At 34.8% G+C, this 57671-nt stretch carries 55 protein-coding genes (2 of these 55 only partly in view); 24 read left to right on the top strand and 31 right to left on the bottom strand.

The features are described 5' to 3' along the window. On the top strand, positions 1-191 hold the 3' portion of the coding sequence (locus tag LNP23_RS03745; protein ID WP_230003824.1) for a zinc-dependent metalloprotease. The gene continues 2569 nt to the left of window position 1, outside the view; 191 of the gene's 2760 nt are visible here — the last part of the coding sequence; its start codon lies beyond the left edge, outside the window; its stop codon occupies positions 189-191. 211 nt (positions 192-402) lie between these two features. Here LNP23_RS03745 and LNP23_RS03740 read toward each other — a convergent pair whose 3' ends face one another. Beyond that, a complete protein-coding gene (locus LNP23_RS03740; protein WP_230003823.1) occupies positions 403-1083 on the bottom strand; it encodes a ComF family protein in 681 nt (226 codons plus the stop codon). Between the two features lie 98 nt (positions 1084-1181). On the opposite strand from LNP23_RS03740, the gene LNP23_RS03735 reads away from it, so the two are divergent. The 5 genes from LNP23_RS03735 (at position 1182) to LNP23_RS03715 (ending at position 7002) form a co-directional block, all read left to right on the top strand. After that, positions 1182-2723 (top strand): glycine--tRNA ligase, encoded by a 1542-nt coding sequence (locus tag LNP23_RS03735; RefSeq protein ID WP_047776615.1) that lies wholly within the window; start codon positions 1182-1184, stop codon positions 2721-2723. Between the two features lie 200 nt (positions 2724-2923). Then, positions 2924-3733, top strand: a complete 810-nt coding sequence (locus tag LNP23_RS03730) for a LytR/AlgR family response regulator transcription factor (protein ID WP_230003821.1) — start codon at positions 2924-2926, stop codon at positions 3731-3733. A gap of 175 nt (positions 3734-3908) precedes the next feature. Further along, the gene (locus tag LNP23_RS03725) at positions 3909-4160 is read left to right on the top strand and encodes a hypothetical protein (protein ID WP_047776618.1); all 252 of its coding nucleotides are present in this window, start codon (positions 3909-3911) and stop codon (positions 4158-4160) included. 95 nt (positions 4161-4255) lie between these two features. Next, a complete protein-coding gene (locus tag LNP23_RS03720; RefSeq protein WP_230003818.1) occupies positions 4256-6307 on the top strand; it encodes a tetratricopeptide repeat-containing sensor histidine kinase in 2052 nt (683 codons plus the stop codon). After that, positions 6304-7002, top strand: a complete 699-nt coding sequence (locus LNP23_RS03715; protein ID WP_230003816.1) for a response regulator — start codon at positions 6304-6306, stop codon at positions 7000-7002. The genes LNP23_RS03720 and LNP23_RS03715 overlap by 4 nt, the downstream gene beginning before the upstream one ends. Positions 7003-7064: 62 nt before the next feature. Here LNP23_RS03715 and thiL read toward each other — a convergent pair whose 3' ends face one another. Then, the gene (gene thiL, locus LNP23_RS03710) at positions 7065-8111 is read right to left on the bottom strand and encodes a thiamine-phosphate kinase (protein ID WP_230005132.1); all 1047 of its coding nucleotides are present in this window, start codon (positions 8109-8111) and stop codon (positions 7065-7067) included. Positions 8112-8305: 194 nt separating this feature from the next. Between thiL and LNP23_RS03705 the strand changes: the two genes are divergently transcribed. Both LNP23_RS03705 and LNP23_RS03700 read left to right on the top strand, forming a co-directional pair. Continuing rightward, on the top strand, positions 8306-8785 hold the full coding sequence (locus LNP23_RS03705; protein ID WP_230003814.1) for a DinB family protein: 480 nt from the start codon (positions 8306-8308) through the stop codon (positions 8783-8785). Positions 8786-8844: 59 nt separating this feature from the next. After that, complete coding sequence (locus LNP23_RS03700; RefSeq protein ID WP_230003813.1) at positions 8845-9342, top strand: DinB family protein; 498 nt, start codon at positions 8845-8847, stop codon at positions 9340-9342. 82 nt (positions 9343-9424) lie between these two features. On the opposite strand, the gene LNP23_RS03695 is transcribed toward LNP23_RS03700, so the two are convergent. The 8 genes from LNP23_RS03695 to LNP23_RS03660 form a co-directional block, all read right to left on the bottom strand. After that, positions 9425-10387, bottom strand: coding sequence for a helix-turn-helix transcriptional regulator (locus LNP23_RS03695; protein ID WP_230003811.1), 963 nt, complete (start codon positions 10385-10387; stop codon positions 9425-9427). A 60-nt stretch (positions 10388-10447) separates the two neighbouring features. Next, entirely contained in the window at positions 10448-11884 is a 1437-nt protein-coding gene (locus LNP23_RS03690) for a hypothetical protein (protein ID WP_230003809.1), read from the bottom strand. A 128-nt stretch (positions 11885-12012) separates the two neighbouring features. Further along, positions 12013-12627, bottom strand: coding sequence for an outer membrane beta-barrel protein (locus tag LNP23_RS03685; RefSeq protein WP_230003807.1), 615 nt, complete (start codon positions 12625-12627; stop codon positions 12013-12015). 264 nt (positions 12628-12891) lie between these two features. Then, positions 12892-14688, bottom strand: a complete 1797-nt coding sequence (gene lepA, locus LNP23_RS03680) for a translation elongation factor 4 (RefSeq protein ID WP_047776631.1) — start codon at positions 14686-14688, stop codon at positions 12892-12894. 207 nt (positions 14689-14895) lie between these two features. Beyond that, on the bottom strand, positions 14896-15561 hold the full coding sequence (locus LNP23_RS03675) for a hypothetical protein (RefSeq protein ID WP_230003805.1): 666 nt from the start codon (positions 15559-15561) through the stop codon (positions 14896-14898). A gap of 13 nt (positions 15562-15574) precedes the next feature. Then, complete coding sequence (locus LNP23_RS03670) at positions 15575-16567, bottom strand: alpha/beta hydrolase (RefSeq protein ID WP_230003803.1); 993 nt, start codon at positions 16565-16567, stop codon at positions 15575-15577. Between the two features lie 77 nt (positions 16568-16644). Further along, on the bottom strand, positions 16645-17745 hold the full coding sequence (locus LNP23_RS03665; protein ID WP_230003801.1) for a helix-turn-helix domain-containing protein: 1101 nt from the start codon (positions 17743-17745) through the stop codon (positions 16645-16647). A gap of 93 nt (positions 17746-17838) precedes the next feature. Beyond that, positions 17839-18390: a CvpA family protein gene (locus LNP23_RS03660; protein WP_047776637.1), complete on the bottom strand. Its 552-nt coding sequence runs from the start codon at positions 18388-18390 to the stop codon at positions 17839-17841. 350 nt (positions 18391-18740) lie between these two features. Between LNP23_RS03660 and LNP23_RS03655 the strand changes: the two genes are divergently transcribed. From LNP23_RS03655 to LNP23_RS03645, 3 genes are all read left to right on the top strand, one after another. Further along, complete coding sequence (locus tag LNP23_RS03655; protein WP_047776641.1) at positions 18741-19097, top strand: hypothetical protein; 357 nt, start codon at positions 18741-18743, stop codon at positions 19095-19097. A gap of 110 nt (positions 19098-19207) precedes the next feature. Next, positions 19208-20227, top strand: coding sequence for a phenylalanine--tRNA ligase subunit alpha (gene pheS / locus LNP23_RS03650; protein WP_047776842.1), 1020 nt, complete (start codon positions 19208-19210; stop codon positions 20225-20227). A gap of 122 nt (positions 20228-20349) precedes the next feature. Beyond that, complete coding sequence (locus LNP23_RS03645; protein WP_047776642.1) at positions 20350-20757, top strand: hypothetical protein; 408 nt, start codon at positions 20350-20352, stop codon at positions 20755-20757. 170 nt (positions 20758-20927) lie between these two features. Here LNP23_RS03645 and LNP23_RS03640 read toward each other — a convergent pair whose 3' ends face one another. The 3 genes from LNP23_RS03640 to LNP23_RS03630 all read right to left on the bottom strand — a co-directional run bounded on the left by LNP23_RS03640 (position 20928) and on the right by LNP23_RS03630 (position 24526). Beyond that, positions 20928-21923: an NAD(P)H-dependent glycerol-3-phosphate dehydrogenase gene (locus tag LNP23_RS03640; protein WP_047776644.1), complete on the bottom strand. Its 996-nt coding sequence runs from the start codon at positions 21921-21923 to the stop codon at positions 20928-20930. A 359-nt stretch (positions 21924-22282) separates the two neighbouring features. Further along, on the bottom strand, positions 22283-23440 hold the full coding sequence (locus LNP23_RS03635; RefSeq protein WP_230003799.1) for an iron-containing alcohol dehydrogenase: 1158 nt from the start codon (positions 23438-23440) through the stop codon (positions 22283-22285). Between the two features lie 315 nt (positions 23441-23755). After that, complete coding sequence (locus tag LNP23_RS03630) at positions 23756-24526, bottom strand: type 1 glutamine amidotransferase domain-containing protein (RefSeq protein WP_082210626.1); 771 nt, start codon at positions 24524-24526, stop codon at positions 23756-23758. A gap of 86 nt (positions 24527-24612) precedes the next feature. Between LNP23_RS03630 and LNP23_RS03625 the strand changes: the two genes are divergently transcribed. From LNP23_RS03625 to LNP23_RS03575, 10 genes are all read left to right on the top strand, one after another. Beyond that, positions 24613-25509 carry a LysR family transcriptional regulator gene (locus LNP23_RS03625; RefSeq protein WP_230003797.1) on the top strand — a complete coding sequence of 299 codons (897 nt, stop codon included), beginning with the start codon at positions 24613-24615 and terminating at the stop codon, positions 25507-25509. Positions 25510-25671: 162 nt separating this feature from the next. Continuing rightward, positions 25672-26364 (top strand): NUDIX hydrolase, encoded by a 693-nt coding sequence (locus tag LNP23_RS03620; RefSeq protein ID WP_230003795.1) that lies wholly within the window; start codon positions 25672-25674, stop codon positions 26362-26364. A 73-nt stretch (positions 26365-26437) separates the two neighbouring features. Further along, on the top strand, positions 26438-27271 hold the full coding sequence (prs, locus tag LNP23_RS03615; protein WP_230003793.1) for a ribose-phosphate diphosphokinase: 834 nt from the start codon (positions 26438-26440) through the stop codon (positions 27269-27271). Next, on the top strand, positions 27268-27804 hold the full coding sequence (ybiA, locus tag LNP23_RS03610; protein WP_230003791.1) for a riboflavin biosynthesis intermediates N-glycosidase: 537 nt from the start codon (positions 27268-27270) through the stop codon (positions 27802-27804). Before prs ends, ybiA begins: the two co-directional genes overlap by 4 nt. Before the next feature lie 8 nt (positions 27805-27812). Next, entirely contained in the window at positions 27813-28226 is a 414-nt protein-coding gene (locus LNP23_RS03605) for an ADP-ribosylation/crystallin J1 (RefSeq protein ID WP_230003789.1), read from the top strand. Next, positions 28223-29683 (top strand): O-acetyl-ADP-ribose deacetylase, encoded by a 1461-nt coding sequence (locus tag LNP23_RS03595; RefSeq protein ID WP_319624899.1) that lies wholly within the window; start codon positions 28223-28225, stop codon positions 29681-29683. Before LNP23_RS03605 ends, LNP23_RS03595 begins: the two co-directional genes overlap by 4 nt. An 18-nt stretch (positions 29684-29701) precedes the next feature. Continuing rightward, positions 29702-30337: a DUF4291 domain-containing protein gene (locus tag LNP23_RS03590; protein WP_047776658.1), complete on the top strand. Its 636-nt coding sequence runs from the start codon at positions 29702-29704 to the stop codon at positions 30335-30337. A gap of 5 nt (positions 30338-30342) precedes the next feature. Further along, on the top strand, positions 30343-30885 hold the full coding sequence (locus tag LNP23_RS03585; RefSeq protein ID WP_230003787.1) for an RNA 2'-phosphotransferase: 543 nt from the start codon (positions 30343-30345) through the stop codon (positions 30883-30885). Between the two features lie 65 nt (positions 30886-30950). After that, complete coding sequence (locus LNP23_RS03580; protein WP_230003785.1) at positions 30951-32417, top strand: nicotinate phosphoribosyltransferase; 1467 nt, start codon at positions 30951-30953, stop codon at positions 32415-32417. A gap of 159 nt (positions 32418-32576) precedes the next feature. Then, complete coding sequence (locus LNP23_RS03575; RefSeq protein ID WP_230003783.1) at positions 32577-32936, top strand: PKD domain-containing protein; 360 nt, start codon at positions 32577-32579, stop codon at positions 32934-32936. A 6-nt stretch (positions 32937-32942) separates the two neighbouring features. On the opposite strand, the gene nadD is transcribed toward LNP23_RS03575, so the two are convergent. The 4 genes from nadD to LNP23_RS03555 form a co-directional block, all read right to left on the bottom strand. Next, positions 32943-33524 carry a nicotinate (nicotinamide) nucleotide adenylyltransferase gene (nadD, locus tag LNP23_RS03570; RefSeq protein WP_047776667.1) on the bottom strand — a complete coding sequence of 194 codons (582 nt, stop codon included), beginning with the start codon at positions 33522-33524 and terminating at the stop codon, positions 32943-32945. Positions 33525-33631: 107 nt separating this feature from the next. Then, positions 33632-34204: a guanylate kinase gene (gmk, locus tag LNP23_RS03565; RefSeq protein WP_047776669.1), complete on the bottom strand. Its 573-nt coding sequence runs from the start codon at positions 34202-34204 to the stop codon at positions 33632-33634. A 98-nt stretch (positions 34205-34302) separates the two neighbouring features. Next, on the bottom strand, positions 34303-35163 hold the full coding sequence (locus tag LNP23_RS03560; RefSeq protein WP_230003781.1) for a YicC/YloC family endoribonuclease: 861 nt from the start codon (positions 35161-35163) through the stop codon (positions 34303-34305). 217 nt (positions 35164-35380) lie between these two features. Continuing rightward, on the bottom strand, positions 35381-35731 hold the full coding sequence (locus LNP23_RS03555; protein ID WP_047776671.1) for an arsenate reductase family protein: 351 nt from the start codon (positions 35729-35731) through the stop codon (positions 35381-35383). A gap of 78 nt (positions 35732-35809) precedes the next feature. Between LNP23_RS03555 and LNP23_RS03550 the strand changes: the two genes are divergently transcribed. After that, positions 35810-36265 carry a DinB family protein gene (locus tag LNP23_RS03550; RefSeq protein ID WP_047776673.1) on the top strand — a complete coding sequence of 152 codons (456 nt, stop codon included), beginning with the start codon at positions 35810-35812 and terminating at the stop codon, positions 36263-36265. 186 nt (positions 36266-36451) lie between these two features. Here LNP23_RS03550 and LNP23_RS03545 read toward each other — a convergent pair whose 3' ends face one another. The 12 genes from LNP23_RS03545 to uvrC form a co-directional block, all read right to left on the bottom strand. Beyond that, positions 36452-36943 (bottom strand): septal ring lytic transglycosylase RlpA family protein, encoded by a 492-nt coding sequence (locus LNP23_RS03545; RefSeq protein WP_230003779.1) that lies wholly within the window; start codon positions 36941-36943, stop codon positions 36452-36454. Positions 36944-37027: 84 nt separating this feature from the next. Beyond that, the gene (locus LNP23_RS03540; RefSeq protein WP_047776847.1) at positions 37028-37453 is read right to left on the bottom strand and encodes a hypothetical protein; all 426 of its coding nucleotides are present in this window, start codon (positions 37451-37453) and stop codon (positions 37028-37030) included. Between the two features lie 105 nt (positions 37454-37558). Continuing rightward, positions 37559-40369 carry a TonB-dependent receptor gene (locus LNP23_RS03535; protein ID WP_230003777.1) on the bottom strand — a complete coding sequence of 937 codons (2811 nt, stop codon included), beginning with the start codon at positions 40367-40369 and terminating at the stop codon, positions 37559-37561. 321 nt (positions 40370-40690) lie between these two features. Continuing rightward, complete coding sequence (pgi, locus tag LNP23_RS03530; RefSeq protein ID WP_230003775.1) at positions 40691-42334, bottom strand: glucose-6-phosphate isomerase; 1644 nt, start codon at positions 42332-42334, stop codon at positions 40691-40693. Positions 42335-43100: 766 nt separating this feature from the next. Beyond that, positions 43101-43718 (bottom strand): hypothetical protein, encoded by a 618-nt coding sequence (locus LNP23_RS03525; protein ID WP_230003773.1) that lies wholly within the window; start codon positions 43716-43718, stop codon positions 43101-43103. 155 nt (positions 43719-43873) lie between these two features. Further along, positions 43874-45094, bottom strand: coding sequence for a M23 family metallopeptidase (locus tag LNP23_RS03520; RefSeq protein ID WP_047776681.1), 1221 nt, complete (start codon positions 45092-45094; stop codon positions 43874-43876). A gap of 23 nt (positions 45095-45117) precedes the next feature. Further along, positions 45118-46059, bottom strand: a complete 942-nt coding sequence (locus LNP23_RS03515) for a tryptophan 2,3-dioxygenase family protein (protein ID WP_047776683.1) — start codon at positions 46057-46059, stop codon at positions 45118-45120. Further along, positions 46059-46829: a DUF3108 domain-containing protein gene (locus LNP23_RS03510; RefSeq protein ID WP_047776684.1), complete on the bottom strand. Its 771-nt coding sequence runs from the start codon at positions 46827-46829 to the stop codon at positions 46059-46061. The genes LNP23_RS03515 and LNP23_RS03510 overlap by 1 nt, the downstream gene beginning before the upstream one ends. Positions 46830-47123: 294 nt before the next feature. Next, complete coding sequence (hppD, locus tag LNP23_RS03505; RefSeq protein WP_047776848.1) at positions 47124-48284, bottom strand: 4-hydroxyphenylpyruvate dioxygenase; 1161 nt, start codon at positions 48282-48284, stop codon at positions 47124-47126. A 167-nt stretch (positions 48285-48451) separates the two neighbouring features. Then, positions 48452-49609, bottom strand: coding sequence for a homogentisate 1,2-dioxygenase (locus tag LNP23_RS03500; protein WP_047776686.1), 1158 nt, complete (start codon positions 49607-49609; stop codon positions 48452-48454). 211 nt (positions 49610-49820) lie between these two features. Further along, positions 49821-52130: a patatin-like phospholipase family protein gene (locus tag LNP23_RS03495; RefSeq protein ID WP_230003771.1), complete on the bottom strand. Its 2310-nt coding sequence runs from the start codon at positions 52128-52130 to the stop codon at positions 49821-49823. A gap of 9 nt (positions 52131-52139) precedes the next feature. Then, complete coding sequence (gene uvrC, locus LNP23_RS03490) at positions 52140-53933, bottom strand: excinuclease ABC subunit UvrC (protein WP_230003769.1); 1794 nt, start codon at positions 53931-53933, stop codon at positions 52140-52142. Between the two features lie 136 nt (positions 53934-54069). Here uvrC and LNP23_RS03485 point away from each other — a divergent pair, with 136 nt between their 5' ends. Next, positions 54070-55050 carry a succinylglutamate desuccinylase/aspartoacylase family protein gene (locus LNP23_RS03485; RefSeq protein WP_047776691.1) on the top strand — a complete coding sequence of 327 codons (981 nt, stop codon included), beginning with the start codon at positions 54070-54072 and terminating at the stop codon, positions 55048-55050. Continuing rightward, entirely contained in the window at positions 55037-55606 is a 570-nt protein-coding gene (locus LNP23_RS03480; protein ID WP_230003767.1) for a 5-formyltetrahydrofolate cyclo-ligase, read from the top strand. Before LNP23_RS03485 ends, LNP23_RS03480 begins: the two co-directional genes overlap by 14 nt. Positions 55607-55981: 375 nt before the next feature. Here the strand turns inward: LNP23_RS03480 and LNP23_RS03475 are convergent, their stop codons facing one another. Next, positions 55982-56728, bottom strand: coding sequence for a tetratricopeptide repeat protein (locus tag LNP23_RS03475; RefSeq protein WP_230003765.1), 747 nt, complete (start codon positions 56726-56728; stop codon positions 55982-55984). Positions 56729-56818: 90 nt separating this feature from the next. Then, positions 56819-57671 carry the 3' end of a BatD family protein gene (locus LNP23_RS03470; RefSeq protein WP_230003763.1) on the bottom strand. The gene runs 896 nt beyond the window's last position, so the window shows 853 of its 1749 coding nt (coding positions 897-1749); its start codon lies beyond the right edge, outside the window; its stop codon occupies positions 56819-56821.

The raw sequence follows: 57671 nt of genomic DNA, 5'->3' as shown, positions 1-57671 counted from the left end.
TATCGGAATCAGGTTCAGGAATTAACGTTTTTGTAAATGATATTTTGGGAAGAACTGTTTATTCAAACTCTTTTGCAGGGTCGGCTATTTTTAATCAAAACATTCAACTTGCAAATGTGTCCTCAGGGATTTACCTGGTAAGTGTTATTGATGGCAACCGAAAAACCGTTAAGAAAATAGTAATCAATTAAGGTAAAATCTTTTTAGCCTAAACTGGGCTACTATTCGAAATTTAAATCAGTATTGGCCCGTATTTAATCTTTTTTTTTTATTTCGTACAAGGTCTTTTTTTGAGCTTGTAGGGGTAAGACATAAATTAAGATACCTACAAGGTCAAAAAAAGACCTTGCAGGAAAATAGGAATGCTTGAAAATAAGTAGTTTAATAATCAAACTTGGTTTTTTAGTGCGCAATTGCCATACAGACAATGCTGATTTTTACGCCCGGAATTTTTAATAAGGCCCGGGAACAAGCCTCCAGTGTCGCTCCTGTAGTAAGAACATCATCAACAATTAAAAAGTGTTTATAATGGTGTTCTTCTGAAAAACGGACATCAAATATATTTTCGATATTCTCTGAACGTCCGGAAAGATTCTTTTTGGATTGTGTTTTAGTGTATGTTTTACGGTATAAAATAGTATCGTCATATGGAGTGTCTAAACTTTCGGCCAAGGCTTTTCCAAAAGTTGTGACCTGATTATAACCTCTTTCTTTAAATTTTCGTTTGTGAAGCGGAACCGGGATCAGAGCATGAAAAGGTGTTTCTAGTTGTAGTTTCTTCAGATCTTCGGCGTACCAATGCCCTAAAACAGTTCCAATTTCTTCTTGTGCCTTGTATTTTAGATTGTGAATGAGTTCCTGAACGATCCCTTTTTTATTGAAATATAGAAAAGCGGAAGCATGCTCGATAGCAATTTTTCCGTAAAACTTCTTGACCGCTTCATTTTCAGGATCTAAATGATATTGCGTAAGCGGTAGTTCATGACGGCATTTGGTGCACAAAACAGATTCATAAGTCATTAAAACGCTGTGACATCCGGCGCAAACTTTAGGAAAAAACAGGTCAATAATATAATTAAACACAAATAGAAAGAATTTAGTTACAAAAATAACGAAATCAATCCCTCAAACTTTATTATTTTTCTTTTTTTTAATGGTACTTTTTATATTTTTGCATCACTATGGCAAAACAAGAAGATTTATTTAAGAATGTGGTTTCGCACGCAAAAGAGTACGGATTTATTTTTCCGTCAAGCGAAGTATACGATGGATTGAGTGCAGTATATGATTATGCACAAAATGGCGTCGAGTTAAAAAAGAATATTCGTGAATATTGGTGGAAATCAATGGTTCAGATGAATGAAAATATTGTGGGCTTAGATGCTGCAATATTGATGCACCCTACGACCTGGAAAGCTTCAGGCCACGTTGATGCCTTCAATGATCCGTTAATTGACAATAAAGATTCAAAAAAAAGATACAGAGCAGACGTTTTGGTTGAAGATCATGCTGAAAAGATTAATCTGAAAGCCAAAAAAGAAATCGAAAAAGCAAAAGCTCGTTTTGGAGATGCTTTTAATGAAGAAGAATTTATTACAACTAATGCACGAGTGGTTGAATATCTTGCAAAAGAAAAAGAAATTCGTGAAAGACTTGGACGTTCTTTGGGCAATGGTGACCTGGAAGATGTAAAAGCTTTAATCGAAGAATTGGAAATCGCTGATCCTGAAACGGGTTCCAGAAACTGGACAGATGTAAAGCAATTTAACCTAATGTTCGGAACCAAATTGGGAGCTTCTGCAGAATCTGCAATGGATTTATATTTGCGTCCGGAAACGGCTCAGGGTATTTTCGTGAATTTTGCCAATGTGCAAAAATCAGGTCGTATGAAAGTTCCTTTTGGAATTGCTCAAACGGGAAAAGCCTTTAGAAATGAAATTGTAGCAAGACAATTTATTTTCCGTATGCGTGAATTTGAACAAATGGAAATGCAATTTTTTGTACGTCCAGGTGAAGAAATGCAATGGTACGAACACTGGAAAACAACACGTTTGAACTGGCATTTATCTTTAGGACTAGGAAAAGAGAATTACCGTTTTCACGATCATGAAAAATTAGCACATTACGCTAATGCAGCGGCTGATATAGAATTTAATTTCCCTTTCGGATTTAAAGAATTAGAAGGAATTCACTCTCGTACAGACTTTGATTTAAAAGCGCACGAAAAATTCTCAGGAAGAAAATTACAATATTTTGATTCTGAATTGAATGAGAACTACGTGCCATACGTAGTAGAAACTTCAGTTGGTTTAGATCGTATGTTCCTGGCGGTTTTTGCAACTTCATTGCAAGAAGAAACTTTAGAAGATGGTTCTACAAGAACGGTTCTAAAATTACCGGCAGTTTTAGCGCCAACAAAAGCAGCTGTTTTACCATTAATTAAAAGAGACGGTTTACCTGAAATTTCTAAAAAAATCATCGAAGATTTAAAATGGGATTTCAATGTAGCGTATGACGAAAAAGATGCAGTAGGGCGTCGTTACAGAAGACAAGATGCTTTAGGAACTCCGTTTTGTATTACAGTAGATCATCAGACTATCGAAGATGAAACGGTTACGATTCGTCATAGAGATACCATGAAACAAGATCGTGTTAAAATTGCTGAATTAAGAGCCATCATTGAGAACGAAGTTTCAATGAAAAACTGGTTAATGAAGATGTAATTTTTCAAATAGAAATATAAAAATCCCAAATTCCACATCAGGAATTTGGGATTTTTTTTAATTTAGACCTTGTATTTCATCGGACATATTGGTATTTTGTCTTTATGTTTTAACATTTGTTGGTAATGTATTAACAATGAAATGTTTATGCGTTTGTAATTCGTAGCTTTAATTGTAGATAGAATCAAGACATTCCGATATTGAAAAAGTATTCGTATATTATTATTGATGATGACACTGAAAGTATTTTGAAAACCAGAACTGTTGCAGCTGGTTTTTCGGACTTAACTTTTGTGGGATCAGCTGTGAATTACCAACAGGGATTAAATCTGATTTTGCAACACAAACCCGCTCTTGTCTTTTTAGAAATTGATCCTAAAGACCCTTTAAGCAAGTTATCGCTTTATTTTATCAATGAATTGTACCGGTATTTATCGATTATTCCTAAAATAATTATTACCACTTCAAAAACAGAATGGGCCTATGAAGCAATTCAATACGGTGTTTTTGATTATGTACTGAAACCGGTTTTGGAAATTGACCTGCGGAAGCTTATTTTAAAATTGAATAAAATCAATTTGGTGACAGAATTAGTCCGTACAAGAGATGATAGCTCTGCTCCGGTTGCTCCGGTTTGCGCTCCCGCTAAGGACTGCGAGAAACCGCTTGTTATTTGTATAAAGTCATATGGTGATTATCGTTATCTCAATGCAGAAGATATCATCTATTTTCAGGCCGATAATAATTCAACAGACATCTACCTTAATACAGGTGAAATGATAACGGCTTTTAAAACGCTTAAACATTTTGAGAATGTTTTATCCTATCCTTTTTTCCGAATTCACAACAGTTATATCGTTAATCGGAATTATGTGGCACGCATTCATAGCGGAAACTCAGTTTGTTACATAAAAAACACGGCGAAAAAGATTCCTTTCTCTAAAACATACAAATCAAATGTTGATTTAATAATCTCGGATTTTAGTATAGGGAATTATTTAGAGGTCTAAAAATTAAGTGTTTACGTTGATTTGGTATCTGTTTACTATCAATTGGGTATGTTTCACCACAAACTAATTTTTTTGTGCAATTTTTTTTTGGTTCCGGACTTAGTTTTACACCGTGGTTCTTTTCTAAGAATTACATGCCCCAAATAAAAAACATAAACTAAAAAAAATCAAGATCATGAAAAAAGCAGCTTTAACAATCGGATTATTATCTTTAGTAATGGTAGTAACTTCTTTTACTACTCCAGATGAAGTAAACAATGCAGCTGATACAGATGTAAACATTATCAACCCAATAGACGGTACTTCAATGGGAAGGCGTAAGAGTGATGTTAACGGACATGAAATGCAAATGAATGTAAATGCGAATCAATCCGGGAGTTTTACTACAGATAACCAGTCAACACGTGCGAATGTGAAATTGGATTAAAAAAAAATAAAAATACAAGAGAAGGCTGTCAATTTTTTGACAGCCTTTTTTTTAGCCTATAGTTTTAGTATTTTTGATGAAATTCAAAGACACTATTGAAAAATAATTACTTAATATTATTCCTTCTCTGTATTGTTTTTTTTGGCTGTACCAAGAAAAACAAAAGCGATAAAAATGTCAATTTATCAGAAGATAGTCTTGCCACTTATTTATCACTGGCAAATGATATCAACCTGCCTTTTAACTACAAACAAGGGTACAATAAGAAGGCTTTCGCTATTGTTATAAATCAGAAAAATGATTCGCTTAATAAAGTTAATCTTTTCAAAATTGCCAATCGATATTATAACATGAGCGACTGGGTTTCTTATCTTGAAACCACAGAATTAATTTTAGATCGGTCAAGAAGCTCCCGGGATTCGCTTAATATGGCTAAAGCATATAGTTATCTGGGAGATTATTATACGGTACATGCTGTTACAGACAGTGCCTTTTTGAATTATTTCAGAGCAGAAAAGGTGTATCTTAAAATTAACGATCACTATAATTTGGCCAAGACTTTTTTAAGCAAAGCAACACTTCAGTACAATGAAGGTGATTATTTTGAAAGTGAGATCAACATTTTTAAAGCACTCCGGATTTTAAAGCAACAAAAAAATGTGAACGACCTGCTTTATGATTGTAATAACTTGCTTGGAATCTTATATAATGAAAGGGAAGAGTATCGAAAAGCGCTTGAATTCCATCAGAATGCATTGCGCATTCTTGCAGACAAATCAATTCCTGCGGACTTTCAGTTAAAAGCAACCTCATTGAATAATATTGGGTTTGTTAATTTAAGAATGCGCAATTACAGTAAAGCAAAAGTATATTTTATAAAAGGCCTTGAAGAGAAAAATTTATTCAGGGAGAATACCATATTGTATACCATTATATTAGATAATCTGGCGTATTCTAAATTTAAATTGCAAGAGTCGGAAGGGCTTCCGGGACAGTTTTTTAAAGCATTAAAAATTAGAGACAGTATTGGGCTAAAATCAGGTGTTGTGTTGAGTAAAATACATTTGTCTGAATATTATGCTTTTAACAAAGACACTTTTAGAGCAATTCAATATTCTAAACAAGCACTGGTTTTGTCGCGTAGTTTAAAAAAAATCAGAGATATTCTCGAAGCGCTGAAACAAATAGAAGTAGTGGATCCTAAAAATGCTTCTGTTTACACTAAAGAATATATCCGACTGAACGACCGAATGTTGAAGGCGGAACGAAAAATGGGAGAGAAGTTCTCCAGAATTGAGTATGAGACCAATGAAATAAAAGACCAAAACTCGAATCTTCAGGAGAAAATTAAAACCTTAGTTTATGTTTTTAGCATCTGTACGTTGATTGGTTTGGTTTTTTATGTGTACAAAACCCAAAAAGCCAAAAACAGGGAGTTACTTTTTAAACAGCAACAGCAAATTGCAAATGAAGACATCTATAATCTGATGATTTCACAGCAAAATGATATTGAAATGACTCGCATCAAGGAAAAGAAAAAAGTGGCTCAGGAGTTACATGACGGTGTTTTGGGAAGAATGTTTGGTGTTAGGATAAGTTTGGATAGTCTGGATAAAATAGAGGAAGCCGATGCGTGCTTAAAAAGAAAAAAATATCTGGCAGAACTTAAAAATATCGAGGAAGATATACGGGAAATTTCGCATGATTTAAATAGAGAAAAATCCGAATTAATTAATAATTTTGTCTTGATTTTGAACAAGTTGTTTGAAAATCAACAACAGACCTACCCTTCTAAGTTGGTTACTGCTTTTGATTCCCAAATCAAATGGGAACTGGTTAGTAATGCTGTAAAAATTAATCTGTACCGGATTATTCAGGAAGCGCTTCAGAACTGTAATAAGTATGCGCAGGCAGAAACGATTACGGTTGAATTTAAAAGCGAGATAAATCATCTGGCCGTAGCTGTTTTTGATGACGGAATTGGATTTAATGTAAAAAGAACCAAAAACGGAATCGGATTGCACAACATCGAATACAGAGCTGCAGAATGTAAGGGAACCGCAACCATAAAATCTGCCAAAGGAGAAGGCACGCTGCTTTTGGTAAAAATACCCATCGATCAAAAAATTAACCTACAAAAGAAATGACAGTTGACCCAAACACTACAATTTCACAATTAAGTAAACAAAATATTTTAATTGTTGATGATCATCCTTTTATTATTGAAGGATACAAAAATGCGATAACGCGTTACAATACCAAACAATATGAGTTTATAATTGCACAGGCTCATGATTGCAGATCAGGATATGATTTGATAGAAAATAGTACAACACCAAATTTTGATGTTGCGTTTTTAGATATTAGTATGCCGCCGTATGAAGAAAAAGATATTTTTTCGGGCGAAGATCTGGCAAGATTAATCGCAAAGAAAATGCCGCATTGCAAGATTGTTTTGCTAACGATGTATACGGAATTGTTGAAAATTAAGACAATTATCAGAACCATAAACCCCAATGGTCTGATTATTAAAAATGATCTTACTTTTGATGAATTGCTGTTTGCATTTGACAGAGTGATGAAAAATGAAAAGTATTACAGTCAGTCGGTACAAAAAATGCTGAATCAGTCGCCTCATAATTCGATTGAAATTGATGAATTCGACAAGCAAATTTTATTTCATTTATCAAAAGGAACTTCGGTAGCGGACATGCCACAATACATTCCGATTTCTATAAATGCCATAGAAAAACGAAGAACGAATCTAAAAGAGCTTCTCAAAATAAAATCCGGATCGGATGACGATTTGGTAAAAGAAGCCAAAAGTAAATCGCTTTTTTAGAAACAAAAGCAAATAAAAAACGACATCTTTTGGATGTCGTTTTCTGTTTAAAAAGCTTTTATCTATTCGCTTAAAGCATCCCAACCGCGGGCCTTTAAAGCAATTTTAGTATTGGCACGGGTTACCAAATGAATTCCTTCACTCTCTTCAGCCATATGGCCGATGATAGAAAAATTCGGATTCCCTTTTATTTTTTCAAAATCATTGATGTCAATGGTAAATAATAATTCGTAATCTTCACCACCATTGATTGCAACGGTTGTGCTGTCGATATTAAATTCTTCACAAACATTAATAAATTGCGGGTCTAATGGAAGTTTGTCTTCGTACAGATTACAACCCACTTTAGATTGTTTGCATAAATGAATAATTTCTGAAGATAATCCGTCAGAAATATCAATCATAGAAGTTGGTTTGATTTCAAGTGCGTGTAATAGCGTACGAACGTCTTTTCGTGCTTCAGGTTTTAACTGGCGTTCGATTAAATAAGAGTACGCGTCTAAGTCAGGCTGACTGTTTGGATTCACCTGAAAAACCTGTTTCTCTCTTTCTAGAACCTGTAATCCCATATAAGCCGCACCAATGTCACCGGTCACCACTAACAGGTCGGTTTGCTTGGCTCCGTTTCTATAAACGATCTCATCCTCATTAGCTTCACCAATCGCAGTAATGCTAATAATTAGTCCTTTTTGCGATGAGGTGGTGTCTCCGCCAATAACATCTACTTTATATTCTTTTGCAGCGTGTGTAATCCCTTCAAATAATTCTTCTAAGGCTTCCAGAGGGAAACGGTTAGAAACAGCCACAGAAACCGTTATTTGAGTTGGTTTGGCGTTCATAGCACAAATGTCAGATACATTTACAACGACTGCTTTGTATCCTAAATGTTTTAAGGGCATATAAGCCAAATCAAAATGAACTCCTTCAATTAGTAAATCGGTAGAGACCACTACTTTTTTGTCTTTAAAATCAAGAACTGCGGCATCATCACCAATACTCTTTAAAGTAGATTCCTGGATAACATCGAAGTTCTTGGTTAAATGTTCAATTAAACCAAATTCACCTAATTGCGCTATACTGGTACGTTGCGGATTTTTATCTTCTATCATTTTTCTATGTTCCAATGTTTTTAAGCTGCAAAGGTACAGGTTTTATTTAGATTTATTTTGGCGGCATATCCGCTATAAAAGGTGATAAATAATAAAAAATTACAAAAAAGAATAAATTTTATTTTACTGCTGACAAACTGTTGTCACCAGCCCGTTTTACTTTTGAAGTACTAAATAATTAAAACTTTAAAATCATGAAAACATTAGCAGCTCAAGTTATTACTCCGGAAGATTTGTTGAAACACTGGCAAGGACATCGTGCATTGACACGTCACGTAATCGAAGCTTTTCCTGAAAAAGATTTCTTTGAATTTTCAATAGGAGGAATGAGAACCTTCGCGAAATTAACAGATGAACTTTTGTCTATTGCAGTCCCTGCTCTAAAAGGAATTGTAAAAAGAGAAGTTTCGCCTTATAGTGAACCAGAAGAAAAATTGATTTTTAAAGCGCAATATCTTGAAAAATGGGATGAGGCTACCGCTGAAATTGATAAATATTGGCAAGAACTGACTATTGAAGATTTTAATGACACGTTTAATCTTTTTGGTCAGTACGAATTCCCGATTATTCACAATGTTTTGTATTTTATTGATAACGAAGTACATCATCGTGGACAAGGATACGTTTATCTTAGAGCTTTAGGAATTGAACCTCCGTTTTTCTGGGAAAGATAAAAGAATAATTCTTATCTTTCTTTAGTTCAAATAGTTAATAAGTAAAACGGCAATATATTATGAGCTTTAAAAATATAATAACCAATTATGCGGAATACAATTTGTGGGTAAATCAACAATTTGTAAACTGGCTTTCTACAAAATCGGATGAATTACTTCAAAAGGAAGTTCCGTCAAGTTTTTCAAGTATTAGTAAAACACTTAATCACATTTGGGCAACCGAAGAGTATTGGTATTCCGTTATAGCCGAAACTGCTGAATTTGATAAAAGAGAAAATCAGGAGTTGATCACGGAGGAAATATTCAAAGGATTGCTAAACAGATCAACTCAGTTGGCTGAATTTATTAAGTCGTTATCTGAAGAACAATTATTGAAAAAAGTTAAAATCGAGAACCCTTGGTTCCAATGTGAATTACCAATTAGCGATTATTTGTTACAAGTGGTAAATCATGGCACGTATCACAGAGGCCAAATTGTAACTATGGGGCGAAATATTGGGATCACAGATGCAACAAATACAGATTATAATTTTTACAATGTTGTAAAAGCGCAGTAGTTATTATAGAAGATTATAGTTGATTCATTTTCAAAAAACGAACAAAAAACTCCTCAGGCACCTATGCTTTTGAGGAGTTTTTTTATAAAAGTCTTTTTTTATTAATTTCCAGTAATTCCAATAGGGTTGTTTTTAGTAGTTCCGGTTCCAGTATTTTGGCATAATCCCCGAACATCAAAAACCAACGCGCAAAACCATTTTTGATATCACGGGACATAAACGTCATTTCGATTTGTCCGTCGACTTCTTTTTCAGAAACGTAACCATGGTATTTTTGTTCATGTCGAAGGTGGCCGACAACTTTTTTTGAAACCAGAATGCGGACTTTTGTTGTGGTATTGGAGTGCTCTTTTTTTGTTAAATAAGTTTCTAATGGACCATGTTCTATCGTGAATTTGAGCTCTGTTTTTTTAATTCCCTGAATTCGATCTGTTCTAAACTGGCGATAATCCTTTCGTAAATGGCAATACCCCAGAAAGTACCAATTATTATTTTCATGAAAAATACCTACGGGTTCTATATTTCTATCGCTTGCTTCTTCAGATTCTACTGTTTTGTATGATAATAGAATTTGTTTTTTTTCGGCTATACTCTCAAACAGTGGCGCTAGCGTATTAGGAGAATTGTCATTAAATAAAGGCTGTGCGGTTTGCATCAAAATTTTTGATTCGATGTTCGAAAGCCAGTCTTTGTCCGTACTTCTCAAAACCGATTTTAACTTATACATCGCCGAGGCATAATGACTACCAAGAGAAGGATCGGTAAATTTCTGCATTAGTTTTTCGGCAGCGATAAAACTGCTGACTTCTTCACGTGTAAACATAACGGGAGGTAGTCTGTAACCGTCCATTAACGCATAACCAACTCCGGCCTCACTGTAGATCGGTACTCCCGACGCTTCCAGAGTTCTAATGTCGCGGTAAATAGTTCGAAGACTACAATCAAAACGATCCGCTAATTCCTGTGCTTTTACATTTTTTTTAGATTGCAATTGAATCAGTATGGCAACAATACGGTCAAATCGTTTTGGAGTTTCGTCGAGCATTTTTTTGAAGGTTCTAAGGTTCTGAGCTGCTAAGTTACTAAGGTTTTTTAGCTATTTGATCTAAGCTTTGAATTTTCTGAAGGATTGGATCATTTCATAAATTCCAAAGGCGATGACGATTTTTCCAAAGATAAAAATTAGCCAACTTAAAGGGTTTGTTAAATAAGTTCTGTCATTTTCTAGAGGATTAAAAAAGTCGGTAACTAAGAAAAATCTAAATAATCCTGAAGTAAATCGAGTATAACTATCCCAATTTAGTAAGGTTATTTTACAATTAGAATTTTCACAAATGAAGAAAAGAAGATAAATTATTGAACCAGTTAATAAAGTGAATTTTAATGCTCTTTTCCAATCTGTACCATATTCAGAAACTACATCACTGATATTTAAAATAAATAAATCTCTTTTCAATTGAATAGGTTGTCTTACTCTATGATTTAAATGATCTTTATCTTTTTTAAATTCTTTTAATTTCTTTTTGATGTCTTTTTTATAAGCGTTAAATTCATATATCCTGAACTTATTGTAATCAATTTTATTTTCAGCTTTTTGCAATTGTAGTTTAATTGTTCTAATACTTCTTGTGTTACAATTATGTATTTGCTTAATTTCGATGTCATCAAAATATGCTTGTTTTTCAAAAATAGTTCTATCAATATCTACAATGTCAAAATATGTTTCTTGTAAAGAAATAATGTCATGGAACTTCAAATTATTAAATACTATTTTATGAATTCTAGATTTATTAAAACTTACTTGCTTTAAAAATTCGCAATCATCAAATTTTAATGTTGTTTTTGTTTCGTCACCAGTGTTTTCAATTTTTGTTATATTTAAAAATTTACAATTACTAAAAAGTGTATCATTATTAAAATTTGATTCAAAAAAATTTGAAAAATTAAATTCGCAATTATTGAAGAGAGCAGAATTACGTGTATGATTAAATTTATTGCTAAAATAATCGAAACGATTTTTGAAAATACAGTGAGAGACCAGTAGCTGATCTATGTTATTTCTTATGATAGAAACATCTCCAGGGAAATTTGAATTAGTTAGTTTGAATTTTGAAAATTCAGAAAAAATAATATTTTCAAAATCTAAATTCTGTATTTCGCTTAAATCAATATTTAAATTTCCGTTTTTGAAATTGTTTTCATCACTATATCTAAGATCTAAAATTTTGCAGTTTCTTATAATAATATATTGACATTCAAATGTGTTAGATACAAAATGAAGATTTTGAAAATCACAGTCACCGATGTATAAATCAGTTAAAAATAGACAATTTTTAAAAGTTATGTAATTAGAATGTTTTTCAATTGATTTGTAGAAACTAAATCTTTTTCCTGAAAACACAACATTGTTAAAAAGAAATCTAGGTTTAATTTTGCCTAAATCAAAATTTGAAATTTTTTCGAATTCAATTTTACAATCTGAAATTGAATGTTCTTTTGAATATAGAATTTTTTCAAACTCAAATTCGTCAATATTTTTCATAAATCTAGTTTGCTCAAATTTAAACAAAAAAACCTGACAACTTTCGCTATCAGGTTTAGAGGTTTATTATTTGGTCTTTGTATTTTCGAAAGAGTGAGTGCTTTCTTTTGAATTTGCAATTAAATGATTTAGAATCTGTAAAGCACTCCAAATTTTGGTTGATCAAAAATGTTCTCGAATAAATTGATGTTTAATTGAAATGTATCCGAACTAGGTCCGTTTTCCGGAGAAACGGTGTTGTAGGATAAAAGATTTGCCAGTGTGAAAGTTACCGCGATGTTTTTAGTTAGAAAATAGTTCAAACCAATGTTAATATTAGCAGTAAGGCTATTGCTGTCATTTGAACCTGTTGGAGACTCTACTTTGTTTCTGCCATAACCCAAACCGGCTTCGCCATAAGCTTTAAACCGTTTTTTATCTAGTTCTAAGAAGTAGTATCTGGCAAAACCACCTATTCCAAAAACATTCGTTTTGATTCCTGTTGATTCGAATTTGTTACTGGAAAAGTTTACTTGCCCTCCAACGGCAAATTTGTCATTCAGTAAGTATCCGAATTTGGGATTTAGAGCATAATAATCCTGATCTCCGCCAGTGGTAATTTGTATGGAGCCTTCAATAAACATATCTCCATGTTTAAAGGTGATGCCTTTCGCTGAATTCATTTCTGAATCAACCTGATCCTGTTGAGCATTCGCAAAATAAAAAGTAAATAGCGCTAAAATAAGTGTGATTCTCGTTTCCATGTTATTAATTTTTTAGTTACTAATTCTAAAAGTAGCTTTTTTCCTCCAACATATTACTTAAAATTGCTGATAATGAGCTTTTTGGGTATTGCGCGCAATGATTTATGAGTTTTTTCGTACGATATGTATTTGGAAATTGCAGCAGTTATTCATTTGCATATAGGAACTGATAATTAGCCATTTAAAACAAAAAAAACCTGATAACTTTCGCTATCAGGTTTTATCTATGTTCTATTCTCTTTATTCTATTTTCTAAAAAAAAAACTAGTCGTTCAATTTCAAAACAGCCATAAAAGCTTCTTGAGGAATCTCAACGTTTCCTACTTGTCTCATACGTTTTTTACCTTTTTTCTGTTTTTCAAGTAATTTACGTTTACGTGAAATATCTCCACCATAACATTTTGCGGTAACGTCTTTACGAAGTGCTTTAATAGTCTCACGAGCAATAATTTTAGCTCCAATTGCGGCTTGAATCGGAATATCAAATTGTTGTCTTGGGATTAATTCGCGTAATTTCTCGGTCATTTTTTTACCGATATTGTAAGCGTTGTCTTCGTGGATCAATGCAGAAAGAGCATCAACAGTTTGTGCATTTAAAAGAACATCCAGTTTTACTAATTTAGAAGTTCTCATTCCGATTGGAGAGTAATCAAAAGAAGCATACCCTTTAGAAACGGTTTTTAAACGGTCATAAAAATCGAATACAATTTCGGCCAAAGGCATATCAAAATTCAATTCAACACGTTCTGTTGTCAAATACGTCTGATTGGTGATTGCACCACGTTTTTCGATACATAAACTCATTACGTTTCCTACGAAATCAGCTTTTGTAATGATAGTAGCTTTAATAAACGGCTCTTCAACACGATCCAATTTAGATGGTTCCGGTAAATCCGATGGATTGTTTACAACGAAAGGAGTTTCCGGATCTTTTTTGGTGTAAGCCAAATACGAAACGTTAGGTACTGTAGTAATTACAGTCATATCAAACTCACGCTCTAAACGTTCCTGGATAATTTCCATGTGAAGCATTCCTAAGAATCCACAACGGAAACCAAATCCTAAAGCGGCAGAACTTTCAGGAGTAAATACTAATGAAGCATCATTTAATTGCAGTTTCTCCATAGAAGAACGCAAATCTTCATAATCTTCTGTGTCAACAGGATAGATTCCGGCGAAAACCATTGGTTTTACATCCTCAAATCCTGTAATCATATTGGTAGTTGGTGTTTTAGCATCGGTTAGTGTGTCACCAACTTTTACTTCTTTGGCTTCTTTAATTCCAGAAATTAAATAACCAACATCACCAGTAGAAATAACACTTTTTGGAACCTGATTTAGTTTTAAAGTTCCTACTTCATCAGCAAAATATTCATTGCCTGTAGCCATGAATTTAATTTTTTGCCCTTTTCTGATTTCACCATTTACAACTCTGAAGATTACTTCAATTCCACGAAACGGATTGTAGTGTGAATCAAAAATCAATGCTTGTAACGGTTCATCAACATTTCCTTTTGGAGCAGGAATCTTTTCGATAATAGCCGCCAAAATGTTTTCAACACCAAAGCCTGTTTTTCCTGAAGCATGAATAATATCTTCTAATTTACAACCTAGCAAATCAATAATATCATCACTAACTTCTTCAGGGTTGGCACTTGGTAAATCTACTTTATTCAAAACCGGAATGATTTCCAAGTCGTTTTCTAAAGCTAAATATAAGTTTGAAATCGTTTGTGCCTGAATACTTTGTGCAGCATCCACGATCAAAAGTGCTCCTTCGCAGGCTGCAATAGATCGGGAAACTTCATAAGAAAAGTCAACGTGACCGGGAGTGTCAATTAAATTTAAAATATATTCTTCTCCTTTATAGGTGTATTCCATCTGAATAGCGTGACTCTTAATGGTAATTCCACGCTCACGCTCCAAGTCCATGTTGTCAAGCAATTGTGCTTTTTCTTCACGAGCTGTTACCGTTTGTGTGGCGCCAAGTAAGCGGTCTGCCAATGTACTTTTACCGTGGTCAATGTGTGCAATAATGCAAAAGTTACGTATCTTCTTCATTTTAATATGTCAATTCTCTAAACGAGTTTAAGTAATTTTTGTTTAAAATCTGCGCCAGAGCAATTGCCTTAGAGCATGTTATTAAAGCGCAAAGATAGCGCAAAGTTTTGGATTCTGGAATCGTTGTCGTTTGATAGTTGAATTTATACTAATAACTAAACTCCACAGGTTTTTAAAACCTGTCGGGTTTGCAATTTAAAAATGATACTAAAGTTTGTAATTATAACCCAATTGTATATAAAAAGGGACCATGGGTTCCGTTTTAAAATCCTGAGATATCACTTTTCCTAGTCTTAAAGTGATGTCGTTTCGATGAAAAGAATAGCCGCCTTGTATTCCGTAATTCGCATTTCCTCCCGTTGACGGTTCGTACCACCCGTCTTTTACAGCCGGATATACTTCCCGATATATTTCGGTATGTTTAAAATGGGTGACGATCGCTTTGTCAAAACCCAATTCTATTGCGGTAAACCATTTAGGTTTGTAATAACCGATAACGACAGTTGCATCAGCACCAAAATTCTGCAGTGTTACCAAAGGATTTTCATAACGGCGATAAATACCATGCAAAGAAGCATTAAAATGAAAATTATTGATTTGATACACATTGATTTGCCCGCCAATTTTGGTTTTGAAATCATCAAAAACAGTTTCGCCTGATGGAATAGAAAACGAAGCGTCAACAACAATAGGTAGTTTGGTTTTAAGTTTATAGCCATATGCAACTCCATAAACCAGACCATGTTCCCATCCGACAGTCGCATTTAGGAGGTGTTTTTCTTCTTTTTTTAGATTTTTCCAGTTAATGGTTTGGGCGAGCGTTGTCGTAAAACTCAAAAGCCAGAGCAGTATTGCAATAATTAGTTGTGTCATTCTCATTTTGTGACTAGTTTAAAGCGTTTAAATAATTCAATACTAAAGGATGTACCTTATCCCATTTAAAGTAGATCATCTCATGACCTGTATCTTTTACTTCGGATATGGTTGCGGTATTAAAGAAAGCAGCTTCTTTTTGCGCAAAACCAAAACCGTAAGATTGATTAAGTTCTCCGTATAAAAACAGCACTGGAGGTTGGTATTGTTTGAGATTTCTAGTGAAATCAAAACCGTCATTTTCATAAATATCTGAAAAACTTTCTAAAACAGTAGTTCCGATTCGCCAAAAGGGTGATGGACCGGGAATGCCTTCCTTATTGCCTTTGGCGTATGAAAAACTGGTGGAAATACCGAATTTGTAATCGAGTATTTCGTGTTGGTTTTCTTTGCCGGATAAGAACTGATCGAGGTAAAATAAATTGTTTGTTGCTTCAGAAAATAAATCCATTTTTCGACTCATTTCGCCATAATCATCCAGTAGTTTTTTAGTAAGTCCGCCTGGCTCCGCCAGTATTACACCATCGATCCGATCGGGATAAGAATTTACATAAGCCGCGGCAAGCATCGCGCCCCACGAATGTCCGAATAAGAAAATTTTCTGATCAGGACTGGTTCGATAATATTTAATAACCGCAGTAAGATCATCTAAAACCAATTGTATAGAATAGCTTTTTTTATCATGTCTTTTCGATAATCCGGAACCTCTTTGGTCATAGAATACTACATAATAACCATCGTCGGCAAGTTGTTTTGTGTTAAGACCATTTCTGTAGTCTGAGCCGGGTCCGCCGTGTAAAAAAATAACAATCGGATTGTTGGGATTTCCAAAAGTCTCGGCGTGTAACTGTGTTCCATTAACAGAAATGGAGGGAAGAGTGGGGTCCTGATCAACGGTTTTTGGAACCAGATTTCCGGGGTCATTAATATAATTTTCCTGTTCGCAGCCTAAAAAAAGAAAAAGAGAAACGGCTAATGTGAGGGAATAAATTACGGTACTTTTCATGGCATAATTTTTTAAATTTCTGCAAAGATGTGCCGTATGACGCTGCGGGTCGCCCCAACTTGTAAGGTGGTTCTATTTTATTTTAAATAGGCTGAAGGAGAAAGCCCGGTTGCTTTTTTGAAATTGCGATTGAATGCCGTCTTAGAATTAAACCCGCATTCGAAAGCCAAAGACAGGAAAGTGTATTTTTGATTTTCGGGTAATTGAATCAGCTGTTTGAATTCTTCAACACGCTGACAGTTGATGTAATCGTAGAAATTTTTTTGCTCAACAGAATTGATGACTTGCGAAAGAATGTTGGGGTGTACATTTAGCGTTTGGGACAATTCGGTTAAAGTTAAATCAGGATTTTTATACTGTTTTTCCTCTCGCATAATGGTTGTTAGTTTTTGATGGATGGATTGAAGTTCAGTAACACTTAAACCTGATTTTTCATATTTAATTTTTTCCAGTTGATTTTCTGTTGTCTCAGTTTCAACAGTAGCGTTTTCTGCAGGGTTGTTTACTGCTAAAGGCTGATTGGTGAAAATTCCGACTTGTTTGATTCCAAAATAACCAATGAAAAAAAGATAAAAAACCACGACGGAAAAAATGTACCGATCGTTAGAGAAAATGACAACGAGCCAAATAAAACTGGAACCTAAAATGAGATAACGCAGCCAGGTCAAATTGATTTTTTCCGTAAAGGAGAATTGATTGGTGATGTTTTTTCGGTGTTTTGAAAGTTCCTTTAAGCAAAGCAAGGCATAAGTAATTCCCGAAAGTAAGATTGAAGCATATAAAATCGTGATCAAATCTTCATAACCTTTTCCTCCATTTCTAAAAATGCTGATCTTTTTTTCAAACGGTAAATTGAAAAAAGGAGTCAGGACCAGAAACGCAATCAGAAACGGGATGAAGTGTAAAAAAGCATATTTTCTTTTCTGATTTGGATTGGTCAAAGCCGTAGTATACCAATATAAAAAGGGACCCTGAACCAAAGGCATAGGAAGTTCAAGCCCTAATAAAAAAGGGAATTTGATGTAATGGTCATTAAAATGCAGATAAAATAAAGACAAATGAAAACCGGTAAAAAACAACCAAAGCGCCAGAATCTTGTCCGGATTGCTTTTGTTTTTTTTGCTAATCAGAATAAAAACCAAAAAAGCAGTAATTATGATGCCTGCCAAATACAACATATTCTAATAGGTTTTAGTTAGATCCCATGTTGGAAATAGTAGGCAAGATAATTTATTTCTGTCAGATATCTGAGGTAGAAGTGCTTCTGAGAATTATTCTTTTTCAGATTCCGTTGAAGGCTTTTCCTGATTGCCTTCTTTGTGGTTTTCTTTAAAAGTCTCGTACCATTTTTCAATTGATGGATAGACAAAAGCCGCTACTTTTTTAATCGGGTTGTAAAAAATAGATTGGTCTAAAGTTTCTTTTTTTGCAAAAGTGTTGTTGAAGTTTACTTTTTCAAATAGAGCAATAACGATACTTACGATAAGAATGGTTTTTAGAATTCTAAAAAAACCACCACCCAATTTATTGACTAATCCCAGTTGAGCAAAATCAGCAATTCCGGTTAAGAATTTGGCCAACAAGTAAACACCTACCACTACTAAAATGAAAGTCAGAATAAAAGCGGTAACTTGAATATTAGTGGGATTCCAGCTTACATGTTTGGCAATCATATCTCTCATTAAAGAAGAGAATTTCATAGCTAAATAAATTCCCAACAATAAAGAAATGAAAGAAGCGATTTCTACAAAAAGTCCATTTTTAATACCCTTGTATAAACTAAAAGCCAAAAGGGCTCCCAAAATAATATCTAAAAAACTCATATTCGTGTTTGTGATTAATGAAGGCGCAAATATAAAAGAATAATGCAGGTATTGTGAAGGTTTTTTTTAAAGTGAAAGGTTAGAGGTGAACAGTGGAATTTGTATAATCAAAAATCAGCAATCAAAAATCAGCAATCAAAATTCTACAGTCTACAATCTGCAATCTAAAATCTACAATCAAAAATCGGCAATCAAAATTCTACAATCTAAAATCAAAATTCTACAACCTGAAGTCTACAATCTACCTATCTTTGCATTTCTAGTTTTAGAGTTCAGATGGTGGAGTTTAGATTTAAAAATCTTACGTTTAGCAAAAATCTGAAGTTTAAGATCTAAAATCATAAATATATATGTCCAGAGATACACAATTAAAAGAGCGTTGGGAGAAGCTCGTCGATATACTTTCAAATCAATTTTCGCAAGGCGAAGATTTGGATTTAGATTCCATTATTTATCTAATCGGAGTTCAGGAACTTGGAAAAGTACACCGTGAATTCAAGAAAGATGAAAAATTAAATTTAATGCATATTGCCATTTGCAGATTATTGGAGCCTTATGGTTTCTATGAATTTGAATTTTTTGATGATGAAGGCTGGCCTCATTACCGCGTGAAAGAAGAATTACCGTCATTAAAGGCGGGCGAACAATCGGTTTTAATGAAAGAAGCGATTGTAAATTACTTTTTAGAAAGAAAACTTATTGAATAGTTTTTAGCCGCAGTCACAGTTTTCCGCTAATTGTATTCTTAAAACTGTGATTGTTACTGTTAACTTTCAACTAAAATGACTAAATTTGTTCCCTCAATTATAGAATGGAAATGATAGATAAGATAAAAGAGTATATCGGCGAAGCAGAAGCCTTTTCGACAGAAAACGCTGCAGAGCTGGAAGCATTCCGTATTAAATTCTTAGGAAAAAAGGGAGTTTTAAACGACTTTTTTGCTGAATTTAAAAACGTGCCAAACGACCAAAAGAAAGAATTCGGACAAGTTATTAATGGATTAAAAACAGCTGCTGAAGATAAAGTAAAAGCAATTGTGGAATCATTAGAAAGCAAAGAAGAAGCTAAAGGTGTTTTTGGTGATTTAACGCGTGCGGCAGAACCGGTGATTATTGGTTCACGTCACCCGATTTCGATTGTTAAAAATCAGATTATTGATATTTTTGCGAATATAGGTTTTAACGTTTCTGAAGGCCCGGAAATCGAAGATGACTGGCATAACTTTACGGCTTTAAACCTGCCGGAATACCATCCGGCACGTGATATGCAGGATACCTTTTTCATTCAGACTAATCCTGATGTGTTGTTGCGTACCCATACGTCATCTGTTCAGGTGCGTTATATGGAAAATCATAAACCGCCGATCCGTACGATTTCTCCGGGGCGTGTTTTCCGTAATGAAGCAATTTCATCCCGTTCACACTGTATTTTTCACCAGGTGGAAGGATTGTATATTGACAAAAACGTTTCTTTTGCAGACCTGAAACAAACCTTATTGTATTTCACAAAAGAGATGTTCGGAAAGTCAAAAATTCGTTTGCGTCCGTCGTACTTCCCTTTTACAGAACCTAGTGCCGAGATCGATATCTATTGGGGTTTAAAAACCGAAACAGATTATCGTATCACCAAAGGAACCGGTTGGTTGGAAATTGGAGGATGTGGAATGGTGGATCCTAATGTTCTTAAAAACTGTGACATCAATCCTGATGAATACAACGGTTTTGCATTCGGAATGGGAGTAGAGCGTATTGCGATGTTGTTGTATCAAATTGGCGATATTCGTATGTTCTATGAGAATGATGTTCGTTTCTTAGAGCAATTTAAATCAAACATATAATTAAAAATTGTAGGTTTTAGATGCAGCTTAATTCTTGCGATTCTAAAATCTGTAATTAAAAATACAATAAACCTTTGTCAGAGTTTTACGCTTTGACAAAGGTTTTAAAGCTTTTAATAAAAATGAAAAAAGATATAACAATCCCGGAAGTAGAAAACGTATTTCTTGCTGCCGTTCAGGAATGGAGCGATGATTTTATGGAAAAAGTCTGGTATGCTTATTTGGTAAACGACAGTGACTTTAATCTGGATAGTGTTATGGTAGTTTCCAAAGCATTTGGAACTATCGAAGGTGAAATGAAAAAGACCTCCGTTTTACGCCACGCTTTTGTTGAGGTTCCCGCTGTTTCTGTAGTGAAAATCGAAATGATTGAAAAAAGCCTTTTGGTTTTAAACAACGAATTCATGGTGACTTTCTTTATCGGAAATACATTATACGATAAGAAATTCATTTTCAAATCCAATCTGATCAATGAAAACGATACGGAAGAAGTGCCGATTTTATTTGTTGAAGGGGTTATGGTGAAGTAGGGTTTTTAGTCTTCGGTCTCAGTCTTCAGTCTCAGTTTACAGTCTCAGTCCCAATTTTCAGGGAAGAATATATAAAAAAGAGTCAGAAATAAGCATTATTTCTGACTCTTTTTTTATGCGACTGCGACTGCGACTGCGACTGCGACTGCGACTGCGACTGCGACTGAAACTTAATCCAAAGATTCCGTTAGTTTCTTAAAAACCGACTTAGCATCTTTTCCTTCGTATAATACGGCATAAACAGCGTCTATAATAGGTGTTTTGGCACCGTAACCCTGATTTAGTTTATAAGCACTTTTGGTGGCGTAATAACCTTCTGCTACCATGCTCATTTCCATCATGGCGCTTTTTACCGTGTATCCTTTTCCGATCATATTTCCGAACATTCTGTTTCTCGAGAAAACAGAGTATCCTGTAACTAATAAATCTCCTAAATAGGCAGAGTCATTGATATTACGTTTCATTTTGTGTACTTTTCGGATGAATTTTTTCATTTCGCGGATTCCGTTACTCATCATAACCGATTGGAAATTATCACCATAACCAAGACCGTGCGCAATTCCGGCAGCAATAGCGTAAATGTTTTTAAGCATTGCAGCATATTCCGTTCCGATAATGTCGTCTGAAATTTTGGCTTTGATATAGTTTCCGGAAAGATATGTAGCTACGTTTTTGGCTTTATCCGGGTCTCCACAGGCAATAGTTAAGTACGAAAGTCTTTCTAATGCTACTTCTTCAGCATGACAAGGACCGGTAATAACACCGATATTGTAATAAGGAATGTCGTATTGAATGTGGAAATGTTCTCCAACAATTAAACTGGTTTCCGGAACAATACCTTTAATAGCAGAAAAAATGATTTTATCAGCCAGAGAAACGGTAAGATTTTTAAGTTCCGCATCCAAAAAAGCAGATGGAATAGCAAAAATTATATAATCTGCGTAAGCAACCGCTTCATTTATATTATTGGTTAATTTAAGTTTTTGGGTGTCAAATTCAACCGAACTTAAATAATTTGGATTGTGTTTGTATTTTTGAATGTGCTCTATAGCAGCATCATTACGCATGTACCACGAAATTTCAGAAAGATTTACGCAAAGCATCTTTACAATTGCTGTTGCCCAGCTTCCTCCTCCAATTACGGCAAACTTTAAATTTTCGCTCATTATTTTAATAATTTAAAGCAAAAGTACTTAATAAAGTAGTAATAATACAAAATCTGATTTAAGAAATTTAAAGTGACGCTTGTAAGCACAATGGTTTTCAGGTAGTTTGGAATAATTCTAAAAATATTTTAACAGTCAGACAATAAAAATGTAATCCGTACGTTGTAAGTATTTATAAATTAGAATTTTAATGAGTTTAGCACAAATTGAGTTAGTTAGTTTTGTTTTAGTATTTTGAAAAGGCGTTCCTAAATTACTTAAGAACGCCTTTTTTTGTTTGTAGTATTTAGTGTCAGTTCTCGGTCTCAGTCACAAACTGCGATTCAATTTTACTGATTACTGCGACTGAAAACCGCAAACTAATAACTCATCTCCACAATAGATTTAACCTTTTCCAGCGTGATCAATTGTTTTTCACCTAAACCTTTCCAGCCTCTTTCATCAAAACGGTTTACAATGAAATCAGCGGTTTTATCATAATCGTTGGTGTATTGTGACAGTTTGGTATCCATTCCCATAGTATGAAAGAACGCTACCGTATGATTAATCGCTTCTTTAGCGACTTCGTCATCAGTACCGCTTAAGTTAAAAATACGTCTTCCGTATTGTGCCAGTTTTTCTTTTTTGGTGTCAAACATTACATGGTATAAACTTGGGCCTATAATCGCTAAAGTTCTGGCATGATCGATACCATACAAAGCGGTTAATTCGTGACCAATCATATGCGTAGCCCAATCAGAAGGAACTCCTTTTTGAATCAAGCCGTTTAAAGCCATGGTACAGCTCCACATAAAGTTGGAAGCCAAAGCATAATCGGTTGGATTTTCTACCACTTTTGGACCAACTTCAATTAAAGTCTGCAAAATTCCCTCTGCAATTCGGTCTTGCAAATAACCTTCGTGTGGGTAGGTCAGGTATTGCTCCATAACGTGAGTGTAAGCATCTACCACACCGTTTTGCAATTGTCTTTTTGGTAAAGAAGCAATAACAGTCGGATCACAAATAGAAAATTTTGGAAATAAAGCACTTCCGCCAAAAGCCAGTTTCTCCTGTGTGGATTGAATCGTTACTACAGCTCCTGAATTCATTTCACTTCCCGTTGCCGGTAAGGTTAGAACGGTTCCAAATGGTACCGCGTTCTCTTTTATTAAAAGACGTTTTTGCAAAATATCAATCGGATTTCCGTCGAAGTTCACTGCAGCCGAAATAAATTTTACCCCATCAATGACAGAACCACCCCCAACGGCAAGTATGAAATCTATTTTCTCCGCTTTAATAACGTCAACCGCTTTCATTAAAGTTTCAAAATGTGGATTGGGTTCTATTCCGCCAAATTCTACGATTTGAAAACCTTTCAAATTCTGGAGTACCTGTTCGTGAATTCCGTTTTTAAAGATACTTCCCCCTCCGTAAGCCAAAAGGATTTTAGCGTCTTTTGGAACTAAGGTTGAAAGTTTTTCTATTTGCCCTTTTCCGAAGATCAAATTCGTCGGATTGTATAATTCAAAGTTTAACATAGTGTTTTTTTTAAGGTACTGAGGTGCTAAGTTGCTGAGTTGCTAAGTTTTTTTTGATGTAAATCTTAACTAATCAGACTATTAGTGTCTTTTTTTGCTTTTCAGTATTGTGTTGTTTTAATAATTTTCGGATCGTTAATTTAGAGAGGCAAGTGTCTAAGTTTTTAAAAAGACTAAATCTTAGAATCTTAGCCACTCAGAACCTTAGCACCTCCTCTTACTTCTCAGGGTTTAGTTATTTTGGTATTAAGTGTCTAAGTTTTTAAAAAGACTAAATCTTAGAGACTCAGCCACTCAGAACCTTAGCACCTCCTCTTACTTCTTAACGTTTAATTGTTCTAATAATTTTCCGGCTACCAATTTAGACGAAGCAGGATTTTGACCTGTAATCAAAAGACCGTCTTCTACTGCATACGGTTGCCAGTTTCCTGCTTTCGAAAATTTTGCTCCGTTTTGTGTTAAAGCATCTTCCAATAGAAAAGGAACTACTTTCGACAGACCAACTGCAGCTTCTTCTTCATTGGTAAAACCCGTTACTTTTTTATCTTTTACCAGATATTGCCCTTTTACTTTTACGTTTTTCAAAACAGCCGGAGCATGACAAACAAAAGCTACTGGTTTTTTATGCGTATAAAAAGACTCGATTAAAGCAATAGAACTTTTGTCCTCCACCAAATCCCACAGTGGACCATGACCTCCCGGATAAAATACAGCATCGTAATCTGCCTGATTTATCGTGGAAAGTTTATGTGTCTTTTTTAATTTTTCCTGTAAGACCTTATCAGCGTCAAATCTCTTAGTGTCTTCTGTTGCCGAAGCCGGGTCAGCACTTTTCGGATCAATTGGGGGCTGGCCTCCAAGAGGAGAAGCAATTGTAATTTCAATACCCTTGTCCAGTAGTTCATAATAAGGTGCGGCAAACTCTTCTGACCAGAATCCGGTTTTTTCTCCGGTGTTTCCTAGTTTATCGTTGCTGGTCACAACAAACAGCACTTTTTTTGTTCCTTTTTTATTTGATTTTTGAGCTGTAACAGAAAGACTGCCAGCCGTGATTGCTATAATCGCGAGTAAAACTATTTTTTTCATAATGTCTGATTTTTAAACAAATTTAGTGCTTTAGTGATATCAGTAAAAATAAAATAAACTATGTTTGTTATAAATATATTTATATCATGGTCAATCTCGAGTGGTACAGAACTTTTAAATCGGTCTATAAAAACGGTAGTTTTTCCGTTGCGGCAAGAGAGTTGTTTATGAGTCAGCCCGCAGTAAGTCAGCAGATGTCAATGTTGGAAGCACATGTGGGTAATAAATTATTCAACAGAAAATCAAAAGGAGTAGAGCCGACCGAATACGCTAAGTTACTTAATAATTTAATTATTGATGCGCTCGATCGTTTAGAAAATGTGGAAAGTGGTTTTAGAGCTAAAGCACAGGATTCTAAAAGATTAGTGTCCGTAGGTATTTCGAAAAATTTGTACAGCAGTTTGGGGAGCATTTTGATTTCTAAGTTTGATTTTATTGATTTTACTTTTGCCGATAATGATTCTCTTTTTGCTCTTGTAGATGCTAAAAAGCTTGATTTTGCGATTGTGACCAAGCGTTATGATACGTTTGATACGGTTCAGGAAATTGTAGGTCAGATAAAATTGGTCATGGTGACTTCTATAAATGAAGAAATTCAGGAGTTTAATCAAAAAGTGCAATCTCAAAATTTTACAGAAATTGAACATTGGCTAAATGAACAGAAATGGTACAGTCACGAAGCAAGGATTCCGCATATAAAAATATTCTGGTTGCATGCTTTCAATAAAAAAAGGCCATCAATGGTTCCTAATTATATTATTCCGTCAGAATATCAAATGTTGGAAACGCTTTCGAGAAACTCCGGTGTTGCTATTACGTGGAGTTGTAATGCCAAACAGTTTATTCAGGACCAAAAGTTGCAGTTGTTGTGGGAAAGCGATCGATTGCCTGAAGTGGATGTGTTTCTGTTAACTGCTAAAAACAATAATTTAAATTCGCTCTTTGAGATCGTTTCCGCAGAATTGAAGGCAGTTCTACGATAATGATATTTAAATTTCTCATTCACACAACTGTCAGGCTGAGCGAAGTCGAAGCCTGACAAAGGGGGAAGTGTGGGGCTGGGCTTTGTGAGAAACTACTTTTTTTAATCTCTCGTCGATTACCTAAAATAATTTGTATCTATATTTGTGTAAAATATACGCATTATGTCAGCAAATCAAAATATCCGGGTTGCAGTAGACGCAATTGTTTTTGGCTATCAAAACAATCAATTGTATGTGCTTTTAATCGAGCAAAAGTTTGGATCCAGTGAGTCGTATTGGGCTTTTCCGGGAGGATTAGTGCAAAATGAAGAATCTCTGCAAGCTGCGGTTAAAAGAGAGTTGAAAGAAGAAACTAATGTTGCTGTAAATTATTTAGAGCAGTTATTTACATTTGGAGATGACGTTCTTCGGGATCCCAGAAATCGGGTGATTTCTGTTGCTTATTTTGCTTTGGTGGATCCTTCCAAGCTAATAATCAAAGCCGATTCTGATGCCGAAAAAGTGCAATGGTGTAAGGTAGAAGAAGTTCCTACATTGGCTTTTGACCACAATCTGATTCTGAAAAAAGCAATAGAAAGAGTAAAAGCAAAACTCACCTACGAACCAATTGGATTTGATTTACTACCCAATGAGTTTCTGTTTTCAGAACTCGAAAATCTGTATTGTACGATTTTAGAGAAGGAAATTGATCGTAGAAATTTTAGAAAAAAAATCCTGAGCTACGGAATTATAGAAGAAACGGCTAATTTTTCGCCAGTTAAAACAGGAAGACCTGCAAAATTATTTAGGTTTAATGCTCATAAATACAATGCTTTAGTGAAAGAAGGGTTTCACTTTGAAATTAAGTTTGCGTAATTTTTACACAAAATAATTGTTCAATAAAATATTAAATGTATATTTGCGTATAATTAACGCAAACTAAGAAATTATGATACTTAACCTAGACCCAAATTTCAGACCGTTTAAGGGTCAAAAAGAAATAGAATTTAAAAGTTTTACCTTTTCAGGAGGAGAACCACATATCAAGATTAATCCTGATTTTGATGTTAAAGAAGAAATCACCATCACACATCGTTTAAATTCATTCAATGATTTAGGATTATTGTGTCTTACCGTAGACGCTTTAAGACGAATGGATGTGAAAATCATAAACCTCTTCATTCCGTATTTTCCTGCTGCGAGACAAGACAGAGTGATGATCAAAGGCGAGCCACTGTCTGTAAAAGTGTATGCTGATATTATTAATGCAATGCAATTAGAGAAAGTTTTTGTGTTCGACGCCCATTCTGAAGTTACTCCGGCATTGGTGAACAACTGTGAAGTGATTCCGAATCATACCTTTATTCAAACCGTTATTAAAAGTATCGGTAATGACGTAAAACTCATTTCTCCGGACGGAGGAGCTTTAAAGAAAATCTATAAAGTTTCTGAATTTTTGGGCGGAGTTGACGTAGTAGAATGCAGCAAAAGCCGTGATGTGAAAACAGGAAGATTGTCTGGTTTTAAAGTGTATGAAGACGATTTACAAGGAAAAGATTGTTTAATTGTAGATGATATTTGTGACGGTGGCGGAACATTTGTTGGCCTTGCCGAAGAATTAAAAAACAAAAACGCCGGAAAATTATACTTAGCAGTCAGCCACGGGATTTTTAATAAAGGTTTTGAAGTTTTAGATTGCTTCGAAAAAATATTCACAACCAATTCTTTTAGAGATTTTGAGGATAAAAGAGTTGAGGTTGTAGATTTAAAAGAATTGATATGAAATATAATATAGATCAATTGATAACAGAAAAAACAGAGAATAAATACCTCTTTTTCTGGGGACATCAGCCTAATAAAGATGGAAGTATTTCTAAAACCTGCTTCAGTCAATGGTGGTTAAGTTCTTTTGAAGTTGAGAACATAACGTATAAAACAGCCGAGCACTGGATGATGGCTAAAAAAGCAGAATTGTTTAATGATACTGTCGTTTTAGAAAAAATAATTCGTGCTAATTCTCCCGCTGAAGCAAAGAAATTAGGTAGAGAAGTTAAGAATTATGTGAATACCGTTTGGTTAGAAAACAGATATGAAATTGTTCGACTGGGGAATTTTTATAAGTTCAGTCAGAATAAAGAGTTGAAGGAATTTTTAAGCAACACCAAAGACAGAATTTTGGTAGAAGCAAGTCCCGTTGATCCCATTTGGGGAATCGGAATGGCAGCAGATCATAAGGAAGTTAACAATCCTGAGAAGTGGAAAGGTTTAAATCTTTTAGGTTTTGCTTTGATGGAAGTTAGAGATGAATTGAAATAAGTAGGACTATGGAAACAACACGATTGTATCGTCCGGTAGGATTGAGAGAAATGGAATTAATTGCAGAGACCGGTTATACTGAGTTTCCGCCTAGATTAGATTGGCAGCCTATTTTTTATCCCGTTACGAATCAACAATATGCAGAACAAATTGCCTTTGAATGGAATACTGTAGATGAGTTCTCCGGATTTATCGGAATCGTTACAGCCTTTGAAGTAAAGACTGCTTTCTTAGAAAAATATGAAGTTCAGAATGTAGGAGATAAAAGTCATAACGAACTTTGGGTTCCTTCTGAGGATTTAATGGAGTTTAATGCCAATATATGTAATGGAATAGAATTGGTAAATGTTTTTTTTACAGCGCGATCTTTTATAAGTAGTAATACAGAATTAAAGAATAAATTAGATAGTTTTAGAAAATGATTTTAGAAATCGTTAAAGGAGATATAACAGAAATAGAAGCTGACGCGATTGTTAATGCTGCAAATACATCTCTTCTTGGTGGTGGTGGCGTCGATGGAGCTATTCATAGAAAAGGGGGTAAAGCAATCTTGGACGATTGTATAACTATCAGGAACAGGCAAGGCGGTTGCAGTGTTGGTGATGCAGTTATTACAACTGCCGGAAATTTGCCTTCTAAATTTGTCATTCATACTGTAGGTCCGGTTTGGAATAATGGTGAGAGTAAAGAAGAAGAATTGCTTCAAAGTTGTTATGTTACTACTTTAAAATTAGCTGTTCAAAAGAATATCAAAACGATTGCTTTCCCTAATATAAGTACCGGAATATATAAGTTTCCAAAAGATTTAGCCGCGAAAATAGCGTACGATTCTATTTGTAAATTTGAACAGAAAGAGCATTTCGAGAAAATTATTTTTGTGTGTTTTGATGATGAAAACTTTAACCTTTATCGCAATTTGATAGAAAAAGACAATGGCAATAAGATTAAATCAGGTTTATTCGGTGTTGCTGTTGGAGATGCTTTGGGTGTTCCCGTCGAATTTGAATCGAGAGATTATTTAAAAGAAAACCCTGTTTTGGATATGACAGGATATGGGACGCATTATCAACCAATCGGAACTTGGAGTGATGACAGTTCGTTGACTTTTTGTTTGGCTGACAGTTTGTGCAGGGGTTATGATTTGTCTGATATAGCCAAAAAATTTGTAAGCTGGTACAGCACCGAATTATGGACACCACATGGGAAGGTATTTGATATTGGAATCGCTACCAGAAGTGCGATTCATAATATTGGAAAAGGTCATTTGCCGGAATTGTGCGGTGGTTTTGAGGAAAAAGATAATGGAAATGGTTCTTTGATGAGGATTTTACCTTTAGTGTTTTATCTTCAACAGGAGAAAGATATTGCCGTTATTTATAAGAAAGTAAAAGAAGTATCGTCAATTACGCACGCACATTTTAGGTCGGTATTTGCCTGTTTTATTTATGTGGTTTATTGTTTGGAGATTCTGAAAGGAAAAAATAAAGGCGATGCATATAAAGAAATGCAGAAAACGATAGCAGCATATTTAAAGGATAAAAAATTTAACGTTTCTGAAATTGATTTGTTTGACAGGGTTTTAAATAATAATATAGCTGAATATCCTGAAAACAGAATTCTTTCTTCGGGTTATGTTGTAGATAGTTTACAGGCTAGTTTATGGTGTTTTTTAAATTCAGAGTCTTATGAAGAAACGGTATTGAAAGCGGTAAACTTAGGAGAAGATACAGATACAACAGGTGCTATAGCTGGAGGTTTGGCCGGCATTTATTATGGAATTGAAAATATTCCCAGAAAGTGGGTAGCTGTTTTGGCAAGAAAGAAAGACATTGATGATTTGTGTGAGCGATTGTCAGTGAAATTAAAAGATGCACAATAAGTTTTGTGTAAGTATATAATGAAAATAGAATTAAAAAAATATAACGAGCAAATTGTAGAATGGCCGGATAAAGGACATCACATTATGGCTCAATACGATGATAAAGAAATAATCGTTTATCAATCGTATCGAAAAGAGATAGGCGAATTTGCTGTGAAAAATCAGTTTTTTGGCGGTGAATTTAGCCTCACAAGGATGACATGGATCAAGCCAAATTTCCTGTGGATGATGTACAGGAATGGCTGGGGAACTAAAGAAGGTCAGGAAATAGTCTTGGCAATTCATCTAAAAATAGAGGCATTTCAAAAATACTTGCAAAATGCAGTTTACTCTTCTTACGATACATCGTTTGAATTAAGCTATGAAGAATGGAAGTCTGAAGTAAAAACATCCTCAGTTCGATTGCAATGGGACCCGGATCACAATCCTTATGGAGAAAAGTTAGAGAGAAGAGCGGTGCAAATTGGTTTAAGAGATGATTTTATAAAGTCTTTTGCTAAAGAAGATATCTTGAAGATTGAAGACATCTCTGAATTTGTAAAAGAGCAATATGAGTTTGTTCAGAATCGGCAGTTAGAAAACTTAGTAGTGCCTTTTGAAAAGCCATTTTTATTTGCTGATGAAGTGTTGAACAGAAAATTGAAAATTTCATAGAAATCATGGATGAAAAAATTATAAAAGGAACAAGCAAGTTTCTAAGTTTTGTTCTCCGACATTCACCGGAAACGATTGATTTAAAATTAGATGAAAATGGCTGGGCAAATGTTGATGAATTGATTCCTCAGTCTAATAAACATAAAGTGCCACTCGATTTTGATTTGCTTCAGGTTGTGGTAGCAACCAATGATAAAAAACGTTTTATTTTCAATGAAGACAAAACAAAAATAAGAGCCAGCCAAGGACATTCTATAAACGTTGAGTTGAATTTGACTGAGGTTGTACCACAGGGCTTTTTATATCACGGAACAGTAGCAGCCAGTATCGATAGCATTAAAGAAACAGGTTTGCAGAAAATGAGTCGTCAGCACGTACATCTCAGCAAAGACAAAGAGACGGCAATTAAAGTTGGAGGGAGAAGAGGAAAACCTGTCATTTTAACTGTAGATGCCGAAAGAATGCAATTAGAGGGATTCAAATTTTATCTTTCGGAAAACGGTGTTTGGTTAACGGATGAAGTTCCTGCAAGATATATTGAGTTTTAAGAGATCTAGTTAAAGAGTTAGACTCAAACGAAAAAAATTAAAGTTATAAATTAAAATAATAAACCATGAACCCATTATTACTAACTGATGGTTACAAAGTAGACCACAGAAGACAATATCCCGATGGAACAACAGTCGTGTATTCTAACTGGACGCCAAGAAAATCAAGAATTGAAGGTATTGAAGAAGTTGTGTTTTTCGGATTGCAATATTTCATTAAAAAATATATTATTCAGGACTTCGAATTGCATTTTTTCAAACAACCAAAAGAAGAAGTCGTGAGAAAATATGCAAGAAGAATCAATAATTACTTAGGCGAAAATTTAGTTGGAACCAAACATATCGAAGATTTACACGATTTAGGATACATTCCGATGGTTTTTAAAGCGTTGCCGGAAGGAGCAAGTGTGCCAATTCGTGTACCAATGTTCACGATGTACAACACGCTTCCGGAGTTTTTCTGGTTGACCAATTATTTCGAAACCTTGCTTTCAGCTGTAGTTTGGTTACCATGTAATTCGGCAACAATTGCTAAAGAGTACCGAAAAGTTTTAGACAAATATGCTCAGGAAACTTCATCAGTTCCCGAATTTGTAGATTGGCAGGCACATGATTTCTCTATGCGAGGAATGGGAGGTATTGAAGCTTCTTTGACTTCTTCTGCAGGACATTTGTTGAGTTTTACAGGTTCAGATACGATTCCGGCGATTGATTTTATGGAAGAGTACTACAATGCTGATTCAGATAAGGAGTTAATTGCCGGTTCAGTTGCGGCTACAGAACATTCGGTAATGTGTATGGGGACTACTGAAGGGGAGTATGAAACTTTCAAAAGACTAATTTCTGAAGTTTATCCAAAAGGGATTGTTTCAATCGTTTCTGATACTTGGGATTTATGGAAAGTTTTAACGGATTATTTACCTCGATTAAAAGAGGAAATAGTTTCGAGAGAAGGCAAAGTGGTGATTCGTCCAGACAGTGGTGATCCGGTAGATATTATCTGTGGAAATCCAAATGGTAAAACAGTACAAGAAAAGAAAGGAGTTATAGAATTGCTTTGGGAGGTGTTCGGCGGCAGTACAAACGATAAAGGATTTAAGGAATTAGTACCGCAAATTGGTGCAATTTACGGAGACAGTATTACCGTAGCCAGAGCAACTCAAATCTGTGAGCGATTAAAAGTAAAAGGATTTGCTTCTACCAATATTGTTCTCGGAATCGGTTCTTTTACTTACCAATACAATACAAGAGATACTTTTGGTTTTGCAATGAAGGCGACTTACGGAGAAGTAAACGGAGAAGGAAGAGCCATCTTCAAAGATCCAATTACGGATGACGGAACTAAAAAGTCGGCCAAAGGATTAATGAAAATTGATTTAGTAGACGGTGTGTATAAGCTAACCGATAATGTTTCCTGGGAAGAAGAACGAAAAGGAGAGCTAAAAGAAGTTTTTAGAGATGGAAAACTACTAATAGATCAATCGCTTGCCGAAATTAGGAATAATGTCAAAAAAGAGCTGACAACAGTATAAAACACAGAAGCCCGAATGTAAATCGCATTCGGGCTTTTTACATATATGATTTTATCGTTATCAGTTATGATTTTCTTTAAAAAATCTTGAAGAGCAATTCTAATTTTATTTTCTATAGGTATTAAATAACTAAATAGTAATTAAAATCTTTAAAAAAAAATGAAATTGAAATCTCTTATCGTAGTATTTGCAATTGTTTTTCTTGGTTTTTGCTGCAGTAAAAAGGATACAGAAAAAATAATTGATTGTGTTGAAGAATCTATACTTGTTCATATAACAGACAGTAAGGACGCCACTAACAAAAAGAAAGTTAACTTTACTGTGGATTATGGCGGGACTTATACCTTTAGTTATGTGAAATGGGATTTTGGAGATGGAACGTTTCAGGAGGTTACCACTAAAACAATTTCACACATTTACAGTACAGCAGGAACTTTTGCCGTAAAAGGAACTGTTACCATCAAAGACGGGAAGAGAACTTGTACCTCCTCGCCAACAAGAAACGTAATCGTTGAATAATATGGATTACTTTTTGTAAAAATTATTATGATCAATATATTCCCAAACTTTAGGAGGTAAAAGCGGTTGAATGTTTTTGCCTTCTTTGATGTTGTTGCGAATAAAAGTGGACGATATTTCCACAATCGGCGCATCAATAATATGGATTTTCGGATGTGATTTTAGTTCTATATTTTCCTCTTCAGCTGATATGCGCGGATAAACATAAATGTCATAATTGGCCAGTAGTACTTCATAGTTTTTCCATTTATGAAGTGTTTTTAAGTTGTCCTCACCCATAATCAAAGAAAATTCATGGTTGGGATACTTTTCATGTAAATGCACCAAGGTATTAACCGTATAACTAGGCTGAGGGAGTTTAAACTCAATATCAGAAGGTTTTATTTTCGGAAAATCTTCGGTAGCCAGATAAACCATTTCTAAACGCTGCTGATCGTCCAGTAATGTCGATTTCTTTTTTAACGGATTGTGAGGTGTCACCACCATCCAAATCTGATCTAAATCAGCAAACTCCGCCATGTGATTGGCAATGATCAGATGACCAACATGAATAGGGTTATAAGTTCCGAAATAAAGGCCTATTTTCATAAATAGTTTGTTTCACAGAGATTCGCAAAATTTTCACAAAGATTCACAAAGCAATTTATAAATTTTTTGTGAAGCTCTTTTTTGCTTTGTGACTCTTTGTGTAATAATTATTTGTTTACAAAATCTTTAACCAATTGATGCGCTTCTTCTAAAGCTACTGGTAAATCATAGTTTTTGATAATCACATCAAATTGTGGAGCAGTAGCCAGTTCTACAGATGCTTTAGCGATTCGCATGTTGATTTTGTCATCGCTTTCGGTAGAACGTTGTTTTAAGCGGCGTTTTAATTCGTCAACGCTTGGAGGTTTTACAAAAACAGCCAGTGTTTGCTCCGGAAATTTATGTTTGATACGCAATCCGCCTGCAACATCGATGTCGAAAATAACATTTTTACCCAAAGCCCAAATACGTTCGATTTCAGATTTCAAAGTACCGTAAAAATTGTCACGGTATACTTCTTCCCATTCCAGGAAATCTTCGGCTTTAATGTGTTTTTTGAATTCTTCTAACGAAATAAAATAATAATCTTTTCCGTTAATTTCTTCTCCACGCGGGTCGCGTGAAGCTGCTGAGATGGAGAATTCTAAATTTAAATCTTCCTTCCCAAGTAAATGTCTAACTATAGTTGTTTTTCCTGATCCTGAAGGTGCCGAAAAAACAATTAACTTTCCTTTATTCATTATATATGCTTTAGGCTTTAGGCGGTACGCTTTAAGCTTTTTATTGATGTCATTATTTGCCTATGGCTTAAAAGCTTAAGGCATAAAGCACAGGGCTTTTACAAAACATTCAAAACCTGTTCTTTAATCTTCTCCAATTCGTCTTTCATCATCACGACCAGTTTTTGCATTTGAGCGTGATTGGACTTAGATCCCATAGTATTGATTTCACGGCCCATTTCCTGAGTAATAAAGCCTAATTTTCTACCATTGGCTTCTGTGCCTTTTATCGTCTCTAAAAAGTAGTCTAAATGGTTCGTTAAACGTACTTTCTCTTCCGTGATGTCTAATTTTTCTAAATAATAAATTAATTCTTGTTCAAAACGGTTTTCATCTACATTTACTTTCAATTCAGAAATAGCGGTTTGTAAACGGTCTTTTATGGCCTGAACACGTTCCGGATCAAGAGCCAATGCATCATTCATGTATTGACGAATGTTTCCGATTCTGAGATTGAATTCTTTTTCAAGAGACTCACCCTCGTCTCTTCTGAAATTTAAGATGTTTTGAAGTGCATCTTCAATGATCACCTGAATCTGCTCCCAATCATTTTCGTCAATTTCCTCACGCTCCGTTTTTAAAGTGTCCGGCATACGAATAGCCATTTTCATTAATTCCGTTTCATCAGCATGAGGGTAAACTTCTTGTAGTTGGGCGATATAGTTTCTAACAACAGGAACATTTACTTTAGTCGAAGTTTGTTCCGCAGTACTTTCGATGTAAATTGCGAAATCAATTTTTCCTCTTTCAAGTTTAGTAGAAATAAAAGTTCGTAAGCCTAACTCCATTTCGCGGTAAAGCGAGGGCATTCTTACGTTTAAATCTAAACCTTTACTGTTTAAGGATTTTACTTCGACGGTAATTTTTTTTGTAGGCAATTGCAAAGAAGCTTTGCCAAACCCTGTCATAGATTGTATCATATAATTGAGTGTAAAGGCGCAAAGATAATTAAAAGTTTGCAGTCTTGAGTTGCAAATCGTTAATCTGTTGCCTACAACAGATTTTACAATTTTTTACCACGAATTTCACGAATGTGAACGATTCAATGTTAGAAAAGATCGAATTTCACAAATTCCGGGTGGGTTTTATTTGTGAAATTCGTGGGTAAGTTTTGTGAAGGTTGTTTTTGACGGGCTTTTATTCCAAAGCTTTCATCACCTGCAAGATATTTTGCTGCGTGTTGCCGACATAAATTTTACCATCTATAATAAAAACCGGGCGGCTTATGAAAGTATAATGCTCGAGGATGTATTTTTTAAAATCGGCTTCGGTCAATGCTTTGTTTTTCAAATCCATCGATTTGTACAGCTGTGCTTTTTTACTGAACAAAGCTTCGTAACTCCCCGAAAGCTGATACATTTCTTCTAGTTCTGCTTCGGTTATCGGATTTTGCTTGATGTCGTGAAAAACCAAATTGTTGTCTTTAGGTAGGTTTTTGATGATTTTTCTGCAAGTGTCGCAAGAAGCCAGGTAATATATTTTGTTCATGATTTCTAAATTTAATTGAGTACAAAGAAAATTCATTTGAAATATAAAAATGCCTAATTTTATAAAAAAATTACAATTATGAATTCAGTTTTTGAAGTACACAGAACGATAAGAAACGTTCTTTTAAAGGTTTTGGACGGTCATTCGCTAGAACAGTTGAATAAAATTCCGGACGGTTTTAGTAATAATTTGATTTGGAATATGGCGCATTGTGTCGCTACACAGCAGGTTTTATTGTATAAATTGTCAGGTTTACCAATGAAGGTTTCAGATGAATTTATTGCCAAATACAGAAAAGACACTAAACCCGAAGGTGATGTTTCACAAGCTGAAGTTGATGAGGTGCGAAAATTGCTTCAGGAAACTTTTGATCAGGCTATTTTAGATTTTGAGAATCAGCTTTTCAAAGGATATCAGGAATATACAACAAGTATCGGATTTACGCTTCATAATATAGAGGATGCGTTTAGCTTCAATAACTTTCATGAAGGAATTCACACGGGTGTGATAATGAGCATCAGGAAGTTGGTTTAAGGAATAAGTTTGCAGTTGGTAAACAGATATTTTTGTGAAACATTAAACTTTTTTTAAACCATATAAGTGATGTGAGTTCATGTTAAGCTAAACTTTATTTTCTTATATAATTTAAACTTTGTTATTTATTGCTTTTGCAGTATTCGTAAAAAAAAATAGCCGTCTCTGTTGTGAGACGGCTATTTTTTATTCTATTATAGTTTCGATTGTGACTTTCATGGCACCGGCACCTTTGCTTTTGGTGATTTCCATAAAGGCTCTTTTTGATAAATCGAGTTCTCTGGTTCTAACAAATGGACCGCGATCTGTAACCTTTACAATTACAAATTTTCCGTTGGCTTCATTTGTAACTTTTATTCTTGTTCCGAAGGGAAGTTTTTTATGCGCTGCAGTATAGGCACTGTTACTGAATCGGCTTCCATTGGCTGTCTTTTTTCCGTTAAAACGGTCGGCGTAGTAGGAGGCATGTGCATTTTTCTTATACGGCTTTAATTTTAAACCTTTGTCAGTAAAAACAGAATCTGTTGGGATTGCAATTATATTCGGTTTTATATTTTTTACAGTATCCTGAATGATTTTAGGTTCTGTAGTGGGTTTCGTTTGACTTATGACATAAGTAAAACAACTTAAAAAAAGTAATGTAAGTGAAGGGATTAAAATGTTTTTTTTAATTCTCATAGTTTATTTTTTTCAGACTTGGGGAGTTTGTACAAATAATATGCCGAGATAAAAAAAGTCCTATTTTTTAGGACTTAATTTTTTTTATTGAAACCAAAGGTTCCATGGTATTCTGCTAAAGATTAGTAATAATCCTAATCCGTAAAAAATAGCAAATGTTTTAAATTTTGATGTGCTATTGATAAGTTTTTTATGTTTTGACCAACCAATAGTTATCAAAGCAATAGCAATAATATTGATTAGCGGGTGTTCTAATGAAGTTAATCTAAGTTCGGCATTAGACATTTGTCCAAAAGCAGCTTTCCCTAAAGGAGATACAAAATAAAGAATTAGACCGATTAAAAGTTGGGTGTGTGCTCCGATTAAGGCAAATAAAGCAATTTTACGGTCTTTTGCTGTAAACTCTTTTTTTGAAGTAAGGCCAATAATAGCATTTACAACGGCAATCAATAAAACCAACAATGCCAGATAAGCCCAGCCAGAGTGGAGTTTTTGTATAAAATGGTACATAAAATGTTTTTTTGTTGAAAACAAATATAACAAAAAAGGACTATAAAAAAACGGCATTAAACTAAAAGTCAATGCCGTTTTTGGTATTTATTTAGATTCTAAATATTAGAAATCATAACGTAATGTGAAGTTCCAAGTTCTTCCGAAACCAAAGAATACTTGGTTACCGTCAGCAATTCCTTTGTAAAGTCTGTTGTTAGAAGCATAAGTTCCTGCAGCAGCGTTTGAAGTTACATTGTCGCTTGCGAAAATGTTTGTTCTTGACTCAGCAATATAGATCTTATCAAACAAGTTGTTTACGTTTAATCTGAAGTTAACAGATTTGTCTTTGTTTTTTCCAGTTAACATCTTGTAAGAGAAACCAGCATCTACCAAACCGTAAGAAGGTAATTCTAATGCTCCTTTGTTTGTTGGAGAAGAGAAGTTAGTTGGGCTAATTCCTGCGTATAATTTATCATTAAAATTATAGTTAGCATCAATAGTTACTCGTGTTAAAACTTCATAAGAAGCTCCCAAAGAAGCTGTCATTTGAGCAGCATCACCAACTTTTACTTTGTCCATATAAACTGGTACGTCAGTAAATCCTGTAACTGGTGAGTTGTCTGCTTGGAAGTAAGCATTAACAGTTGCATTTCCTTTGTATTCCCAGATTCCATAAGAGAACATTGCGTTAACTTTTAGTTTTTCTGTAATATTAGAATTTGCTTCTATTTCAATTCCAGAGTGTACCTCGTTAAGACCTAGGTATTCTGTGTAAGTAGTGTTGTCGCTTGGTAATGCATTACCTTTTAAGTATCTGTCGTTCCAAGTAGTGTTGTAAACGTTTACTGTAGCGTTAAAAAGTCTTGAACGGAAACCGTATCCAGCCTCAAATCCAGTAATTTTCTCATTAGTAAGATTTGGGTTTACGATAGATCTGTTGTTAGGGTAAACAGAGTTAAAGAAAGGTTGTCTTGAGTAATAACCTGCATTAACATAAACATTGTTTTTTTCGTTAATGTTGTAGTTGGCACCTCCTTTTACGTTACCTCCAAAGATGTTTTTGTAGCTTGTAGAAGCTAATTTATCAGTTGGAAGATATACGAAGTCATCTTCTCTTTTAAATCCTTGTTGAGAAGCAGCTCCCTGAACAAATACAGTTAAATTATCTTTAGAGTATTCTAGTTGTGTAAAAAGACCTAACCATTTTACTTTTCCAGTACTGTTAAATGAAATTTTGTCGTACGATTTTTTGTCGAAAACATTCCATTGAACCTCTGTTGGGTAAGTACTTGTAAGGTGTCTTCCTGCTGGTTTTAAACTAGCAATGTTGTTGTCATAAAATTCACCTCCACCTAATAAATCATTTACTACTGTAAAGTGGTATCCTGTGTAAGTTCTTGCGTCAAGACCGAAATCAAGAGTTAAGGACTCCGTTAATTTTTTGTTCAAGTTGATTACAGCACCGAACCAGTCATGTGAGTTGATAGATGATGTTTGCGAAATACCTGATGTAGTATTGTAAACATAATTTGCCGCCGATGTCCCTGTTCTACCTGTTGAAGAACTGTTTTGGTAAACACCACCAATTTGTGTTCTTGTTTGGTTTGCTCCGTTAAAGTTAACAGTTCCCTGACCAGAGTTCCATGCTTGTATTTTATCGTAGTCAACCATTCCATTAGGCAATAAAAATGCTGGACTGTTGTAGATTAATCCTCCAACACCACCAGTAGCACCAGCACCAGCACCACGACCCATAGAAGCGTAAAGCACTGTAGATAATTTTGTAGTTTCGTTGATTTTGTAATCCCAGTTAAAAGAAGCTACCGGCTTGTGGTAGTAATTTTTTCTGATGTTATATTCTTCACCATTTAAATATCCTGCATCAGCATTGTATCTGATGTTCGGATCGCTTAATGAACCATATTTTTGGTACGTTGCAATGGTAGAAACTGTAGATCTTTGACTATGTGATTGAGGAGCACCAGTTAAAGTAAACTGAAAGTCATGTTTGTTATTTTTAGTAGCGTATCCTAATGCAATAAAATAGTTTGTTCCTTCAAATTGAGTACCGTTGATGTATCCATCTCCCATTGTTTGAGATAATAATACAGAAGCAGAAAGTCCGTTTGCTAATTTTCCTGTATTGTATGAACCTTGAACTTTAAAGTTTCTTCCATTTCCAAAACCAGAAGAGAATGATCCACCTTCTTTTTTGTCTGAAGATCTAGTTACGATGTTGATCGTACCTCCAACAGAAGGAGTTGCAAGTTTAGAAGAACCTAAACCTCTTTGTACCTGCATAGCAGAAGTAACATCTGATAAACCAGCCCAGTTACTCCAGAATACAGAACCGTTTTCCATATCGTTAACCGGCATACCGTTAATCATAACGGCAATGTTTTTCTGGTCAAAACCACGAATATTGATTCTTGAATCTCCGAAACCACCACCTGATTTAGTTACATAAACAGAAGGAGTGTTTCTTAGGATTTCCGGAAACTCCTGAGTTCCAAGTTTTTCCTGGATTTCAGCAGCCTTAATTGTCGATACAGCAACAGGAGTTTTTCTGTCTTTTGCGATATCAACTACTGTACTTTTTACAACAATTTCGCTTAATTCGTTTGAATTACTTTCCAAAACGATTGCGCCTAAATTAGTTGTTGCGCCGTTTAAAACTGAAAATTTTAAGGTTTTTGAATCGTATCCTAAATAGGTAATAACCAATTCTCCCGTACTAGTTTTAACGTCGATTGTAAATTTACCATCGAAGTCTGTTGAAGTCCCATTAGTAGAACCTTTAACAGCAACATTCGCTCCAGGTAAAGTTGCACCCGCGTCGTCGGTAATAGTACCGGAAACTTTTCCTTGAGAAAATACGGTTGAAACTATCATGAACAAAAGTCCAGTAAGTAACCAATTTTTCATTGTCTTCATTTGTTATTAGTTTATTGTTTATTGTTTTTGGCAAAATTATAACAATTAAATCGGATAATGTTATCAAAATGTTAAGAAAAGCAAGTTTTGTATAATATGTTGCGTATTAAAATGATTTTTTCTTTTTGTGTTAAACAAAATGACTTTTTTTTGAATTTTAGGGGCTGTTTTTTGTTAAAATGATAATGTTTTTTACAGTGTTGTAGTCTAAAACGTTCAAAGTGGTGTTCAGATGGTCTGTTTGTGAGGTGTTTTATGCGAAAAAACGCCTTAATTTGTGTTAAATTAAAGCGTTTCAGTGTGTTATAAAGGAGTGTGAATTTACTTATTTCTTAAAAAATGATTCAATAAGAATGTAGTTGAACTGTCGTGCGTTTTTACAGTTTTAGTATTTATTTCATCTAATATAGAATTGGCGAGCTGTTTTCCTAATTCCACTCCCCATTGATCGAAGCTGAAAATATTCCAAATGATTCCCTGTACAAAAATTTTAAGTTCATATAAAGCAATTAAAGAACCTAATGATTTTGGTGTTAGTTTTTGAATCAGGATGGTATTCGTTGGTTTGTTTCCTGTGAAAACTTTGAACGGTTGTAAGTAAGCTGCTTTTTCCGGAGAAAGTCCTTGTTTGTCAAATTCTGCCTGAACCTGATCGGCGGTTTTTCCGTGTAACAAAGCTTCTGTTTGTGCAAAAAAGTTAGACATCAATTTATCGTGATGGTCTTCATTTCCGTATAAAGGTTTTACAAATCCAATAAAATCTGTTGGGATTATTTTTGTCCCTTGGTGGATTAATTGGAAAAAAGCATGCTGCGAATTCGTTCCCGGCTCTCCCCAGATGATAGTTCCGGTTTGGTAGTTTACCGGTTTTCCGTCGCGCCCGACACTTTTTCCGTTGCTTTCCATAGTTGCTTGTTGCAAGTACGGAGCTAATTTTTGTAAGTATTGAGTATAAGGAATCAGGGCTTCGCTCTCTGCTCCAAAGAAATTATTGTACCAAACGCTTAGTAAGGCTAGGGTTACCGGAATGTTTTCGTCAAATTCGGCGGTTTTAAAATGCTCATCCATTTCGTAAGCACCCTCTAATAAATCATTATAATTATCAAAACCAATGGCCAATGCAATGCTCAAACCAACAGCGCTCCACAAAGAAAATCTTCCTCCAACCCAGTCCCACATTGGGAAAACATTGTCAGGATTGATTCCGAATTCGGTTACTTTCTGGATGTTTGTCGATACTGCTACAAAATGTTTGGCGATATCTTCTTGTTTTGCCGATTTTAAAAACCATTCTTTTATGGTTTCAGAATTGGTTAAAGTTTCTTGTGTAGTAAACGTTTTAGAAACAATCAGAAAAAGAGTGGTTTCCGGATTTAACTTTTTGATTATCTCGTTTACATGATCTCCATCGACATTAGAAACAAAATGTAAGTTCAGATGGTTCTTGTAAAATTGTAAAGCTTCCACTGCCATAACCGGACCAAGATCAGAACCTCCAATACCAATATTCACGATATCAGTAAACGCTTTTCCTGTGAAACCTTTTCTTTGGCCCGATATAACTTCCTGAGTAAAGTTTTTTATTTTGTTTTTTACTTCATAAACTTCCGGTATTACATTTTCTCCGTCCACTTTTATTACGGCAGCTTCCGGAGCGCGCAATGCAGTGTGCAAAACGGCTCTGTTTTCTGTCAGGTTAATGATCTCTCCATTAAAATAATCCGCAATGGCATTTTTTAATCCAATAGAATTGGCCAGTTCCAGTAAAAGTGAGATCGTTTCGGAACTAACGTTGTTTTTAGAATAGTCTACTAAAAAGTCGTTCCATTGTAAGTTGAATTTTTCAACACGAGCAGTATCTTGTTGAAATAATTCCTGTATCGTAGTTTTATGAGTAGCGTTATAGTGGTTTTGCAGATTTTTCCACGCTTCAGTCCCGGTTGGGTTTGTTGTGTTTAAAGCCATTTTTTTGTTTAATTAAGGATAGGATTATCAAAAACAAAAATACTGAAATTAGTTTTTAATAGCTTAAAGCTTTGCAATTATATAACAATTAGTTACGAAAACGTTTTCCTGATTTTTAGTTTTTAATCCTGAAAAAGCGATGTCGATAAAGTGTTAAACAAATAAAGGTTAGACTCGTAGTGTATTTAAGCAATGTTTTTGTTTAAAATATTTTAGATCTTATTTTTGAATAGCTTCCTGCTTCAGTTGGAGGAATATAAGTAGTTCAAGATTTAATGACTTTAGCCGAATTATACACAGGTTCTTTCGGTTAAAGCCAATGATACACTTCTCAATCATTTACTTCCGGCTGAAGCTCAGTGTGATTAAGTTAAGATGTTTTTTCACGCAGATCCTGCAGATTTTGCGGATTTTTTATTTTGATCTGCTAAAATCTGCGTGAGACTTTTTTTGAGAATCACTAACTTAATGATGTTGGGCTTTAATCCAAAACTGTACTTAAGATTTTGGCTAAAGCCTCTTTATTCAACCTTACGTTACCGTTGGTTAAAACCAACGGCTATTCAAAACCGTATTGCTTATTTGTAACAGAAAAGACTAATCTTAGTGGTGATAAATGATGTTTGCAATAAAAAACTCTCGCGATTTGTTGAAAGTTCTACTAATAAATTGTTATGTATGAATTTCAACTTTATAATTTACAGTAATTGGAATAATTTTTAATGACTTGTTTTCTAAATGCACTGCAGGTAGGTCAGCTTTATTTTTATTTGAATTTTATGGTTATTATAAAATAGTGTGGAATTTTAAAATGTGTTCCAAAGTTTTCCGGTTTGATGTCAGATTGGGCTACTTCGCAATAAGAGCTTGAACCGTCTTTGTGGATGGTTGGAGTGATTAATGCAAGGAGTGGGATTTCCGGGTTATTGCTAATATCAAAGTTTAGTTCTTTTTTGCTGCCAAAGAAATCTTTCAGCGCATAATCTTCAAAAGGGCTTTTTAGTTTAAAATAAACTGTTTTGCTTCCTAATTGAGTGCCTTGTACATATATTTTTACTTTTTTATCTGTTGTTTTAAAGAAGAACTTTAAGGATTCTTTACTTGATTTTAATTTGAAGTAATCATCATTTCCATAAGTGTCAAAAAGGCTGTAAGTATGAGTGAGTTTTCCTTTTGTAAATTCCTGAAGACTTATTTCGTAATGTTTTCCTTTGAGATTTTCGCCTTCAAAATGGAGTTGTTCAATATAAATATCGTCAAAATCCAATAAATTCTGAATGTCATTATTTTCACTTCCGTAATTGGCGGTAAGTTTGATTGTGTTTTGGCTAAAAATAAAGTTAGAGAATAGCAGCGCAAATAACAAAGCAGTTTTTAATTTCATAAATTGATTTTTGAAAAATGGTTGTGAAGTTTTTAGATACGATTTGAATTAATTAATAAAAAAAGAACAAAGACCGATATGACATCGATTTTTGTTCTTTTTAAATTTTATTTAGATTTAAGAAATGATATTTGATTCTGCTTTAGAAAACGTTGTTACAAATTCCCAATGCTGTCCAATTCTCTTTTTAGCGGTTCAGTTTGTTTCATGAAACGGGTTCTGTCGTTTCCGGTCAAAGATTCTCCGGTTGGTAAATTAAGTCGAAGGGCATCTACCTGAACGCCATTTTTCCAGAAACGGTAGCAAACATGAGGTCCTGATGCAAGACCGGTACTTCCTACTAAGCCTATTTTTTGTCCCTGTGTTACACGTTGACCACGGCGCACTAAAATTCTGGACATGTGTAAGTATTGAGTAGAGTAGGTTCCGTTGTGTTTTACTTTTACAAAGTTTCCGTTTCCGGCTGTATATCCTGTTGCTTCAACAACTCCGGATGCCGTTGTAGAAATCGGAGTTCCGGTTGGAGCGGCATAATCGGTTCCTTTGTGTGCTTTCCAGGTGTGTTGCACGGGATGGAATCTGTTCATAGTAAAACGAGAAGTGATTCGGCTGAATTTGATCGGTGTTTTTAAGAAAAAGTTTTTCAAGGTTCTTCCCTGATCATCATAATATTCTATTTTTCCTGAAAGCGTGTCCTTCTCAAACGGAAAAGCATAAATAATTTTTCCTTTATATTCAAAAAAAGCAGCTTCCAGCTCTTCAACTCCGTCGTAAACTTTATTGTTTATAAAACGTTCCGTGAAGATGAGTCCGTAACGATCTCCTTTTTTGAGTTTAAAAAAGTCAATGGACCACGAGAATACTTTGGTGATTCTGCTGGCAAGGGCTGTTTCAACACTTTCATTTCCTAAAGTTTCGGATAAAGAGCTTTTTAAAACACCACCAATAATTTTACGTTTTAGTGTAACGGGTTTTACTTTTTTATAAGCTTTTGCGATGCTGTCTCTGAAATCAACGACATAATAGGTCAAGGCATCGGGCTGATAAATAAAAACCTGAAGGTTGTTTGTTTTGTTTTTGGATCGAAGTAGCGTATAAGGTTTGTTATAACGGATGCTTCTTACGTTAAAAGAATCTTTGATCTGTTCTACAATGTCATACACTTTTTTATCTCCAATATTTTGACCTTGGAAGATAGATCCAAAAGAATCTCCTTTTTGGATGGTGTCGTGAATAACATTAAAATCAGTGTAATTAAAACCAAATTCAACTTTTTTAGCTTTTGGTTTGGTAATTTTGGTTTCGACTTTCTCTTCTGTTTTTTTACATGAAAATATTGAAAACAATATTATAATAATTACGACTGCTTTTTTCAAACTTTTATTTTTTTACTGGGAAATTAAACGATGGTTTCGTTACCCCAATTGGACAATTCTTCTTCGGTCCACAATTTAGGAAAAAAGATGCGTCTTTGGTATTTTGGATGCATATATTTTTGCCAATCGCTTCCGCCCGTAGCTTCTCCATTGCCTTTTCCGCTTTCCAGTATGTATTTTCTTGCAGTATTAAGGTGTTGCATAACCCAGGTAATATTAACCGTATGGTCGTAATGACGCATCGCTTGAATTAGTTCCGGATTCAGTTGGTCTTCTTCAGGTAGCTGAGTAAATTTTTGCCAGATGTTTTTTGTTTTAAATGTAGTGATTTGACGTAAAAACTGTTCCTTGTATTTGTTCTCGAATTCCTGTAGTAAGTACGACTTTTTGCCTGTTTGGTAATCTTTTCCTGCGGCCTGCCAATACAAATGTTCGAAACTGGTTTCTAAATCGGTATTTTCGTCAAAGTTGGCTTTGTATCTGCGATCTGTTAGATTGATTACATCGGTAGAAGCAAATTCAATTAAGCGGTATTGTGCACTTTGAAAACCACTTGCGGGAGTAAGAGTGTTTCTGAATTTCATGTATTGCTCGACCTCCATTCCGTTTTCCATAATGCTGAAGGAATTGGTCAGCATGTCAAAATAACGAGTGATTCGGGATAGTCTTTCACTAAAAAAAGCAACCTGAATGTTTTCGGTATCCGCAATCTGGTCAATTTCCCATAAGATCATTTTAAAAATCAACTCATTTACCTGATGGTACATGATAAATACCATTTCATCAGGAAGGGTAGTGCGTTGTGTTTGAAGACTTAAAAGAGCATCGGTCTGAATGTAATCCCAATAGGTGATTGGTTTTGACCAAAGCAAACCTTCAAGTTGAACTTCTGTTTTTTGATTTATAGCTTGAAATTTAAGATCAATTTCTTTTAAGATGGATTCCGTATTATCTGGGGTGTTCATTATTTTTTTGCTTTAAATGGATTTTTTAATCCTTTGTATTCGTCAAGATCTGCTTTAAGAGAACCTACGGCGAGGTCTGCTTTAATTCTAATCGGGACTTTGTTATTGTCGTCTGTGATCCAAAGTGTTAAACTTTCTTTTTCTTTGAATACTCTTCCTGTTTGTACAAGAGGCTTGAAGACCATTGTAGAAACGGTTCCAAATTTAGTCGTAATATCTTGACGGCCTATAAATTTTAACTTAAATTTTGTGATTTCATCATCAAAAAACATATCGATTGTAATGGAGTCGCCGGATTTAAGTTTGTCTATATTCGGATGATTTCTCAAGTAGTAAAAAGAGGAGACAATATCCTGAACAGCGTCAGTTGTTACAAGCGTTTTTTCGGTGTTGCGTTTGTAGTCTTTTACCAGAATTCTATTTTCATTTTGATTAAAAAAACCTTCCTGATTTTTGGTGTATCCGCCTTCGTTTATTTTTCTGACGTATCGATAGGGACTGCCGGTTTCTTTGTCAAAATAACTTTCGTATAAATCTTCGACTTTAAAAAAGAGTTTCGACATTCCGGTGGTGTAACCTTTGCCTACCGCATGAAACACTTTTTTGTTGTTTACCGTAGCATCTTTTATTTCTAAAGTTGCATAGCCGGCGTTTATGATTCCGTAATGAATTCTAAATTTGAAATATTCTCCAGTATCGAAGGCATCTTCTTTTTGAGAGTCGAAACTAAATGTAGTGAGAACTAATAGGATGAGGACTATTTTTTTCATAGTGCTAATTGACAGTTATTTATGAGGATAAATGCAAATTCTATTCCAAATGTACCAAAACAAAAAAACTCAGTCAAGGAATGACTGAGTTTTTATGCTATTAACTAACCAAAAAACTATAAATTATGAAATTTATATCAATTCGGAAGGAAACCACCCCTTCCTGATTTGCGAGTGCAAAGATAGATACAAAGTTCAAGAAATAAATAGTAAAAAGTGAGTTTAACATATCATTTGCATAAAAAGCATCGTTTTACAGAGAATTTTTTTGCATAATGTAAAAATAATGCATTTTTACAAAGTTCCTCGCAATTCCTGTTCTCTCTCGATTGACTCAAAAAGGGCTTTAAAGTTCCCTGCACCGAATCCTTTTGCTCCCATTCTTTGAATAATTTCGAAAAATAAGGTAGGTCTGTCCTGAACAGGTTTTGTAAATATTTGTAATAAGTAACCATCTTCATCGGCATCGACCATAATGGCTAACTTTTCAATTTCATTAATATCCTCTTTCATCATATCCATATGCACTCCTAATCTTTCAGGAATAGCTTGGTAATAGGTATGAGGTGGTGCAGACAAAAAGTCAACACCTCTTGCTTTTAATTCAGATACCGTTTTGATAATATCATCTGTAGCAATTGCGATGTGTTGAATTCCGGGTCCTCCGTAGAAATCTAAGTATTCCTCAATTTGAGATCTTTTCTTTCCTTCTGCCGGTTCGTTAATTGGGAATTTGATTCTTCCGTTTCCATTAGACATTACTTTACTCATCAAAGCCGAATATTCGGTATTGATTTGTTTGTCGTCAAAAGATAAGAAGTTTACGAATCCCATAACGTCTTCGTAGAATTTTACCCAGGTATTCATTTCATTCCAACCCACATTTCCTACCATGTGATCGATATATTTTAATCCTGTTGGCTCGGGATTGTAGTCCGATTTCCATTCTTTATAACCCGGTAAGAAGATACCGTTGTAGTTTTTTCTTTCTACAAAAATATGAACTGTTTCTCCGTAGGTGTAAATTCCCGAACGAATCACTTCTCCAAATTCATCTGACTCAACAGTTGGTTCCATAAAAGAACGGGCACCACGTTTCATCGTTTCTTCATAAGCACTTCTGGCATCTTCAACCCATAAAGCGGCAACTTTTACACCGTCACCATGTTTTTTAAGATGTTCGTGTATTGGAGAATCCTGTGTTAATGGAGTCGTAAGAACAATTCTGATTTTGTCTTGTTTCAAAACATAAGAAGCTTTGTCTTTTACTCCTGTTTCCAATCCTGCATAGGCTAATGATTGATAACCGAAAGCCGTTTTATAATAATGTGCTGATTGTTTTGCATTTCCTACGTAGAATTCTACATAATCTGTTCCTAATAAAGGAAGGAAGTCTTGTGCTCCTTCGAAGATTTTCTCTAATCCGTATTCTACTGATTTTACTTCTTTACTCATGTTTTCTATGTTTTTTTCTTCGAAGTTTGAAGTTCGAAATTGTTTTTTTTGATTTGTTTTTTTAATAGCCAAGGATTACTAATATTCATCAGCAAGGATAATATAACCCTTGCGGCCTTTGCGTAAATTCTTAGCGCACTTTGCGGTTAAACAGGTTACGTCTTATTTTACTCCGTCCAGGATTTGTAATACTGACCATCGTCAAGACCCATGGCTTCTTCCGTAACCATAAGTGGTCTGAAAGTATCAACCATAACGGCTAATTCCTGCGTTTCTTTATGACCAATACTGCGTTCCATTGCGCCCGGTGCCGGACCATGCGGAATTCCTTTTGGATGTAAAGTGATATGACCCTGCTCAATATTATTACGGCTCATAAAATCACCGTCAACATAATACAGCACTTCATCTGAATCAATGTTACTGTGGTTATAAGGTGCCGGAATTGCTTTTGGATGATAATCGTAAAGTCTTGGACAGAAAGAGCAAACAACAAAAGTAGCTGTTTCAAAAGTTTGGTGTACCGGTGGCGGTTGATGCACACGTCCGGTTATAGGTTCGAAATTATGAATGGAGAATCCATAAGGGAAATTGTAGCCGTCCCATCCAATAACATCAAATGGGTGTGTGGCGTAAACAACTTCATGAATCATTCCTTCTTTTTTGATTTTAATTAAAAAATCACCTTTTTCATCGTGTGTTTCCAACTCGTTTGGCAAAATAAAGTCTCGTTCGCAAAATGGCGAATGCTCTAAATGCTGACCCGATTGGTTTTTATAACGTTTTGGAGTGTAAAAAGGAGAATAAGATTCGACATAAAAAAGTCGGTTTTCGGTAGTCTCAAAATCTATTTGATAGATAACTCCTCTTGGAATAATCAGATAATCTCCATATTCAAAAGGAATATTACCCAGCATCGTACGTAACTTTCCTTTTCCTTTATGGATGAAAAGCATTTCGTCGGCATCGGCATTTTTATAGAAATAATTTCGAAGTGATTCTTTAGGAGCTGCCAAACCAATAATACAGTCTTTATTGACCATCATTGCTTTACGACTGTCTAAAAAATCATTTTCCGGTTTTAATTCAAATCCTTTAAATAGTAATGATTTTATATTTTTTCCGATTGCAATTTTAGGTTCAACCGAATAAGAATTTAAAATTTCTTTAACCTGCGTTGGTCTGTGAACATGATAAGACAAAGAGGAATGTCCGTGAAAACCTTCAGTTCCGAATAATTGTTCGTAATAAAAACCTCCGTTTGGTTTCTCGAATTGGGTGTGTCTTTTTTGAGGAAAATCTCCAAGTTTGTGGTATAATGGCATCGTTTTTCAATTAGATAATTTATAAATTAGATAATTAGAAAATGTAAATTGTGAACAGATAACTAGCTCATTTTCTAAGTTGGCTAATTATTCAATTCGATAGCATTACTCCGGATTTCTCTTAATAAGAAATTGAAGATACTCCAATAAACCTGTCCATTCTGTTTTCATTATAACAAATGTCGTAATTTTTATTGATTTAAATTACAAATTAAAATAAAAATCCAATACTAAACCAAGTAAAATTCTTTGACATCTCAGGAGACCAAGAATGTTTAATTTCGATAGGACCAATAATGGTTTCGAGTCCGTAACCTACGGCATAGCCTGAATATTTGGGCATTGAGATCCAGTCTGTCGTGGTGAAAATATCATCACCAAGGTTGGCAAAATTAGCTGAAATATTAACGTGGTTCTTTTTAAATATTTCATAATCAACGGTCAGATCTGCTTTTATGTAACTGTTTCCGGTTATGCTTAAGAAGTCGTATCCGTAAAAATAATTGAAGTTGTTTATTTTGTTAAAGCCGTATCCTCCAAAAATATAATCGAAAAAAGGAACACTATCACTGCCAATATTAAATCCGGCATCCGTTCCGATTTTGAAGGTCGCTTTTTTATAAAGTGTGCCAGCAAAGGCAATTTCGGCCTTTGCAGTTGAGAAAGGCTTGAATGCTTTGGTGTAATTGGAAGATGTTAAATAGGTTTGCAGGTCGGTAGAAAAATACAATCCCGAATGAGGAAAGCTTTTGTTGTCAAAAGAATCATATTTCAGATAACCAAAAACACTGAGGTAGTTACTTTTTTCAATAACCTGCTCTATGTCTGCAAGAGTTGGGGAACTTATTTTTAAATATTTGTATTCTAAACCTCCGCCCATGAGAAACTTTTGGACAAAGATCGTTTGAAAATAAGCTTGATTAGTCAGGTCGGTAAAATCTACGTTGATCTGATTTGTTTCCACATTTTCTTTTGGAAGATTGTTAAAATTACTAGTAACGTTTCGGTTGAACTTGTTTAATCTGGAACGAAATCCAAAGCTGATGTTGAAACCGTTTTCAACATAATAATTAAAATCATATCTGAAATTATCTCCTAAAATAATGTCCAGAGAAGTGACATCATTTTTCAGTAATGTCTTTTTATGGGTAAGGTTCAGCAAAATGCCACTTTTGTAAAGACCATCATAGTGCAAACCAAGTTTTAGAAAAGTTTGCGTTGGATTTTCCTGTAAAGTAAGGTCTAAATCGTCCTGATCTCCGTCTGGTTCTAAACAATATGAAATTGTGCTAAAGTTTTGCGTAGCGTTCAGATTGTTTATTCCCGTTTTCAAATCGTCGTATGTTATAGTACTTCCGGGTTTAAAACGGAGTTTACCCCGAATGTATTCTTTAGTGTAATTGTCTAGTTTGTCGTTGTTTATTTTTTTTATTTGAAGGGTGTCCGTGCCTATTTTTAATTTTGGTTTTTTATAAAAATGATTTTCGTCGGTTAACGATTTGATTTTTTCGTAAACGGCAAAGGCTGCTTCTTCTCCTTTTCGGATTATTTCTTCTCCTTTATCAAACGAAACCACACCATAATCGCGGATGTCGGGTCTGATGTAAATATCGGTATCCTTTATTTTGCTTTTCATTTTATCAATCGATTGGAGATTGGTAATCTGAACTAATATTCGGGTTGCATTTTTAAGGCCTTTTCGATTTAATAAATCATCCTGAACATCGACCCCAATAATAATATCGGCGCCAAGGTTTCGAACTTCTTTTATAGGATAATTGTTGACAACTCCACCATCTACTAATAATTTTCCGTCTATTTCTACAGGAGTAAATAAGGACGGAAAGGCGGCACTTGCTACCATTGCCTGAACGAGATTCCCTTTATTAAGTAAAACCTCTTCACCTGTTTCGATATTCGTTCCAATACACAGGAAGGGTGTTGGTAGTTTATTGAAATCGCGAATATGACGTACATTTCGTGTCAGACTGCTCAATAAATTATAATTGTACATTCCTTTTGAAAGTGCTTCGGGAATACCAATTCTGAAATTACTAAAGGGTAAAATAATAGCATATAACTCGTCATTCTTTTTACCATAAAAGTTTTTTGACGAGCGCGGAATATAGTCGTTTATTAATTCGTCGAAATTGGTCTTTTTGAATATCGAATCAATTTGAGCAGCGTTGTAACCGGAGGCATAAAGACCACCAATTACAGATCCCATACTGGTTCCTCCGATATAGTCAATCTTAATTCCGGCTTCTTCCAATACTTTCAGAACACCAATATGAGCAAATCCTTTGGCACCACCACCACTTAAAACCAAACCAATTTTGGGTCTTCTGACCGTGTCTTGTGTCGCTTTTTTTTCGTTTTCCTGAGAAAAAGAGCTTTGAGTATTTAGAAACAAGCATATAAAAAGAAGCAACGGCACATTCCAGATTGAAATGGAAGGCTGTTGGAGACGTAAAAATCTTTGTGACTGAGTATTTGAAATGGACGGCTGAATTGGGCGCATAAAAAATAACTAGTTGGTTTTGTAAAAGTCGACAATTTTTTTGGCTTTTGATACTCCTATTACATCTGATATTTCTTTTTCTGTAGCCAGTTTTAATCTTTTAACACTTTTGAAATGTTGAATTAACGTGAGCATGGTTTTTTCGCCAATACCCGGGATGCTTTCTACAGAAGAGTTTAGTGCTGCTTTACTGCGTTTATCACGATGAAAAGTAATACCAAATCGGTGCGCTTCATTTCGCAATTGCTGGATTACTTTTAACGTTTCTGATTTTTTATCTAAGTATAACGGGATCGAATCTCCGGGATAGAATAATTCTTCCAGACGTTTTGCAATTCCGATAATGGCAATTTTTCCTCTTAATCCTAACTCGTCAATACTTTTTAGAGCGGCAGATAATTGTCCTTTTCCACCGTCAATAATGATAAGTTGTGGCAAGGGTTCGTTCTCGTCCAGTAAACGTTTGTAGCGGCGGTATACAATTTCGGTCATCGAAGCAAAGTCATCAGGGCCTTCCACCGTTTTCACATTAAAATGGCGATAGTCTTTTTTGCTGGCTTTTCCATCTTTAAAAACAACGCAGGCCGCAACAGGATTTGTTCCCTGAATGTTCGAGTTGTCAAAACATTCGATGTGGCGTGGTTCAGTCGGTAACCGTAAGTCTTTTTGCATTTGTGCCATGATACGGTTGGTATGGCGGTCGGGATCTACAATTTGCAATTGCTTGAGCTGTTCTATGCGGTAGAATTTGGCATTTCGAATCGATAAATCCAAGATCTGCTTTTTATCTCCAAGTTGAGGAACAGTTGTTTTTATTTTTTCTCCCAAATCAATTTCAAACGGAACAATAATTTCTTTGGATAGTAATTGAAAGCGTTCCCTAAGTTCAATAATGGCAAGTTCTAATAATTCTTCGTCGCTTTCGTCCAGTTTCTTTTTCATTTCTAAAGTATGTGAACGAATAATCGATCCATGAGAAATCTGGAGAAAGTTGACATAAGCCGCACTTTCATCCGATACAATAGAAAAGACATCTACATTGGTGATTTTTGGATTTACAATAGTCGATCGCGACTGGTAATTTTCCAGAACTTCTATTTTTTCTTTTATTTTTTGTGCTTCTTCAAAATGCAAATTCTGCGCATATTGGGTCATCAGACGTTTGAAATCTTTCATGCTTTCCTTGAAATTTCCTTTCAGAATTTCACGAATAGCATCCAGCTGTTTTTGATAGTCCTCTAAAGATTGCAATCCCTCACAAGGGCCTTTGCAGTTCCCGATGTGATATTCGAGACAAACTTTAAATTTTCCTGAATTGATGTTGGATTCACTCAAATCATAGTTACAGGTTCGCAACGGGTACAACTCTTTGATTAAATCCAAAATGGTGTGCACTGTTTTGAAACTGGTGTAAGGACCAAAATATTCGGAACCATCTTTGACCATTCTTCGGGTAGAGAATATTCTCGAAAAAGATTCTTTTTTTATACAAATCCAAGGATAACTTTTGTCATCGCGCAACAACACATTATACCGCGGTTGCAAGGTTTTGATTAAGTTGTTTTCTAACAAAAGCGCATCGGTTTCGGTTGGAACCACGATGTGTTTTATCGTAACAATTTTTTTTACCAGTACATTTGTTTTGGCAGTATCGTGAATTTTATTGAAATAAGAAGAAACCCTTTTTTTTAAGTTTTTGGCTTTTCCAACGTACAATATTTTCCCGTCTTTGTCATAATATTGATAAACACCGGGATTGTCCGGCAAGGTTTGGATTTGAAGATCTAAAGACGGTTTTTGCATTCTGTTTTTATTACTGAAGATTGTTGCGAAACTTTTTCAAAAAGCGTTCCGATTTTGAAAATAAGCTAACATTGATTTAGTTTCAAATTTACGAAATCAAAAGAATAATTTCTATATTTAGATTTTATAATTCTATATGAAAAATAACACGCCCATTATCATTTTTGGTGAGACGATCCTGCCGGGAGAAAGCAGAACCATAAATGTCGAAATCGCCAGATTGCATACCACTACAAAACTTAATATTCCCGTTATTGTCCGTCGTTCAAAATTAGAAGGCCCTGTGGTGTTATTCTCTGCCGGAATTCATGGAGACGAAATTAATGGTATCGAGGTGGTTAGACAGTTAATTAGTAAGCGAATTAATCGACCAAGTAGAGGAACTATTATTTGTATTCCGGTTATTAATATGTACGGTTTTGTAAATAAATCACGTGAATTTCCCGACGGACGTGACTTGAATCGTGTTTTTCCGGGAAGTAAAAAAGGTTCTTTGGCCAGTCGTTTTGCTTATAATATCGTAGAACATATTCTTCCGATTATAGATTATGCGGTAGATTTTCATGCAGGAGGTGCCAGTCGTTTTAATGCACCGCAGATTAGAATTACGGAGAATAATCCCGAGTTGAAGGTTTTGGCCGATGTTTTTAATGCGCCATTTACCTTGTACTCTAAAAATATTAGCGGTTCTTTTCGAAATACTTCTGAAAAAGCCAATGTCAAAATGCTTCTTTTTGAAGGAGGAAAATCATTAGATATCAATAACGAAGTGGCCAATGAGGGGGTGATGGGAGCGAAGCGCTTGCTTCATTATTTAAAGATGCTCGATGCAAAACAAATAGTAGAAGAAGCAGAGGATCCTTCGATTTATATTAAACATTCTGTTTGGTTGCGGGCGAAATGTTCGGGTTTGTTGCATGACTTTAATATGATTGGCCGATTTGTAACTAAAGGAACAATTTTGGCCATAATTACAGATCCCTTTGGTAAATTTGAACAAAAAGTAAAAGCGCCTCACGACGGATTTATAATCAATGCCAATCATTCGCCGATTGTTTACGAAGGTGACGCGATTTATCATATGTCTAAAAATTTCCCCGATCATGTCGACGAATAAAAAAGAACTAAGAATACAGTATAAAAATTTCCGCAAAGAGTTACCCCTTGATGTTGCTGAAGATAAAAGTCTGGCCATCGCCAATAATCTAATCGAACTGCCTATTTGGAATAAAACGTATTTCCATGTTTTCCTTCCCATCGAAGAGCAAAAAGAAGTAAATACCGAATATATTTTGCATTTGCTTTCCGGGAAAGACAAAGAAATCGTGGTTTCTAAAAGTGATTTTGAAACCAGAGATATGACTCATTTTTTATTGACCGATAATACCAAAATCAAAAAAAACGAATACAATATTCCCGAACCGGTAAATGGTTTGCCTGTGGCAGCAGAAATGATAGAAGTTGTTTTTGTGCCGCTGCTTGCTTTTGATCTTGTGGGAAATCGTGTTGGGTACGGAAAAGGCTTCTACGATAAATTCTTAGCAGCATGCAAACCCGAAACCATCAAAATTGGACTTTCTTTCTTTGAGGCGGAAAACCTGATTGAAGACGTTTTTGAATTAGATATAAAATTGAACTATTGCGTTACACCAGAGAAGGTATATACGTTTTAAGGGTTACTGTTTTTTTTTAACCATATAAGTTATAGAAGTAAATATAAGTTTGGCTGCTTGTTTGTGGGAATGGCTAAGCAAGTAAATATAAGTTTAGTTGCTTGGGTAATGCCGACAATTTAGAAAACAGGGACTTACATGCTCTTATATAACTTATATGGTTAAAAAAAGTTATTTTACTTTGATAGTTGAAGCATCGATCCAGCTCTCAGTTCAGTCCGCTCTTCGTTGAAAGGACAAGATTGCGCAAAATAGGAGTAGGTGCTAATTCTTTATATAAGAAAATATAAATTTGGCTAACTGTGGTGAGCGCTAACACTTTTAAAAAACCAATACTTAAATGCTCTTATATAACTTATATGGTTTAAAAAAAAGTTATTTTACTTCTTTAATAGTTGTAGCATCAATCCAGCCTTCACTTCCGTCTGTTAATTCTATTTTTTTCCAGCTTCCTACTGTTTCCATAACATAAACTTTTGCTCCTTCGTGCAATAGGATAATTGCAGAGCCTGCTTTTTGAGGTTCGCTTCTTACTTCACTCATTTCAGAAAAAACAATGGCAGGACGGTCATTATCAAAATGGCTTTTTTCAGACATTCCGGCTGTAACACTTAAGACTAAAGCAATCAAAAGAACAAACATTCCGATGAAATAGATTCTTTTTGAAAGGGTAAGTTGTGAGAAATAATACCCGATAAAACTTAGTAAAAAGGCGAAAGCAATTCCAACGGCAATTTTTGCCCAGGTATTGTAGTTAAAAATACCCGTAAAATTCTGAATGAGTTTGGCAAAACCAACTTTTGGAACTTCTTTGATTTCGTCAATTGTCAGTTTTTTGGCGAACTTTAAATTGTTTAAAGTCTGTTCGTCATGCGGTTTTAGAACCAATGCTTTTTCATAATTGTATATAGATGGCGCTACTTTGTTGAGTTTGTAATAACTGTTGGCCAAGTTAAAATACAATTCAGCCGATTGCAGTTTGTCTTCCTTAATAACGTTTTCATATTCTTCTACCGCTTGCTGATATTGGCCTTTTTGATACAAAACATTTCCTTTTTCGAAGCCATTCTGGGCAAAGAAAACCTGGGAGATTAATAAAAAGACGTAAAGTATATTTTTCATTTTATGTTCTTTATTGTAACAATAATTTAAACCGTTCGAACTGGCATGCGGTCCATTGTTAGCTAATTTCTTAGTGTACTGCTGTAAGCGTTAAACAATTTGTTTCTCTAATTCAGAGATAATCAAAACGGCTCTGTCATAATCCTGTTGAATTGAAGTGCTTGATGCCGGAGCATATCGCGCAAATTCACAGTTTTCTGTTAGGTTGATGAAATTCTGTACCGATTCCGGATTGGCATTTCGGGATAATAATAACTCCCTGATATTGTCTTTACTCATTTCTGAAGTCTCAATATGTAATTTGGCTTTCAGGAAATTGTGCATTGCTTTTTCAAGTGCAATATAAAAAGGCTCTTTATTAGCAAGCTGTTTTTTAGCTTCAGATAAATATTTTTTAGCCAGTTTATTGTTCATTTTAATTCTGTTTCCGGTTACGTCACCATCAATTGCTTCTTTTCTCTTCTTAGCCAAAATGATAATCGGCAGAATTACAAAAGGAAGGAACAACAATCCGTAATACAAATCCGAACCATAAAAGTCGTCTTTAACGATTGAAACTAATGTTGTTTTAGATTTGATGTATTTGAATTGTTCTGTTTTTGAAAGAACATTTTTCGATGCATTTGCGGTAGCACTTGCTTCAGCCTGCATAGGACCGTCTAAAACATCAACCATTATTTCTGATGAAGTAATCGTTTTATAAGAACCGGTATTCAAATCAAAATAAGAAAATTGCATTGGTTTGATCGCATATTTTCCTTTGTATTGTGGAATAATGGTATACTTATCAGATATTCTTCCGGACATTCCGTTCAACGAAGTGGTTACTTTTTCATCATGAACCGGATCGTACATTTCTAATGCATTTGGCACAACCGGTTTTGGCAGGGTAAACAATTTCATGTTTCCGTTTCCGGTGGCACTGACTACTAAGTCCAGACTT

The sequence above is a fragment of the Flavobacterium cupriresistens genome (genome assembly GCF_020911925.1).
GTDB lineage: Bacteria > Bacteroidota > Bacteroidia > Flavobacteriales > Flavobacteriaceae > Flavobacterium > Flavobacterium cupriresistens.
The sequence above is the reverse complement of the archived record's forward strand: the minus strand, read 5'-3'. Positions and strand labels throughout refer to the sequence as shown.

Bases quoted from the DNA above. Each gene is read 5' to 3' on its own strand.
- LNP23_RS03655 (WP_047776641.1), top strand. From the start codon at position 18,741: ATGTCCAGAGATACACAATTAAAAGAGCGTTGGGAGAAGCTCGTCGAT.
- LNP23_RS03705 (WP_230003814.1), top strand. From the start codon at position 8,306: ATGAAAACATTAGCAGCTCAAGTTATTACTCCGGAAGATTTGTTGAAA.
- gmk (WP_047776669.1), bottom strand. From the start codon at position 34,204: ATGAATAAAGGAAAGTTAATTGTTTTTTCGGCACCTTCAGGATCAGGA.
- LNP23_RS03605 (WP_230003789.1), top strand. From the start codon at position 27,813: ATGGAAACAACACGATTGTATCGTCCGGTAGGATTGAGAGAAATGGAA.
- LNP23_RS03495 (WP_230003771.1), bottom strand. From the start codon at position 52,130: ATGCGCCCAATTCAGCCGTCCATTTCAAATACTCAGTCACAAAGATTT.
- LNP23_RS03715 (WP_230003816.1), top strand. From the start codon at position 6,304: ATGACAGTTGACCCAAACACTACAATTTCACAATTAAGTAAACAAAAT.
- hppD (WP_047776848.1), bottom strand. From the start codon at position 48,284: ATGAGTAAAGAAGTAAAATCAGTAGAATACGGATTAGAGAAAATCTTC.
- LNP23_RS03550 (WP_047776673.1), top strand. From the start codon at position 35,810: ATGAATTCAGTTTTTGAAGTACACAGAACGATAAGAAACGTTCTTTTA.
- LNP23_RS03665 (WP_230003801.1), bottom strand. From the start codon at position 17,745: ATGTTGTATTTGGCAGGCATCATAATTACTGCTTTTTTGGTTTTTATT.
- LNP23_RS03695 (WP_230003811.1), bottom strand. From the start codon at position 10,387: ATGCTCGACGAAACTCCAAAACGATTTGACCGTATTGTTGCCATACTG.
- LNP23_RS03690 (WP_230003809.1), bottom strand. From the start codon at position 11,884: ATGAAAAATATTGACGAATTTGAGTTTGAAAAAATTCTATATTCAAAA.
- LNP23_RS03645 (WP_047776642.1), top strand. From the start codon at position 20,350: ATGAAAAAAGATATAACAATCCCGGAAGTAGAAAACGTATTTCTTGCT.
- LNP23_RS03510 (WP_047776684.1), bottom strand. From the start codon at position 46,829: ATGAAAAAAATAGTCCTCATCCTATTAGTTCTCACTACATTTAGTTTC.
- LNP23_RS03635 (WP_230003799.1), bottom strand. From the start codon at position 23,440: ATGTTAAACTTTGAATTATACAATCCGACGAATTTGATCTTCGGAAAA.
- LNP23_RS03670 (WP_230003803.1), bottom strand. From the start codon at position 16,567: ATGAAAAGTACCGTAATTTATTCCCTCACATTAGCCGTTTCTCTTTTT.
- LNP23_RS03640 (WP_047776644.1), bottom strand. From the start codon at position 21,923: ATGAGCGAAAATTTAAAGTTTGCCGTAATTGGAGGAGGAAGCTGGGCA.
- LNP23_RS03630 (WP_082210626.1), bottom strand. From the start codon at position 24,526: ATGAAAAAAATAGTTTTACTCGCGATTATAGCAATCACGGCTGGCAGT.
- LNP23_RS03660 (WP_047776637.1), bottom strand. From the start codon at position 18,390: ATGAGTTTTTTAGATATTATTTTGGGAGCCCTTTTGGCTTTTAGTTTA.
- LNP23_RS03535 (WP_230003777.1), bottom strand. From the start codon at position 40,369: ATGAAGACAATGAAAAATTGGTTACTTACTGGACTTTTGTTCATGATA.
- LNP23_RS03545 (WP_230003779.1), bottom strand. From the start codon at position 36,943: ATGAGAATTAAAAAAAACATTTTAATCCCTTCACTTACATTACTTTTT.
- LNP23_RS03625 (WP_230003797.1), top strand. From the start codon at position 24,613: ATGGTCAATCTCGAGTGGTACAGAACTTTTAAATCGGTCTATAAAAAC.
- lepA (WP_047776631.1), bottom strand. From the start codon at position 14,688: ATGAAGAAGATACGTAACTTTTGCATTATTGCACACATTGACCACGGT.
- LNP23_RS03685 (WP_230003807.1), bottom strand. From the start codon at position 12,627: ATGGAAACGAGAATCACACTTATTTTAGCGCTATTTACTTTTTATTTT.
- thiL (WP_230005132.1), bottom strand. From the start codon at position 8,111: ATGATAGAAGATAAAAATCCGCAACGTACCAGTATAGCGCAATTAGGT.
- LNP23_RS03560 (WP_230003781.1), bottom strand. From the start codon at position 35,163: ATGATACAATCTATGACAGGGTTTGGCAAAGCTTCTTTGCAATTGCCT.
- LNP23_RS03595 (WP_319624899.1), top strand. From the start codon at position 28,223: ATGATTTTAGAAATCGTTAAAGGAGATATAACAGAAATAGAAGCTGAC.
- LNP23_RS03620 (WP_230003795.1), top strand. From the start codon at position 25,672: ATGTCAGCAAATCAAAATATCCGGGTTGCAGTAGACGCAATTGTTTTT.
- prs (WP_230003793.1), top strand. From the start codon at position 26,438: ATGATACTTAACCTAGACCCAAATTTCAGACCGTTTAAGGGTCAAAAA.
- LNP23_RS03475 (WP_230003765.1), bottom strand. From the start codon at position 56,728: ATGAAAAATATACTTTACGTCTTTTTATTAATCTCCCAGGTTTTCTTT.
- pgi (WP_230003775.1), bottom strand. From the start codon at position 42,334: ATGGCTTTAAACACAACAAACCCAACCGGGACTGAAGCGTGGAAAAAT.
- LNP23_RS03675 (WP_230003805.1), bottom strand. From the start codon at position 15,561: ATGACACAACTAATTATTGCAATACTGCTCTGGCTTTTGAGTTTTACG.
- LNP23_RS03515 (WP_047776683.1), bottom strand. From the start codon at position 46,059: ATGAACACCCCAGATAATACGGAATCCATCTTAAAAGAAATTGATCTT.
- LNP23_RS03580 (WP_230003785.1), top strand. From the start codon at position 30,951: ATGAACCCATTATTACTAACTGATGGTTACAAAGTAGACCACAGAAGA.
- LNP23_RS03585 (WP_230003787.1), top strand. From the start codon at position 30,343: ATGGATGAAAAAATTATAAAAGGAACAAGCAAGTTTCTAAGTTTTGTT.
- LNP23_RS03555 (WP_047776671.1), bottom strand. From the start codon at position 35,731: ATGAACAAAATATATTACCTGGCTTCTTGCGACACTTGCAGAAAAATC.
- LNP23_RS03700 (WP_230003813.1), top strand. From the start codon at position 8,845: ATGAGCTTTAAAAATATAATAACCAATTATGCGGAATACAATTTGTGG.
- LNP23_RS03525 (WP_230003773.1), bottom strand. From the start codon at position 43,718: ATGAAATTAAAAACTGCTTTGTTATTTGCGCTGCTATTCTCTAACTTT.
- uvrC (WP_230003769.1), bottom strand. From the start codon at position 53,933: ATGCAAAAACCGTCTTTAGATCTTCAAATCCAAACCTTGCCGGACAAT.
- LNP23_RS03590 (WP_047776658.1), top strand. From the start codon at position 29,702: ATGAAAATAGAATTAAAAAAATATAACGAGCAAATTGTAGAATGGCCG.
- LNP23_RS03735 (WP_047776615.1), top strand. From the start codon at position 1,182: ATGGCAAAACAAGAAGATTTATTTAAGAATGTGGTTTCGCACGCAAAA.
- LNP23_RS03575 (WP_230003783.1), top strand. From the start codon at position 32,577: ATGAAATTGAAATCTCTTATCGTAGTATTTGCAATTGTTTTTCTTGGT.
- nadD (WP_047776667.1), bottom strand. From the start codon at position 33,524: ATGAAAATAGGCCTTTATTTCGGAACTTATAACCCTATTCATGTTGGT.
- LNP23_RS03540 (WP_047776847.1), bottom strand. From the start codon at position 37,453: ATGTACCATTTTATACAAAAACTCCACTCTGGCTGGGCTTATCTGGCA.
- LNP23_RS03725 (WP_047776618.1), top strand. From the start codon at position 3,909: ATGAAAAAAGCAGCTTTAACAATCGGATTATTATCTTTAGTAATGGTA.
- LNP23_RS03500 (WP_047776686.1), bottom strand. From the start codon at position 49,609: ATGCCATTATACCACAAACTTGGAGATTTTCCTCAAAAAAGACACACC.
- pheS (WP_047776842.1), top strand. From the start codon at position 19,208: ATGATAGATAAGATAAAAGAGTATATCGGCGAAGCAGAAGCCTTTTCG.
- ybiA (WP_230003791.1), top strand. From the start codon at position 27,268: ATGAAATATAATATAGATCAATTGATAACAGAAAAAACAGAGAATAAA.
- LNP23_RS03485 (WP_047776691.1), top strand. From the start codon at position 54,070: ATGAAAAATAACACGCCCATTATCATTTTTGGTGAGACGATCCTGCCG.
- LNP23_RS03480 (WP_230003767.1), top strand. From the start codon at position 55,037: ATGTCGACGAATAAAAAAGAACTAAGAATACAGTATAAAAATTTCCGC.